The organism is Pseudomonas sp. WS 5503 (assembly GCF_012985385.1).
Classification (GTDB): domain Bacteria; phylum Pseudomonadota; class Gammaproteobacteria; order Pseudomonadales; family Pseudomonadaceae; genus Aquipseudomonas; species Aquipseudomonas paracarnis.
Genome location: NZ_JAAQWI010000005.1, coordinates 398,664 through 454,221 on the forward strand (window position 1 = coordinate 398,664; position 55,558 = coordinate 454,221).

Annotated in this window: 56 protein-coding genes (2 of these 56 only partly in view); 21 read left to right on the forward strand and 35 right to left on the reverse strand. The window is 60.8% G+C overall.

What is annotated here, in order from left to right; all coding sequences use genetic code 11:
- Positions 1–33, reverse strand: partial view of a disulfide bond formation protein B gene (locus tag HBO10_RS16015; RefSeq protein WP_034128726.1) — the beginning only. The gene continues 474 nt to the left of window position 1, outside the view; only the first 33 of its 507 coding nucleotides appear in the window; its start codon is at positions 31–33; its stop codon lies beyond the left edge, outside the window.
- A 221-nt stretch (positions 34–254) separates the two neighbouring features.
- Positions 255–1,436 (reverse strand): NO-inducible flavohemoprotein, encoded by a 1,182-nt coding sequence (hmpA, locus tag HBO10_RS16020; protein ID WP_034128727.1) that lies wholly within the window; start codon positions 1,434–1,436, stop codon positions 255–257.
- Between the two features lie 147 nt (positions 1,437–1,583).
- Here hmpA and norR point away from each other — a divergent pair, with 147 nt between their 5' ends.
- Positions 1,584–3,131 carry a nitric oxide reductase transcriptional regulator NorR gene (gene norR / locus HBO10_RS16025; RefSeq protein WP_034128728.1) on the forward strand — a complete coding sequence of 516 codons (1,548 nt, stop codon included), beginning with the start codon at positions 1,584–1,586 and terminating at the stop codon, positions 3,129–3,131.
- A 52-nt stretch (positions 3,132–3,183) separates the two neighbouring features.
- Here norR and HBO10_RS16030 read toward each other — a convergent pair whose 3' ends face one another.
- A complete protein-coding gene (locus tag HBO10_RS16030; protein WP_034128729.1) occupies positions 3,184–4,122 on the reverse strand; it encodes a DMT family transporter in 939 nt (312 codons plus the stop codon).
- 136 nt (positions 4,123–4,258) lie between these two features.
- Between HBO10_RS16030 and HBO10_RS16035 the strand changes: the two genes are divergently transcribed.
- Positions 4,259–5,134, forward strand: a complete 876-nt coding sequence (locus HBO10_RS16035; RefSeq protein ID WP_034128730.1) for an AraC family transcriptional regulator — start codon at positions 4,259–4,261, stop codon at positions 5,132–5,134.
- On the opposite strand, the gene HBO10_RS16040 is transcribed toward HBO10_RS16035, so the two are convergent.
- The 3 genes from HBO10_RS16040 to HBO10_RS16050 form a co-directional block, all read right to left on the reverse strand.
- On the reverse strand, positions 5,131–7,626 hold the full coding sequence (locus tag HBO10_RS16040; RefSeq protein WP_034128731.1) for a LuxR C-terminal-related transcriptional regulator: 2,496 nt from the start codon (positions 7,624–7,626) through the stop codon (positions 5,131–5,133). The genes HBO10_RS16035 and HBO10_RS16040 overlap by 4 nt on opposite strands.
- Positions 7,627–8,323: 697 nt before the next feature.
- On the reverse strand, positions 8,324–9,682 hold the full coding sequence (locus HBO10_RS16045; RefSeq protein WP_034128732.1) for a DUF1329 domain-containing protein: 1,359 nt from the start codon (positions 9,680–9,682) through the stop codon (positions 8,324–8,326).
- A 27-nt stretch (positions 9,683–9,709) separates the two neighbouring features.
- The gene (locus HBO10_RS16050) at positions 9,710–11,500 is read right to left on the reverse strand and encodes a DUF1302 domain-containing protein (protein ID WP_034128733.1); all 1,791 of its coding nucleotides are present in this window, start codon (positions 11,498–11,500) and stop codon (positions 9,710–9,712) included.
- A gap of 79 nt (positions 11,501–11,579) precedes the next feature.
- On the opposite strand from HBO10_RS16050, the gene HBO10_RS16055 reads away from it, so the two are divergent.
- On the forward strand, positions 11,580–11,804 hold the full coding sequence (locus HBO10_RS16055) for a hypothetical protein (protein WP_152612700.1): 225 nt from the start codon (positions 11,580–11,582) through the stop codon (positions 11,802–11,804).
- 176 nt (positions 11,805–11,980) lie between these two features.
- On the opposite strand, the gene HBO10_RS16060 is transcribed toward HBO10_RS16055, so the two are convergent.
- From HBO10_RS16060 to HBO10_RS16075, 4 genes are all read right to left on the reverse strand, one after another.
- The gene (locus tag HBO10_RS16060) at positions 11,981–12,892 is read right to left on the reverse strand and encodes an SDR family oxidoreductase (protein WP_034128734.1); all 912 of its coding nucleotides are present in this window, start codon (positions 12,890–12,892) and stop codon (positions 11,981–11,983) included.
- A gap of 118 nt (positions 12,893–13,010) precedes the next feature.
- A complete protein-coding gene (locus tag HBO10_RS16065; protein ID WP_034128735.1) occupies positions 13,011–13,913 on the reverse strand; it encodes an alpha/beta fold hydrolase in 903 nt (300 codons plus the stop codon).
- Entirely contained in the window at positions 13,913–14,695 is a 783-nt protein-coding gene (locus tag HBO10_RS16070) for a class II aldolase/adducin family protein (protein ID WP_034128736.1), read from the reverse strand. Before HBO10_RS16070 ends, HBO10_RS16065 begins: the two co-directional genes overlap by 1 nt.
- Positions 14,696–14,870: 175 nt before the next feature.
- The gene (locus HBO10_RS16075) at positions 14,871–15,326 is read right to left on the reverse strand and encodes a flavodoxin (RefSeq protein WP_014719876.1); all 456 of its coding nucleotides are present in this window, start codon (positions 15,324–15,326) and stop codon (positions 14,871–14,873) included.
- 129 nt (positions 15,327–15,455) lie between these two features.
- Between HBO10_RS16075 and HBO10_RS16080 the strand changes: the two genes are divergently transcribed.
- Both HBO10_RS16080 and HBO10_RS16085 read left to right on the forward strand, forming a co-directional pair.
- Positions 15,456–15,923 (forward strand): PAS domain-containing protein, encoded by a 468-nt coding sequence (locus tag HBO10_RS16080; protein ID WP_034128737.1) that lies wholly within the window; start codon positions 15,456–15,458, stop codon positions 15,921–15,923.
- Between the two features lie 58 nt (positions 15,924–15,981).
- Positions 15,982–16,587, forward strand: coding sequence for a hypothetical protein (locus HBO10_RS16085; protein ID WP_034128738.1), 606 nt, complete (start codon positions 15,982–15,984; stop codon positions 16,585–16,587).
- Here the strand turns inward: HBO10_RS16085 and HBO10_RS16090 are convergent.
- Positions 16,578–17,540: a MerR family transcriptional regulator gene (locus tag HBO10_RS16090; RefSeq protein WP_034128739.1), complete on the reverse strand. Its 963-nt coding sequence runs from the start codon at positions 17,538–17,540 to the stop codon at positions 16,578–16,580. The genes HBO10_RS16085 and HBO10_RS16090 overlap by 10 nt on opposite strands.
- A gap of 213 nt (positions 17,541–17,753) precedes the next feature.
- On the opposite strand from HBO10_RS16090, the gene HBO10_RS16095 reads away from it, so the two are divergent.
- From HBO10_RS16095 to HBO10_RS16120, 6 genes are all read left to right on the forward strand, one after another.
- A complete protein-coding gene (locus tag HBO10_RS16095) occupies positions 17,754–18,311 on the forward strand; it encodes an antibiotic biosynthesis monooxygenase (protein WP_034128740.1) in 558 nt (185 codons plus the stop codon).
- A gap of 57 nt (positions 18,312–18,368) precedes the next feature.
- Positions 18,369–19,079 carry a dihydromonapterin reductase gene (gene folM, locus HBO10_RS16100; RefSeq protein ID WP_034128741.1) on the forward strand — a complete coding sequence of 237 codons (711 nt, stop codon included), beginning with the start codon at positions 18,369–18,371 and terminating at the stop codon, positions 19,077–19,079.
- Positions 19,080–19,099: 20 nt separating this feature from the next.
- Entirely contained in the window at positions 19,100–19,660 is a 561-nt protein-coding gene (gene folE, locus HBO10_RS16105; protein WP_003194072.1) for a GTP cyclohydrolase I FolE, read from the forward strand.
- Positions 19,661–19,662: 2 nt separating this feature from the next.
- Complete coding sequence (gene folX / locus HBO10_RS16110; protein ID WP_034128742.1) at positions 19,663–20,067, forward strand: dihydroneopterin triphosphate 2'-epimerase; 405 nt, start codon at positions 19,663–19,665, stop codon at positions 20,065–20,067.
- A 65-nt stretch (positions 20,068–20,132) separates the two neighbouring features.
- Positions 20,133–20,429 carry a DUF1244 domain-containing protein gene (locus tag HBO10_RS16115; protein ID WP_034128743.1) on the forward strand — a complete coding sequence of 99 codons (297 nt, stop codon included), beginning with the start codon at positions 20,133–20,135 and terminating at the stop codon, positions 20,427–20,429.
- Entirely contained in the window at positions 20,422–20,760 is a 339-nt protein-coding gene (locus HBO10_RS16120; protein ID WP_034128744.1) for a HopJ type III effector protein, read from the forward strand. The genes HBO10_RS16115 and HBO10_RS16120 overlap by 8 nt, the downstream gene beginning before the upstream one ends.
- Positions 20,761–20,928: 168 nt before the next feature.
- Here the strand turns inward: HBO10_RS16120 and trxB are convergent, their stop codons facing one another.
- Positions 20,929–21,891, reverse strand: a complete 963-nt coding sequence (gene trxB, locus HBO10_RS16125) for a thioredoxin-disulfide reductase (protein WP_003194076.1) — start codon at positions 21,889–21,891, stop codon at positions 20,929–20,931.
- 294 nt (positions 21,892–22,185) lie between these two features.
- On the opposite strand from trxB, the gene cysZ reads away from it, so the two are divergent.
- On the forward strand, positions 22,186–22,950 hold the full coding sequence (gene cysZ / locus HBO10_RS16130) for a sulfate transporter CysZ (protein WP_034128745.1): 765 nt from the start codon (positions 22,186–22,188) through the stop codon (positions 22,948–22,950).
- Between the two features lie 54 nt (positions 22,951–23,004).
- On the forward strand, positions 23,005–24,207 hold the full coding sequence (locus HBO10_RS16135; protein ID WP_034128746.1) for a glycosyltransferase family 1 protein: 1,203 nt from the start codon (positions 23,005–23,007) through the stop codon (positions 24,205–24,207).
- Here HBO10_RS16135 and HBO10_RS16140 read toward each other — a convergent pair.
- The 7 genes from HBO10_RS16140 to rplU all read right to left on the reverse strand — a co-directional run bounded on the left by HBO10_RS16140 (position 24,176) and on the right by rplU (position 29,782).
- On the reverse strand, positions 24,176–25,279 hold the full coding sequence (locus HBO10_RS16140) for an NADH:flavin oxidoreductase (RefSeq protein WP_034128747.1): 1,104 nt from the start codon (positions 25,277–25,279) through the stop codon (positions 24,176–24,178). The genes HBO10_RS16135 and HBO10_RS16140 overlap by 32 nt on opposite strands.
- A gap of 186 nt (positions 25,280–25,465) precedes the next feature.
- Complete coding sequence (locus HBO10_RS16145; protein ID WP_034128748.1) at positions 25,466–25,948, reverse strand: glutathione peroxidase; 483 nt, start codon at positions 25,946–25,948, stop codon at positions 25,466–25,468.
- Positions 25,949–26,050: 102 nt separating this feature from the next.
- Positions 26,051–26,515, reverse strand: a complete 465-nt coding sequence (locus HBO10_RS16150; RefSeq protein ID WP_003194082.1) for a CreA family protein — start codon at positions 26,513–26,515, stop codon at positions 26,051–26,053.
- Positions 26,516–26,531: 16 nt separating this feature from the next.
- Positions 26,532–27,650, reverse strand: coding sequence for a glutamate 5-kinase (proB, locus tag HBO10_RS16155; RefSeq protein ID WP_019817476.1), 1,119 nt, complete (start codon positions 27,648–27,650; stop codon positions 26,532–26,534).
- Positions 27,651–27,759: 109 nt separating this feature from the next.
- Positions 27,760–28,983 carry an Obg family GTPase CgtA gene (gene cgtA, locus HBO10_RS16160; RefSeq protein ID WP_003194084.1) on the reverse strand — a complete coding sequence of 408 codons (1,224 nt, stop codon included), beginning with the start codon at positions 28,981–28,983 and terminating at the stop codon, positions 27,760–27,762.
- Positions 28,984–29,175: 192 nt separating this feature from the next.
- Complete coding sequence (gene rpmA, locus HBO10_RS16165; RefSeq protein WP_003176049.1) at positions 29,176–29,433, reverse strand: 50S ribosomal protein L27; 258 nt, start codon at positions 29,431–29,433, stop codon at positions 29,176–29,178.
- Between the two features lie 34 nt (positions 29,434–29,467).
- Positions 29,468–29,782 carry a 50S ribosomal protein L21 gene (gene rplU / locus HBO10_RS16170; RefSeq protein WP_007950961.1) on the reverse strand — a complete coding sequence of 105 codons (315 nt, stop codon included), beginning with the start codon at positions 29,780–29,782 and terminating at the stop codon, positions 29,468–29,470.
- Positions 29,783–30,021: 239 nt separating this feature from the next.
- On the opposite strand from rplU, the gene HBO10_RS16175 reads away from it, so the two are divergent.
- The 3 genes from HBO10_RS16175 (at position 30,022) to HBO10_RS16185 (ending at position 31,920) form a co-directional block, all read left to right on the forward strand.
- A complete protein-coding gene (locus tag HBO10_RS16175) occupies positions 30,022–30,990 on the forward strand; it encodes a polyprenyl synthetase family protein (RefSeq protein ID WP_034128749.1) in 969 nt (322 codons plus the stop codon).
- A 170-nt stretch (positions 30,991–31,160) separates the two neighbouring features.
- Complete coding sequence (locus tag HBO10_RS16180) at positions 31,161–31,502, forward strand: zinc ribbon domain-containing protein YjdM (protein ID WP_034128750.1); 342 nt, start codon at positions 31,161–31,163, stop codon at positions 31,500–31,502.
- 160 nt (positions 31,503–31,662) lie between these two features.
- Positions 31,663–31,920: a hypothetical protein gene (locus HBO10_RS16185; protein WP_034128751.1), complete on the forward strand. Its 258-nt coding sequence runs from the start codon at positions 31,663–31,665 to the stop codon at positions 31,918–31,920.
- A gap of 60 nt (positions 31,921–31,980) precedes the next feature.
- Here the strand turns inward: HBO10_RS16185 and HBO10_RS16190 are convergent, their stop codons facing one another.
- Positions 31,981–32,598, reverse strand: coding sequence for an FKBP-type peptidyl-prolyl cis-trans isomerase (locus HBO10_RS16190; RefSeq protein ID WP_034128752.1), 618 nt, complete (start codon positions 32,596–32,598; stop codon positions 31,981–31,983).
- A gap of 255 nt (positions 32,599–32,853) precedes the next feature.
- Between HBO10_RS16190 and HBO10_RS16195 the strand changes: the two genes are divergently transcribed.
- The gene (locus HBO10_RS16195) at positions 32,854–34,773 is read left to right on the forward strand and encodes a methyl-accepting chemotaxis protein (protein WP_034128754.1); all 1,920 of its coding nucleotides are present in this window, start codon (positions 32,854–32,856) and stop codon (positions 34,771–34,773) included.
- A gap of 75 nt (positions 34,774–34,848) precedes the next feature.
- Here the strand turns inward: HBO10_RS16195 and HBO10_RS16200 are convergent, their stop codons facing one another.
- The 5 genes from HBO10_RS16200 to HBO10_RS16220 form a co-directional block, all read right to left on the reverse strand.
- On the reverse strand, positions 34,849–35,217 hold the full coding sequence (locus HBO10_RS16200; RefSeq protein WP_034128755.1) for a glyoxalase superfamily protein: 369 nt from the start codon (positions 35,215–35,217) through the stop codon (positions 34,849–34,851).
- Between the two features lie 75 nt (positions 35,218–35,292).
- Positions 35,293–37,740 (reverse strand): DUF6543 domain-containing protein, encoded by a 2,448-nt coding sequence (locus tag HBO10_RS16205; RefSeq protein ID WP_034128756.1) that lies wholly within the window; start codon positions 37,738–37,740, stop codon positions 35,293–35,295.
- A gap of 113 nt (positions 37,741–37,853) precedes the next feature.
- Complete coding sequence (locus HBO10_RS16210; RefSeq protein ID WP_034128757.1) at positions 37,854–39,332, reverse strand: D-aminoacylase; 1,479 nt, start codon at positions 39,330–39,332, stop codon at positions 37,854–37,856.
- A 1-nt stretch (position 39,333) separates the two neighbouring features.
- Positions 39,334–40,194: a MurR/RpiR family transcriptional regulator gene (locus HBO10_RS16215; RefSeq protein WP_034128758.1), complete on the reverse strand. Its 861-nt coding sequence runs from the start codon at positions 40,192–40,194 to the stop codon at positions 39,334–39,336.
- Between the two features lie 20 nt (positions 40,195–40,214).
- Entirely contained in the window at positions 40,215–41,618 is a 1,404-nt protein-coding gene (locus HBO10_RS16220) for a gluconate:H+ symporter (protein WP_034128759.1), read from the reverse strand.
- A gap of 189 nt (positions 41,619–41,807) precedes the next feature.
- On the opposite strand from HBO10_RS16220, the gene HBO10_RS16225 reads away from it, so the two are divergent.
- Entirely contained in the window at positions 41,808–42,182 is a 375-nt protein-coding gene (locus tag HBO10_RS16225) for a lysozyme inhibitor LprI family protein (protein WP_034128760.1), read from the forward strand.
- Positions 42,183–42,303: 121 nt separating this feature from the next.
- Here the strand turns inward: HBO10_RS16225 and HBO10_RS16230 are convergent, their stop codons facing one another.
- From HBO10_RS16230 to HBO10_RS16245, 4 genes are all read right to left on the reverse strand, one after another.
- Entirely contained in the window at positions 42,304–43,749 is a 1,446-nt protein-coding gene (locus HBO10_RS16230; RefSeq protein ID WP_034128761.1) for a SulP family inorganic anion transporter, read from the reverse strand.
- Positions 43,750–43,946: 197 nt separating this feature from the next.
- Positions 43,947–44,840, reverse strand: coding sequence for an NAD-dependent epimerase/dehydratase family protein (locus HBO10_RS16235; RefSeq protein ID WP_034128762.1), 894 nt, complete (start codon positions 44,838–44,840; stop codon positions 43,947–43,949).
- A 103-nt stretch (positions 44,841–44,943) separates the two neighbouring features.
- Positions 44,944–45,840: a LysR family transcriptional regulator gene (locus HBO10_RS16240; RefSeq protein ID WP_034128763.1), complete on the reverse strand. Its 897-nt coding sequence runs from the start codon at positions 45,838–45,840 to the stop codon at positions 44,944–44,946.
- Positions 45,841–45,882: 42 nt separating this feature from the next.
- Positions 45,883–46,647: a sulfite exporter TauE/SafE family protein gene (locus HBO10_RS16245; protein ID WP_034128764.1), complete on the reverse strand. Its 765-nt coding sequence runs from the start codon at positions 46,645–46,647 to the stop codon at positions 45,883–45,885.
- A 185-nt stretch (positions 46,648–46,832) separates the two neighbouring features.
- Between HBO10_RS16245 and HBO10_RS16250 the strand changes: the two genes are divergently transcribed.
- Positions 46,833–47,747, forward strand: a complete 915-nt coding sequence (locus tag HBO10_RS16250; protein WP_034128765.1) for a LysR substrate-binding domain-containing protein — start codon at positions 46,833–46,835, stop codon at positions 47,745–47,747.
- A 15-nt stretch (positions 47,748–47,762) separates the two neighbouring features.
- Here the strand turns inward: HBO10_RS16250 and HBO10_RS16255 are convergent, their stop codons facing one another.
- Complete coding sequence (locus HBO10_RS16255) at positions 47,763–49,190, reverse strand: amino acid permease (RefSeq protein WP_034128766.1); 1,428 nt, start codon at positions 49,188–49,190, stop codon at positions 47,763–47,765.
- 161 nt (positions 49,191–49,351) lie between these two features.
- Positions 49,352–50,602, reverse strand: coding sequence for a kynureninase (gene kynU / locus HBO10_RS16260; RefSeq protein WP_034128767.1), 1,251 nt, complete (start codon positions 50,600–50,602; stop codon positions 49,352–49,354).
- Positions 50,603–50,746: 144 nt separating this feature from the next.
- Between kynU and HBO10_RS16265 the strand changes: the two genes are divergently transcribed.
- Positions 50,747–51,220, forward strand: coding sequence for an Lrp/AsnC family transcriptional regulator (locus tag HBO10_RS16265; protein ID WP_003176072.1), 474 nt, complete (start codon positions 50,747–50,749; stop codon positions 51,218–51,220).
- Between the two features lie 150 nt (positions 51,221–51,370).
- On the opposite strand, the gene catA is transcribed toward HBO10_RS16265, so the two are convergent.
- From catA to HBO10_RS16280, 3 genes are read right to left on the reverse strand one after another with little or no spacing between them, the layout of a single operon-like run.
- A complete protein-coding gene (gene catA, locus HBO10_RS16270) occupies positions 51,371–52,300 on the reverse strand; it encodes a catechol 1,2-dioxygenase (RefSeq protein ID WP_034128778.1) in 930 nt (309 codons plus the stop codon).
- A 39-nt stretch (positions 52,301–52,339) separates the two neighbouring features.
- The gene (catC, locus tag HBO10_RS16275) at positions 52,340–52,630 is read right to left on the reverse strand and encodes a muconolactone Delta-isomerase (RefSeq protein ID WP_003194105.1); all 291 of its coding nucleotides are present in this window, start codon (positions 52,628–52,630) and stop codon (positions 52,340–52,342) included.
- Positions 52,631–52,642: 12 nt separating this feature from the next.
- Complete coding sequence (locus HBO10_RS16280; RefSeq protein ID WP_034128800.1) at positions 52,643–53,770, reverse strand: muconate cycloisomerase family protein; 1,128 nt, start codon at positions 53,768–53,770, stop codon at positions 52,643–52,645.
- Between the two features lie 114 nt (positions 53,771–53,884).
- Here HBO10_RS16280 and HBO10_RS16285 point away from each other — a divergent pair, with 114 nt between their 5' ends.
- A complete protein-coding gene (locus HBO10_RS16285) occupies positions 53,885–54,760 on the forward strand; it encodes a LysR family transcriptional regulator (protein ID WP_034128779.1) in 876 nt (291 codons plus the stop codon).
- A gap of 143 nt (positions 54,761–54,903) precedes the next feature.
- Here HBO10_RS16285 and HBO10_RS16290 read toward each other — a convergent pair whose 3' ends face one another.
- A protein-coding gene (locus tag HBO10_RS16290; protein ID WP_034128801.1) for an AraC family transcriptional regulator crosses the window boundary here: on the reverse strand, positions 54,904–55,558 show its 3' portion. Its footprint extends 338 nt past the window's final position; only the last 655 of its 993 coding nucleotides appear in the window; its start codon lies off the right edge, out of view; its stop codon occupies positions 54,904–54,906.

Below are 55,558 nucleotides of genomic sequence, written 5' to 3' on the forward strand. Positions count from 1 at the left end.
CCGCTCCCTGCCTAAACGCATGTCGTCAATCATCCCCGTCTTTCCCTTTCTCTGATTATGGTTGTGCCTGATGGCAACAAGTTTACACACAGGCAGTGGTTAAAACAGAGGGGGGTTAACAGCGGATTAATCGTGGCAAATGTAATGATTGTGCGGACGCCATCGCGGGCAAGCCCGGCTCCCACATTGGAATGCAATCCTCTGTGGGAGCCGGGCTTGCCCGCGATGATGCCGATACGGTCAATGGCCAAATTCTATTCCAACGCCGCCGCCGGGCCAAAGAACTCATAGCGCGCCTGCTTCTCCGGCACACCCAGCGCTTTGAGATGACGCTTGATCGCCGCCATGAAGCCCTTGGGGCCCAAGAAGTAAGCATCAATATCACGCTGCTCAGGCAACCAGGCCGCCAGTTGCTCCTGGTTGAGCATCCCGACCTTGTCTGCCGCCGGGCTGATGCCGTCATCCTCGGCGTAGCAGTAGAAACGCTTGAGCTGCGGATGCTGGGCCGCCAGGGTGTCCACCCAATCACGGAACGCATGCACCCCGCCGTTACGGGCACAATGGATGAAATGCACCGGGCGCTCGGTTGCCAGGGCGGCTTCGAGCATCGGCAGCGTGGGCGTAATGCCTACCCCGCCGCTGATCAGCACCAGCGGTTTATCACTGGCGGCCAGGGTGAACTCGCCCGACGGCGGGAACAGGTCAATGGTCGCGCCGACATGCATCTGATCGTGCAGGTAATTGGAGACCCGCCCGCCCGCTTCGCGCTTGACGCTGATGCGGTACAGCCCGGTGTCGGTGAGGGCCGACAGGGAATAGTTGCGACGCACTTCCTCGCCATCGAGCACCAGTTTCAGGCCGATGTACTGGCCGGGCGCTGCGGCCAGGATCGGGCCGTTGTCCACCGGCGCGAAGTAGAAGGAGATGATCTCGTCGCTCTCCTCCACGCGCTTGACCAACAGGAACGCCCGCGCCCCCCGCCAGCCGCCGGGCGCCTGGGCTTTTTCGTCGTAGATGGCCGCTTCGGCGCCGATCAGAATGTCCGCCAACTGGCCATAGGCCGCACCCCAGGCGCTCATGACCTCGGGGGTGGCAATCTCGCTGCCCAGTACTTCAGAAATAGCCCGCAGCAGGCACGTCCCCACGATGGGGTAATGCTCCGGCAAGATCTGCAAGGCCACGTGTTTGTTGATGATCTTGGCCACCAGGTCGCCCAGTTGGTCCAACTGGTCGATATGCCGCGCGTACATCAGCACGCCATTGGCCAGGGCGCGGGGCTGGTCACCGCTGGCCTGGTGGGCCTGGTTGAACAGCGGGCGGACTTCCGGGTACTCGGACAGCATCATGCGATAGAAATGGGTGATCAGCGCTTCGCCGCCGCTTTCCAGCAGGGGCACAGTGGATTTGATGATTGCACGGTCTTGGGCACTAAGCATGGGAGACTCCTGGGTCTTCTTACTGATTGCCTTATAACAGTCAGTAATCATGCCAACTTATAAATCCTTTATTTTCAACAAGTTAAATATTTTGTAGTCAGTATGACCTCCTACACTTTATAGTCATAAGGACTACAAGGAGTCATTATGACTGCACAACCCCTGCTCACCACCTTACTGCCGCTGGTCGCTGACCTGTCCCGGGACTTGCCCGAAGGCGAGCGCTACCGGCGCCTGCTGCAAGCCATGCGTGCACTGCTGCCCTGCGACGCCGCCGCGTTGTTACGCCTGGACGGCGAGTGGTTGGTGCCGCTGGCCGTGGACGGCTTGAGCGCCGATACCTTGGGGCGACGCTTCAAGGTCAGCGAACATCCGCGCTTCGAGATCCTGCTGAGCAGCCCCGGCCCTACCCGCTTCGACAGTGACAGCCAATTGCCCGACCCCTATGACGGCTTGGTCGCCGGTTTGCACGGCCAGTTGGAAGTCCACGACTGCATGGGCTGCCCGCTGTTTATCGACGACCAGCCCTGGGGGCTGCTGACCCTGGACGCCCTCGATACCGAGCGCTTTGAACGGGTCGAGCTGGACGCCCTGCAAGCCTTCGCCAGCCTCGCCGCGGCCACCGTCAACGTGGCTGAACGCATCGAGCGCCTGGCGCTGCGGGCCGAAGACGAGCACCAGCGCGCCGAGATCTATCGCCAGGCCAGTGGCCAGCAGCCCAAGGAAATGATCGGCCAGAGCAAAGCGCACAAGCGCCTGGTCGAGGAAATCAACCTGGTCGGCGGCAGTGACTTGACCGTGCTGATTACCGGCGAAACCGGGGTCGGCAAGGAATTGGTGGCCCAGGCGATCCACGCCGCCTCCTCCCGCGCCGACAAACCGCTGATCAGCCTCAACTGCGCCGCCCTGCCCGAGACCTTGGTAGAGAGCGAACTGTTCGGGCATGTGCGCGGCGCCTTTACCGGCGCGTTGAACGAGCGCCGGGGCAAGTTCGAACTGGCCAATGGCGGTACCTTGTTCCTGGATGAAGTGGGTGAGTTGTCGTTGACCGTGCAGGCCAAGTTGCTGCGCGTGCTGCAAAGCGGCCAGTTGCAGCGCCTGGGGTCGGACAAGGAGCACCAGGTGGATGTGCGCCTGATTGCCGCCACCAACCGCGACCTTGCCGAAGAGGTGCGCAATGGCCGCTACCGTGCCGACTTCTACCACCGTTTGAGCGTCTACCCACTGCAAGTGCCCGCGCTGCGCGAGCGCGGACGTGATGTGCTGCTATTGGCGGGGTTCTTCCTCGAACAGAACCGCTCACGCATGGGCCTGGGCAGCCTGCGCCTGACCGGAGATGCCCAGGCGGCCCTAACGGCCTACAACTGGCCCGGCAATGTGCGCGAGCTGGAGCACTTGATCGGACGCAGCGCGTTGAAAGCCCTGGGCAACTGCCGCGAGCGCCCCAAGATTCTCAGCCTTAGCGCCCTGGACCTGGACTTGCCCGGCGTGACTGCGGCTGCGGCCGAAGAGGCACCGGCCCCTGCCCTCCCGGTGGTCAGCGGCGATCTGCGCCAGGCCACCGAGCATTACCAGCGCCAACTCATCAGCGCCTGCCTGGAACGCCATCAGCACAACTGGGCCAGCGCCGCCCGCGAACTGGGCCTGGACCGCGCCAACCTGGGGCGCATGGCCAAGCGGCTAGGCCTCAAGTGATCGGTGATCGTTCCCACGCTCCGCGTGGGAATGCCTCACACGACGCTCCGCGTCATGGCCTCGAGAGCGGACGCGGAGCGTCCCGAGCGGTATTCCCACGCAGAGCGTGGGAACAATCGAGCGCACGGGCCTTACGAAACACCAGCACATTCCCCAGCATCACCAGCACCAGCCCCATCAACGCCGGCGCCGTCCACTGGTAACCCTCGGCCACGGCCGACACATTCAGCGCCACCACCGGAAACAGCACCGTGCAATACGCCGCTTTCTCCGGCCCCATGCGGCCCACCAGGGTGAGGTAAGCGGTAAAACCAATCACCGAGCCTGGGATTACCAAGTACCACAGCGCACCGATATACCGCGCACTCCAGTCCATCTCGAAGGGAATACCACGTACTGCGCAATAGGTCGCCAGCATCGCCGCCCCATAGGCCATGCCCCAGGCATTGGTGGTCAGCGGCTTGAGCCCGGCCTTCTGCTGCAGGCTCGATAGCAGGTTGCCCGCCGAGAAGCACAGGGTGCCCAGCAGGGCCAAGCCCAGGCCCAACAAGGTTTGCGGGCTGGCGGTATGCCCAACCAGCTCCGGCCAGAACAAAAAGCCCAGCCCCAGCAACCCAAGCGCCCCGCCCATCAGCACATTACGCGCCACCCGCTGGCCGAAAAACACCCGGGCATTGAGCGCGTTCCACAAGGTCGCCGTGGAGAACACCACCGCCACCAGGCCGCTGGGAATCCATTGGCTGGCGGTGAGAAAGCACATGAAGTTGACGCAGAACAGGCACAGCCCCTGCGCCAGGCAGATCATGTGCCCGCGCCGGTTCATCACCTGCAACCTGCGGCTGAGCAGCAACAGCACGAACAGCACCAGAGCGGCCAGGCCGAAGCGATAGACAATCGACACAGGAATCGCGACCACGCCCAACTGCCATTTGAGGGCGATCCAAGTGGTGCCCCAGATGAGTACCGTGAGTAGATACAGGAAAAGATTCATAGCCGGCTCCGTCGATTGAGCCACAGTGTGGCCTTCAACCCCGTGCAGGCTCTTGCACATTCTTGCGCTTTTGTCGGGCGATGGGCTCACAGCGCCAGCCGTGGAGCGTAGGATGCGGGGTGTCGGAGAACACACCATGCCAGAGCTGCAAACGCTGCACGTCTTCCAAGCCCTCAACCGCTCGCCCCACGCACGCCTGCAAGCCTGCGCCGAGCTCGGTGACGGGTTGGCTGCGGCCGTGTGGAGCAACCACCATGACGCCCAGGATTACCAGGCCCCCAGCCATCACACCTTGTCCTGCTACATCGGGGGTGGCACGGGCACCTTTCGGCGTGATCAGCCGGGCCTCAAGGGCGGCCCCGACAAACTGTGCATCCTGCCGGCCGAGCATCAGTCGGCCTGGGTGATCAATGGCGATATTCGCCTGGCCCACCTGTATTTCAGCCCGGAACAATTTGCCCTCGGCTGCGTCACCCTGCTGGACCGGGAGCCACGGGAGTTGCACTTGCGCGAGGGCACCTTCCTTGAAGACCCATTCCAGGCCCAGCGTTTTCGCCAGTTGGTCAGCCTCAACTGGCACGAGCCCGGCGAGCGCCTGCTGACCAGCAGCCTGGCCCACGAACTGCTCAGCCATACCTTGCTCAACCAGGTCGGCGCCCGCGAAGGCTTGCGCTTGAAAGGCGGGTTGGCCGCGCACCAACGGCGGCGGTTGGTGGAGTACATCGATCAACATATGGAAGACGCCATCAGCCTCGGCCAGTTGGCCGCCATGTGCGCGCTGTCCGAATACCATTTCGCCCGAATGTTCCGCCAAAGCTTCGGCGTGCCGCCCCATCAATACCTGCTGGCACGGCGTCTGGCGCGAGCGAAAAACCTGCTGCGCAGCAGCGTTTTGCCGATCAGTGAGCTGGCCTTGCTGTGCGGTTTTTCCAGCGCCAGTCATTTCAACCAGCGCTTTCGCCACGCCATGGGCGCCACGCCGGGCCAATACCGCCACGCATTCTGCGCCTAGACCATCAAGCCCAACGTCTTCGCCTTGGCCACCGCCTGGGTGCGTCGCTCTACCCCGAGTTTGCTGTGGATACGCCGCGCATGCGTCTTGACGGTATGCAGGGAGATATACAGGCGATCAGCGATTTCCAGGTTGGAGTTGCCCAGGGCGATCAGTTGCAGCACCTCCAACTCACGCTGGCTCAGCGGGTTCTGCGCCGCCCCGGCAGGCGCGGCCTGGGGCTCCAGGCCCAGCTCACTCAAAAGTCCCGGGGCGCGTAAACGCAACTCGCGGACCGCCTGCTGCACCTGGCAACGCTCTGCCAGCGCCAAGCCAGCTTGCAGCGACCGACGCCCCAACGCCGGGTCGCCAAGCTGCCAGGTCACTTCACCCAGCACCAGGTGCAATTCGGTTTCCAGGCAAAGCATGCCGCGTTGCCGTGAGGTGTCGAGCAAGGCATTGAGCCGTGCGATAGGTTGCTCGGCACAGCCCAGCTTGACCTCGGCCAGTACCAGCAAATATTCCAGGCGCGGGATCAGCTCCAAGGTGGCCGGCGGTGCCTGCTTGGCGCAAGGCCCGCGAAAGTGGCGCAACACCCGGCGCACGGCTTGCACCGTCAATTCGGCGCGGCCTTGCTGCAACCAGAAGTGCCCACTGACCAACAGCAGTACCGCACGGTACACCGTGTCGGGCACATGGCGCTGCTGCATCAGGCGTTCGGCGTCGCGTAATTGAATGAAGGCCTGGGCGTAGTCGCCACGATTGGCCGCCAATAGCGCCAGGCCCAGAAATCCGTACAGAACGCGCTTGTCCTGGCTCTGCAGGCACATGCTCAAGCCGGCCTCGAAACATTCGGCGGCCAGGCCGTCCTGGCCCTGACGCAAGGCCAGATGCCCGCGGCGCAGAACAATACGCCCCACCAACGGCCCGGCGTTGAGCCGTTGCCCGGCCAACATCGCTTGCACCGTTTCCAACAGGCTTTGCGCCCGGTACGGCGCGCCACGCTGCTCCAGCAATTGGGCGTGGTCCAACTCCAGCAGGGCCTCCAATACCAGCGAACCGTGGACCCGGGCCAGGCAAAGCGCTTCACGGTTCAAGCGTTGGGCGGCCTCCAACTCACCGCGCAGCAAGGCTTGCTGGGTCAGGCCCGAGAGGCACATCAGGCGCGATGTCCAGGCGCTGTCGGGCAACGCTTGCAGGGCTTCGAGAAAGTGCTCGCGGGAGCGTTCGGCGTCGCCGCTCAAATGCAGCAACCAGCCCCACTGCGCCTGCCAGCGCGCCAGCAGATAGCGCTGCGCGGCAGGCGTCGGTTGCGGGGCGAACCGGGCCAGTTGGTCGATGCACAAGGCCGCCTGTTCGAAGCGCCCGGCAAACAACAACGCGGCCGTGAGCAGGCCCACCAGTTGCGCCGACCCCAACATCAATTCATCGCCCTGCTGTTCATGCAGGCGCAACAGCAGCACGGCGTTCTGCTGGCGAAACAAATCCTCGAAACTGAAGTGCTGCAACAGGCTCACCGCCACTTCATATTCCTGCGCCAGCAACGCCTGCTCGAACGCGGCCTGCCAGTCACCCTCGGCGCTGAACCATTGGCACGCGCGTCGGTGCCAGGAGCGTTTGGCCGGCCAGGGTTCGTCGCGCAGCAGTCGCGCCAACGGTGGGAAAATGTGGAGCCAGTCGCTGGTGTCTTCCCAGGGCTGGATAAACGCACCCAGTGCCTGCAATTCGCGCAAATGCTCAGCGCCGTCACCACCACCGAACAAGTACTCACACAGGTTCAGGTTGAAACGCGGCAGATGGGCCAGCACGCGCCAAGCCTCAGCCAATGGCGCCGACAAGGTGTTGAACAGCTCATGCTGCAGGTAATCGAGCAGGGTCTTGTCGGGGTGGCCGTCGCCCAGCAAGGCGATACGCACACCGGCGCACCAACCGGCGCTGAACTGCATCACGCTGTCGACGCTATGCCCCGGGGCGAGCAGTTGCTCGACTTCCTCAGCGCTGAAAAACAACTCGCTGCACTCCAGCAACTCATCGTCGAGCAACAGGCGTGGCCAATTGCACAACGGGCGCCGTCGCGCGCCCAGCCACCAGGTCAACTGCGGGCTGCCAGCGGCGAGCAAACGGTCCAGCAGCGCATCCAGCTCAGGCGCAGGCGAGCGACAGAAATCATCCAGAAACAACCACGTGGTGTGTGGCCAACGGCCCAAGTCGAGCAATAACGTGGCTTCATCCACAAACGGCAAGCCAAGCTGCTGCGCCAGCCGTGCGCAGAATTCCAAGGGGCTGAGCGCGGCACCGTTGAGTGGCATCCACACCACCTGACAGCCCTTCGGCGCCTGCAGCGCACACTCGGCGAGCAACGCGCTCTTGCCACTGCCTCCCGGTGCGCACAGCAACCTTACCCGCGCCTGCGCCGTCAGCAGAGGCACAGTCAGCCGCGCACGCAACGCATGGTGGGCTGACAGCCGTGGCATAAATCCAGGACGGTCCAGGCAGCGGGTCATGGCGGTCATTGCTGCATCCTGCTGTTTTTATTGTTGCGTCACCCTAGACCTGTGGTTGGCGGTTGTTGAAGAAGTATTCAGCGGGTTGATTGAAGACCATAAAAACCAAGGTATACGCCCTTCAGTGTGGGAGCTGGCTTGCCTGCGATGGCCATAGGCATCTACATAACTCTGTAAGCTCAACGGTAACCACGATGCGAAGCGAGCCGCTCTTGATCTGCTTTTGATCTTAGGCGCCCCGTTAAACCACGCTGGCCGGAATTCGACAGTGATTTGGGGGGGTAAACCGGCAGGGATGCCGGTTTAGCCGCCCCGCGCCATGAATGGCGCGTGGCGGCGGCCCCCCAAATCACTGGCGGATTACGGGCACACCCAGCCTAAGCGAGGTGCCGAGTGGTGGGGCAAGAGCGTTTTGCTTACTTTTGCGCTTTTCAAAAGTGAGCCGCTGTAAAAGCGGAACCCTAAGTGGCCGTTACCGCAGGAATGGATATGTACTCGGTATAGCTGTGTCGGCTGGAAGGCCGTCATCGCAGGCAAGCCAGCTCCCACATTTGGATCCTGGGGTGTCAGGTAGAGATGCGTCTGCTGTCAGGCCGTCACGGGAGCAAGCTCCCTCGCCACAGGTCCAGCGTCGCCCCAAAGTTGTGTAGATACCTATGGCCATCGCAGGCAAGCCACACATTTTCAACCTCACTTAGGTGTGGAATCAGCGAACGCCCTCCGATCTCAGTGCAGCCGGGGTGTAGTCCGCCGCCTTGGCCGCGAAGCCGAACACAAAGCTACTCTTCTCCTCGTTCTTCATGCCCAGCGCGATGTAGCGCCCTGCAATCAGGTCGTACAGGGTTTCCACGGTGTAGGCCGGCACCTGGTGGTCGTAATAGAACTGCGCATGGCCTTCGGCAACGCGCCACAGTTGGCCGCGGCCGTCGTAGTGGTCCACCAGGGCGACTTGCCAGCTGTCTTCGTCAATGAACATATGGCGTTTGGCATAGATGTGCCGCTCGCTGGGCTTGACGGTGCCGACCACTTCCCACACGCGGTGCAACTCATAACGGGTCAGGTCCTGGTTGATATGGCCGGCCTTGATGATGTCGTCGTACTTGAGGCTCGGCGAATCGAGCTTGTAGCTGTTGTAAGGGATGTACATCTCCTTCTTGCCCACCAGTTTCCAGTCATAACGGTCGGGTGCGCCGGAGAACATGTCGAAGTTGTCGGTAGTGCGCAGGCCGTCGGAGGCGGTACCCGGGCCGTCGTAAGACACCTGCGGTGCACGCCGCACACGGCGCTGGCCGGCGTTGTAGATCCAGGCCAGGCGCGGTTCCTTCACCTGGTCGAGGGTTTCATGCACCAGCAGCACGTTGCCCGCCAGCCGCGCCGGCGCGGTGACCGACTGCTTGAAATAGCTGAGCACGTTGGCGGCCTTGGCCGGGTCGATATCCGGGATGGCTTGCGGCACCGCTACTTCTTCTTCGAAACGGATCGGCGTGTAGCTGCCATTGGTCTGGGGCGTGGCCTGGGTGATGATGCGCCGCAGGTTGCCGCCGTGGTAACGGGTGATGTGATTCCACAGCACCTCGACGCCATTCTTGGGGATAGGAAACGCGTAGTAACGGTTGCCGGTGAAGTTCTCCAGGCCGTTGCCATCGTTGATCGCCTTCACATTCACGGCGCTGCGCTTGATCGACTCGTAAATGTCCGCCGGCAAGTTGACCGTGCGGTGGCTGGGGTACACCGGGATCTTGTAGGTCTCGGGGTAGCGCTTGAACATCGCCACCTGGCCGTCGGAGAGTTTGTCCTTGTACTTGTCCACCGTGGCGGCGGTGATCACGAACAGCGGTTTTTCGTTAGCGAAGGGGTCGGAGAGGAAGCCCTTGCTGTCCACCGTGCCGGCGTTTTTGGGGATGCCACCGGTCCAGGCGGGGATCGAGCCATCGGCATTGCCGGCTTTTTCGGCGCCGACCGGAGTCAGGGAAGTGCCGAGCTTGGCTGCTTCTTCGGGCGATACCGCCGCCATTACGTTGGCGGCCAATACGCTCAGGGCCAACACTGCAATCATCTTACGCATAGGGTCTTGTCCTTCTTTTAAGCCAGATCAGAAGTTCACGCCGAAGCTGAGGGCGAGGAAGTCGCGGTCGGTCAGGGTGTTGTAGTCACCGCCAAAAAAGTCGGTGTAGCTCAGGCTTGCGGTGTAGGTGCTGCGATAGTCCGCATCCACGCCGACGCTGATGGCCTTGGCGCCTTTGTTGAACAGGCCGTTGGGGCCGTAGCCCGCGACGTCATGGGACCAGGACAGGTTGGGCTTGAGGTTCACACCGGCAATCGCGTTGTTGTAGTCAAGGATCGCCCGCGCCCGGTAGCCCCAGGAGGTGGAGGTGACAAAACCGTCGGTGTCACCTTGAAAACCGTAGGCGCCGTACACCGAGTCTCGGCCATAGCGCAGTTTGGTTTTGTCTTCCAGGCCGGCGACGTGCACCACCGCCGCTTCGCCCACCAGGGTCAGGCGCTCGGCGCCCAGTACCTGGTCGAAGAACTGGGTCATGGTGCTCTGGATCTGGGTGATTTCCTTGCGGCGATAGCCTTTGTTGTCATCGCCGAAATTGCTGCGGATGGGTGAGGCGAGTTGGCCCGCAATGGGGTTGACCAGGGCCAGGGTCAGGTCGGTGGTGTTGAGCTGCACCGGCGCATTGGGCCGATAGCTGATTTCGCCGGTCCACGCCGTGCCCGTGGGCAAGGTGGTGGAGAAACTGGCGCCGAACAGGCGGATGTCTTCCGGGTAATCCAGGTAGTACTGGCCGCGGCCGAGCATGGTGCTTTGCGCCAAACCGCCCCCGGAACCGGGCGCCAGGGCGTTGGCGGTGTTGATGATGCGCCCGATGGTGGCCAGGTTGGTATTGGCGGTCAGGGTGCCGACGGTCGGTGTGCGACTGTGGTAGTTCATGAAGTACAGGCCGTATTCAGTGTCATCGCCCAGCCAGCGCAGGGCTGCGCCGAACTGGCCGGAGTCGCGCGCATCGCGGTCACCGGCACGCCGCACAATCACACCTTCATTGGTCACGCCAAACCCTTGGCCAAAGGCAGCCGCCACCGGTTGCAGCGGTCGGATCGCCGGGCTGCCCACGGTGTAATTATTGGTGCAACCGTCCGCCGCCACGTCCCCGCCGAAGAAGGTGCCGCAGTTGTCGAGCACCGTCTGGTCCCATTCCAGTTGATAGAAACCTTCCACGGTCAGTTGATTGGTAAGGCTCTGGGAGGCAAACAGCATGTTCACCGGGATCAAGCCTTCCTTGATCTCGGCACCGGGCCTGCGGAACGCCGACACGTCGATCGGGTTGATGCTGTTGATGGAGTTACCGATAAAGGTACTTTCGCCCCAACTGACCACCTGCTTGCCGGCGCGCACGGTGCCGGGCAGGTCGCCCAGGGAGTAGTTGTGGTAGACGAAGGCATCGAGGATCTGCGCACCGCTGGACTTGGCGCCTTCCTTGCGGTTGCGGTCGCTGATGGGCTTGAACTCGCGGTCTTCGTCCTTGAGCTCGAAGTCGTACCAATACTTGCCACGCACGAATACCCCGGTGTCGCCGTACTTCAACTCAAGGTCGTGCAGCCCCTTGAAGATCTTGGAGAAGGTCTCGCCCTTCTTGAAGTTGAGGCGCCCGTCATCACCGGTGGACGCCTGGCCCGTCCCGCCATTGACCGTGCCGACCAGGCTTTTGTCGGCATTGCGCATGCCCCAGCTGGCGCCGACCGACAGCGAGGAGTCGAATTGCCCTTCGATCTCGCCGATGTTGAACGAAACAGCCTGCGCCTGGGCACAGCAGCCCAGCGCAACCGCAGTGGCCAGCGCCTGTGGCGTGAAGATGGCGCGCATTATTGTTTTTGTCATGCGTCTTCCCCGGTGAGTGACAGAAGGCTCCACCCTACTGCCGCCCTTGAGGGGCGATAAGCGCACCAAGGAGGTATTCGTGTTGTCGCTCGAAAGGATGACGGGGTTCTCTGGCCGGGCGCTGGACCGGGCCATGCATGCGATGGATGAAGTCTTATCAGAGGCATCGATGGTGCCGGGCAATCATTGTCGATTTGGTAACAGTCCTTGTCCCGAACTGCTATTACTCATTCTGTTACAACCGATTATTCTTGCCTGGCTTTCAGGGCAAACGGCCCGCTCCCGCATTGGGGAGAAAAGCTGATTTATAACGGATTGATCCTGTAATCAGTCTGTTCCCGGTGTTCACTGACGTTGATTTGTCGCTCCTTGATCCAACGTCTTACTTCGGCCGCTGCCTATGCAGCGGCCTTTTTTATGCCTGCAATAAAACGGGGCGTCATCGACGCCCCGTGGGATTCATTGATTTACCGGCAATGATCAGAGGCTGAACTTCTGCAAGTTGGCCATCATTTCCTTCAGCGCCTCAATATTGTCCTTGGGGTGCGCAGCCCCTTCGAAATCGCAGATCTGCTGCCAGTGCGCGGCCACATCCTCCGGCGAAAAACCGGCCTCGGGATCAAAACCCACACCCAGGCTGCGCTCCCAACGGGTCTTGCCGATCCAGCCGCCACCCACTTCAAACAAGCCTGCGGTTTCCTCACAGGCGTCACTGCCCAGGTACACCACCAGTGGGCTGACCAGTTCCGGCTTGAGGCGCTCAAACACCTGCGGCGGGATCAGCCCTTCGGTCATGCGTGTGCCACCGGTGGGGGCAATCGCGTTGACCAGGATGTTGTTCTTACGCCCTTCCAGCGCCAGGGTACGCGTCAAACCATACAGGCCCAACTTGGCCATGCCGTAGTTGGACTGGCCGAAGTTGCCGTAGATACCGGACGTCGACGCCGTGAAGATCACCCGGCCATAACCCTGCTCGCGCAAATGCGGCCAGGCGGCGCGGGTGACTTTGTAGGCGCCTTCGACGTGCACCCGGTAAACCAGGTCCCAGTCGCTGTCATCCATTTTATGGAAGGTCTTGTCGCGCAGGATGCCGGCGTTGTTGACCACCACGTCGACCCGGCCGAAGACATCCAGGGCGTTCTGTACGATCTTGTCGCCGTCGGTGACGGAGTCATGGTTGGCTTCGGCAATGCCGCCCGCCGCGCGGATCTGCGCCACCACCCGGTCGGCCGCCGAGGCGTTGGCGCCCTCGCCTTGGGTTGACCCCCCCAGGTCGTTGACCAGCACTTTGGCCCCGTGCCTGGCGAACAGCAGCGCATGGGCCTGGCCCAAGCCACCACCGGCGCCGGTGACGATCACCACCTTATCCTGGAACTGCACTGACTCACTCATACCGAACTCCGCTGGCGACAATGGGAATAGGCAGAGTGTCACGCAAGCAGCCTTTGGTCACAATAAAGACGGCCAGGGCTGAATGGTGCTTGATAAGGCAGCGGGATGATGCGCAGGCTCAGGAATAGGCCGCGCGCGGTGAAGGCTGGCTGATGCGCTCACGAAACCCCTGGTAATGCTTGAGCACTTGGACCGGCGCCTCGATCTGGGGGTAATGGCCGATATTGGCCAGTCTTATCGTGTCGGGCTGGGGCACCAGTTGGCGATAGCGCTCGACCATATGAGCCCCGGAAATCGGGTCCACCTCGCCGTCGATCACCCGTAAAGGTACTTCGCCTCGCTGCATGGCCGTGAGCCAGCGCTCGCGCAGACGACGGCGCTGGGGGATGTAGGCGATCAGTTTGTGCAGGATACGCGGGCCGTCGTTGCAACTGATCAAACTCCAGAAATCATCCAGCACGCTTTCACTGGGCCGCGTCTGGGGGCCGAAGATCTGGTTGAAACTGCTGGCCAAGGCATTGCGCCCAAAGGCCCGACCGATCATCCAGCCCAACGGGCTGAGCAGCAGCTTTTGCACCAGCGCCGGCCGATGGGTTTCCGGAAACAGCCCGCCGTTGAGAAATACACAACTCGCCATCTGGAACCGGCCCTCGTAATGCCGAGCCAATAATTCCTGGGCGACACTGTCGCCGTAGTCATGAGCCAACACATGCACCGGCTGCTCTACGCGCAGGTGCTCAAGCAGCGCCTGTTGCAGATCGGCCTGTTCCAACAGGCAATAGTCGTGGTCCAAGGGTTTGGCCGAGTCGCCAAAGCCGAGCATGTCGCAGGCAATCACCAGGTTGCGCTGGGCCAGGGGTTGCCACAGGTAATGCCAGTCCCAACTGGCCGTGGGGAAACCATGAATCAGCAGCAACGGCTCGCCCTGCCCGGCCACCCAATACCGCACGGTGTGGCCACGAAAGACGAAGTCCTGGCCGCGCTTGCGCCAGGCTCTGAGCGGTATCTCGGCGAGTGGCATCAGCTTTTATACCCGGGGTCCTGATTATCCAATTTGCGCAGCAGTGCCGGCCAGGCCAGCGCACCGCCCATACCTTGGGCGCTTTTTGTGACAGCTGCCACCATCGCCTTGGCACCGGCGAGAATCTGCGGCTCGATGGCGATCAACTCGGTGCCGCCGCTTTGGGCCAGTACCTGAATCTCGCAGGCGCGCTGGAAGGTGAACATCATCAGGAAGGTGTCGGCGATGGTGCCGGCGCAGGTCAGCAGGCCGTGGTTGTGCAGCATCAGGAAATTGTTCTGGCCCAGATCCGCTTGCAGGCGGGCCTTTTCCTCGTGATTCAGCGCCACGCCCTCATAGGCGTGATAGCCCAGGCTGGACAGCACAAACAGCGATTGCTGGCTGATGGGCAATACACCCTGCTTTTGCGCACACACCGCCACGCCGGCAGCGGTGTGGGTGTGCAGCACGCAGGTCACGTCGTGGCGCACTTCGTGGATGGCGCTGTGGATGGTGTAGCCCGCAGGGTTGATATCGTAGGGGCTGTCCATTTGCTTATTGCCGGCCTGGTCAACCTTGACCAGGCTCGACGCGGTGATCTCATGGAACATCAGCCCATAGGGGTTGATCAGGAAATCTTCAGTGCCCGGCACCTTGGCCGAAATATGCGTGAAGATCAGGTCATCCCAGCCGTGCATGGCCACCAGGCGATAGCAGGCCGCGAGGTCCACGCGGGTTTGCCATTCGGCAGCGCTGACCTGGGCTTTGACGTTTTGTGGCGATGGTGCAGGGGCTAGGCTCATGGCAATGACCTCCTTGGCGCACTTCTTATGGTGTCTAAAGTGAGAGCCAGTCTAGTCAGACGCCGAGGCGCAAGGAGTTTCCTTGGCAGCCAGCTTGATGACTGAGCGAGTCAGTCAAGAGAATAGTACAAATACGTGTCAAACAAGCGCCGTCAATAACGGCGCTCCCTGGGGTTCAACCGCGCAGCGCGGTGATCAAATCGGCCAGCCAAGGCTCGGCGTCAGCTTCCGGGGTGACGCTTTCGCTGGCGTCCAGGCGCAGCATCGGCTGCACTTCGCGGATGCCCAGTTCGGCGAACAATTCGCGCATTTGTTCACCGCCGCCACAGAAAGTATCGCCATAGCTGGCGTCGCCCAGGCCGATGACCGCTCCCGGCAGGCCGCGCCAGGCGGCGGGCAGTTGGTCGCGGATGGTTGAGTACAGAGGCTGCAGATTGTCGGGCAGCTCGCCCATGCCGGTGGTCGAGGTCACTGCCAGGAATGCATCGGGAGCAAAGGCCTGCACGTCTGCCAGCGTGGCACGTGCGTTATGCCAGGCGTTGAAACCTGCGTCCTTGAGGATTTCTTCCGCGTGGCGAGCGACTTCTTCAGCCGTACCGTAGACCGAGCCGGAGAGGATGGCGACTTTCATCAATCTGATCCTGTAGTTGAGTGAAAGCGTGGGATATTAGCAGCCCGTGCCAATATTTCAGTGCGCACCGTGCAACATTCCAGACTTGCCATAAACTGGCAAGGTCAAAACCAGGCCATGGACCGCTCTATGATTAACGCCAAACTGCTGCAAATGGTCGTCAATGCGTCCAACGACGGAATCGTTGTTGCCGAGCGCGAAGGCCGGGAAAAACCACTGATCTACGTCAACCCGGCCTTCGAAAGGATGACTGGCTACACGATGGACGAAATCCTCTATCAGGACTGCCGCTTCCTGCAGGCGGGCGACCGCGACCAACCGGCCTTGATCGCCATTCGTGATGCGCTCGACAGCGGCGGCACCTGCCGAGAGATCCTGCGTAACTACCGCAAGGACGGCACGCCTTTCTGGAACGAGCTATCGCTTTCGACCGTGTACAACGAGGTCGACAAGCAAACCTATTTCGTCGGTGTGCAGAAAGACGTCACCACTCAAGTCAAGGCACAACAGCGTGTCGCCCAACTGGAAGCTCAGTTGGCCGAGCTCAAGAGCGAGCTCGCCGCACTCAAGGCGACGAGTGGATTTAACAAACTGTAAAAAATGCGGTCTTTAGAGCGATAATGGCTTTTTAATGCCTCAGCCTTGAGCCAGATCAATGCAACGCGACACGCTATTGACGCAGGACGAGCTGGATTTTATCCAGGACATGACGCACAACCCGCAGCTCAACCTGCGGGATGCATGGTCGAGCCTGACGGTTAATGGCGGCGCACAGATTCGCGATCTGCTCACGCGGCTAGCGGCTCACGACCAGGTCACCATCCAGGCGCAGTTCGACAACCAGCAACTCACCTTCCCGTTGCACCTGGTGGAAGATGAGTTTCATGCTGTGCATTTGCGCCTGGGCGTACCGAGCATTTTTGAAGATGGGCCGATGATCCGCCCGTGGCGCCTGGCGCTTGAAACGCCGGTGGCGCTGGAAAACATCAAGGGCTACTCCAGCGCGCTGTGGGTGCACGAAGTGTCATTCAAAGGGGTGCTGGTAGAGGTGCGTGGCCGGGTCAAACCGCCAAAGACGTTTTCCCTGTGGTTCAGCCCTTCCGGCTACGAACGCATCGCCCTGCGCGGTACGCTGGAGCGGGTAACCGCCCGCGGCCTGTTCGCCTACCGCCTGAGCCAAAGCGATGCTGATGAGATCGAACGGTTACGCCAGTTCATCCTGCACCAACATCGCCTGGTCCATCCTCACGTTCATGCCTGAGACTCCAGATGGCCGCTGAGCAGTTGCTGCAAGCGGCGCGGCATCCAGCGTCCGTCATTGCCCAGGCAACCAATCGACGAACCTGCCAGGCTGTGTTCCGCCAGGTCCGACGCCTCACCAGCCAGCAACAACGGGCAATCGAGGGTGAAGGCCAGGCGATTGAGCCGTGACGCCAGCTCTGCGCCAGGGGCATGGTTGGAAAACAGCACCAGGGCTTGCGGCCGAGTGCGCTCGCAGATCAGCGTCAACTCATCCAATGGCTGGCCAACGCCCAGGACCTTGACCGCCAGTTTCTCGCTCGACATCAACAAGCCCGCCACCAGCAACTCCAGCTCACGGCACTCTCCGGCAATGGCTGAGAGCAACACCCTGGGCACTGGCGAGGCACAGGCCATTTGCAGGCACCGTGCGACGCGCGAGCGCAGGAAATTGTCGAAGAACAGCCACTCGCTGGCTTGGCCAAAGCGGCCTTGGTGACGTAACAATTGCTGCCACAGCGGTACCAAAATGTCCTGGAACACCACGGTCGTCGAATAGACGCTGAAGATCTGGCCGTACAACCGGTCGAGCTCACGATCATCAAAGGCACTGATGGCCTGCCGCAGTTGCGCCTGCCATTGGCGCCACTCCAGCTCGGTATCGCTGCGTGACGCTGTAGCCGGCTCGTTGGGCTGTGGGTCGCGCGCCAAAAGCTTGCCGACTTTGCTCACCGCCACGCCACGCTCGATCCAGTCGAGGATGCGGTGCACGGTTTCGATATCGGTGCTTGAGTAAAGCCTGTGCCCACTTTCGGTGCGTACAGGCTGGATCAAACCGTAGCGACGCTCCCACGCACGCAACGTCACCGGGTTCACGCCTGTGAGTCTTGCCACTTCACGAATCGGAAACAGCCCCTCGCAGTCAGTGTGGCTGTCGGGTGTCGTTTCGCGAAGAGGCGCAGTGATTTCAGGCATCAGCAGTCAAAAAACTTGTATGAATTTGAATCCTATTTAACGCCGATTGAACTGCATGATTCAAGATCTACGGCGATCCATCCGAAGTTTCTGGCGTATTTGGGCAAAACCGGAATAATCCTTGCCTGTTCTTTTGCGTCGCTGCACCACCCCGCAGCTTCGTTCGTGCGCCGCCTACCCGGCTCGGCGCACTTGCTGATTTGGAGATATACGATGTCTACCTCACCCGTCACCTTGATGGTTGCGCGCCGCGTGGCCAAAGGTCGCTACGAAGAACTGATGGCCTGGCTGCGCGAAGGCGAGCAATTGGCGACTGACTTCCCCGGTTACCTGGGCTCCGGCGTGCTGGCGCCACCACCCCATGATGATGAATTCCAGATCATCTTCCGCTTCGCCGATGAAAAGACCCTGCACGCATGGGAGTTCTCCGCTTCGCGCAGCGCGTGGCTGAGCCGTGGCAGCGAGCTATTTGCCAACCCGTCGGAACACCGTGTCAGCGGTATCGATGGCTGGTTCGGCGCAGCGGGTGCCCGCCCGCCACGCTGGAAACAGGCGGTGGCCATCTGGTTGGCTTTTTTCCCGGTATCGTTGCTGTTCAACTTCGGCCTGGGGCCGCTGCTCAGCGAGTTGGACCTGTTCAGCCGCGTACTGGTCAGCACCGCAGCCCTGACCCCGCTGATGGTTTACCTTTTTATACCGCTGTCGACCCATCTGCTGGCGAACTGGCTGCACCCTTCGCCCCCTCGCAAAGTCACTGAAGCCGCCGCTTGAGTACAGGGAGGCCGGGGCGCTGGTATAGTTTGAGCCTGCCAGCGACTTGAGCCTCCCATGAATGCAAACAACGCTCCGATCCTGATCACCGGCGCCGGCCAGCGTGTCGGCCTGCATTGTGCCCAGCGCCTGTTGGATGAAGGCCAATCGGTGATTTTCAGCTACCGCAGTGAACGTCCCGGCGTGCAGGCACTGCGTGAGCGGGGCGCCATCGGCGTGTTTGCCGACTTCTCCAGCGAAGCCGGCGTACTGGCTTTCATCGCCGCAGTGAAAACCCATACTCAAAGCCTGCGAGCGATCATCCACAACGCTTCAGCCTGGGTCGCCGAAACCCCGGGCGACGAAAGCCGTGCCTTTATCGACATGTTCAGCGTGCACATGCTTGCGCCGTATCTGATCAACCTGCATTGTTCACCTTTGCTGCAACGCTCGACACCCGCCGATATCGTGCATATCAGCGATGACGTGGTGCGCAAGGGCAGCCGGCAGCACATCGCCTATTGCGCCACCAAGGCCGGGCTCGACAGCCTCACGTTATCGTTTGCCGCACAGTTCGCGCCGCTGATAAAGGTCAACGGTATCGCACCGGCGATGGTGATGTTCAACGAAGGCGATGACGCGGCCTATCGCGCCAAGGTCCTGGCCAAGTCGGCCCTGGGCATCGAACCCGGGCCCGAGGTGATCTACCAGAGCGTGCGTTACCTGCTGGACAATCCCTATGTCACCGGTACCACCCTGACCGTCAACGGTGGGCGGCATATCAAGTAAGCCGTTTACGAGGATGTTGTATGACCTTATCCCTGCCCCACCACTACCGCGAGATCCTCAAGGGCCTGGGCGAAGACCCGCAGCGCGAGGGCCTGCTCGATACGCCCAAGCGTGCCGCCAAGGCCATGCAGTACCTGTGTCATGGCTATGAGCAGAATCTGGAGGAAATCGTCAACGGCGCGCTGTTCGCGTCCGACAATGACGAGATGGTGATCCTCAAAGACATCGAGTTGTACTCGCTGTGCGAGCATCACTTACTGCCCTTCATCGGCAAGGCCCATGTGGCCTATATTCCGACCGGCAAGGTGCTGGGCCTGTCAAAACTGGCGCGCATTGTCGACATGTTCGCCCGGCGCCTGCAGATCCAGGAGAACCTCACGCGGCAAATCGCCGACGCCATCCAGGACGTGACCCAGGCCGCCGGCGTGGCGGTGGTGATCGAAGCCAAGCACATGTGCATGATGATGCGCGGCGTGGAGAAACAGAATTCAACCATGAACACCTCGGTGATGCTCGGCGCCTTTCGCGAGTCGAACACCACCCGCATGGAGTTCCTGCAACTGATTGGACGGAGCAAGTAGCAATGCCACAACTTCAACCAGGCATGGCGCGTATCCGGGTCAAGGACCTGTGCCTGCGCACCTTTATCGGCATCAACGAGGACGAAATCCTCAACAAGCAGGATGTGCTGATCAACCTGACCATCCTGTATGCCGCCCAGGAAGCCGTGCGTGACAACGACATCGACCACGCCCTGAACTACCGCACCATCACCAAGGCCATCATCGCTCACGTCGAAGGCAATCGCTTTGCCCTGCTGGAGCGCCTGACCCAGGAATTGCTGGACCTGGTGATGAGCAACGAATCGGTGCTGTACGCCGAAGTCGAAGTGGACAAGCCCCACGCGCTGCGCTTTGCCGAGTCGGTTTCGATAACGCTCGCGGCGAGCCGCTCAGCCTCAAGCGATAAGCTTAAAGCCACAAGTTAAAGCCAGCCTCATTCCAACTTGCAGCTTTAAGCTTACCCGCTTGAAGCTGTCTCGAAGAGACCGCCATGACCGACCAACAACGCCTCGAACTCGAAGCCGCCGCCTTTCGCCGATTGGTGGCCCACCTGGACAGCCGCAAGGATGTGCAGAATATCGACCTGATGAACCTCGCCGGCTTCTGCCGCAACTGCCTGTCCAAGTGGTACAAGGCCGAGGCCGACGAACGCCAGATCGAGGTCAGCCTCGATGACGCCCGTGAAGTGGTGTACGGCATGCCGTACGCCGAGTGGAAAGCCCAATACCAGCAAGAAGCCAACGCAGACCAACAGGCCGCGTTCGCCAAAGGAAAACCTCATGACTGATTTGAACACCCTGCGCGCCAGCCTCAACAGTGGCGACCACGTCTTTGCCGATACCCTGGCGTTCGTCGCGGCGGGTTACGACTACCAGCCGCAAGCCTTCATCAACGGCGGTGTGGAAAATGCCGCTGGGCAGAATGAAGGGTCGTGCAAGACCCTGGGTTTGGCGCTCTTGGAAGGCTTGAGCGATCAGGAGGCGTTGCTAGCGTTTGGGGAGCATTACCGTTCGGTGCTGGCTACACCTGAGGGCAGTGACCATGGCAATATCCGGGCGTTGATTGCCCATGGACTGGCCGCAGTGAAGTTTGCTGAACAACCTCTGACTCGCCGCTGATTTAATAACCAACCCAGTTCAACGTGGGAGCCGGGCTTGCCCGCGATGGCGGTGGTGACTATCACACCGCTATCGCAGGCAAGCCAGCTCCCACATTTGTTTAGCGGTGTAGGTTAGATCGCAGGCATAAAAAAACCGGCTTTCGCCGGTTTTTTTGAGTCAACGGGTTTAGAACGAAGCGTCCTTCAAACCGTCGAGGTAACGCTCGGCATCCAGGGCCGCCATGCAACCGGCGCCGGCCGAGGTGATGGCCTGGCGGTAAACGTGGTCTGCCACGTCGCCAGCAGCGAAGATGCCTTCGATGTTGGTCGCAGTTGCATTGCCTTCGCGGCCGCCCTGCACCACCAGGTACCCGTCTTTGGCTTCCAGCACGCCTTCGAACAGTGAGGTGTTCGGAGTGTGGCCGATAGCGATGAACACGCCGTCCACTTTCAGCTCGTCGAAACTGCCGTCGTTGTTTTTCAGACGGGCACCGGTCACACCCATGTTGTCGCCCAGGACTTCATCCAGGGTGGCGTTGAGCTTGAGGATGATCTTGCCTTCAGCGACACGGGCGTGCAGCTTGTCGATCAGGATCTTCTCGGCGCGGAAGGTCTCGCGGCGGTGAACCAGGGTCACGGTGCTGGCGATGTTGGCCAGGTACAGCGCCTCTTCCACGGCAGTGTTGCCACCGCCGACCACGGCAACCGGCTTGTTGCGGTAGAAGAAACCATCGCAAGTGGCGCAGGCGGAAACACCCTTGCCCATGAACGCTTCTTCCGACGGCAGGCCCAGGTAACGCGCACTGGCACCAGTGGCAATGATCAGTGCGTCGCAGGTGTACACACCGCTGTCACCGGTCAGGCTGTAAGGCTTTTTCGAGAAGTCGACCTTGTTGATATGGTCGAAGACGATCTCGGTTTCAAAGCGCTCGGCGTGCTCTTTCATACGTTCCATCAGCACCGGGCCGGTCAAGCCGTGGACATCGCCCGGCCAGTTGTCGACTTCAGTGGTGGTGGTCAATTGGCCACCCGCCTGCATACCGGTGATCAGCAGCGGCTTGAGATTGGCTCGGGCAGCGTAGACGGCAGCGCTGTAACCGGCAGGGCCGGAACCGAGAATAATCACTCGGGAATGACGGGTATCAGACATGACTCACTCCTATCGACCGCCCGGACCACAGAGCGGCTGGAATAAAAAAGGACGGCGAAGCACTTGGGGAAGGCTTTAACTCGCCAGGTCCTGAAAAATAATGGGTGCAGCGTATCGAGGGGGGCAAGATTAAGGAAATACGCATTAACAATCCAGCTCATAGCGACGCTCTATGCGCCTGGTCAGGTTAATCGATGCCTTTGTAACCCCGGATGTCGCCTGGAGGCCCATGCTTTCACATCGCGCGCAAAGCCGGTAAGGTCGGCGCGTTCGTCACCTTGCTCGGAGTTCTCCATGCCTGCCCCTGCTCTTTCCGGCCCGCAATACCTGCGTGAAGGCCTCAAACTGGTGTTGAGCCCCGGCCTGCGCCTGTTTGTACTGCTGCCGCTGGTCATCAACCTGGCGCTGTTCGTCGGATTGATCTATTTCGCCGGCCATCAGTTCAGCCTGTGGGTCGACAGCTTGATGCCGACGCTGCCCCACTGGCTAGGCTTTTTGAATTACCTGTTGTGGCCGCTGTTTGTCGTGCTGGTGGTGCTGATGGTGTTTTTCACCTTCACCATGCTCGCCAATATTATCGCCGCGCCGTTCAACGGGTTTCTCGCCGAGAAGGTCGAGGTCGTGGTACGTGGCACCGACGACTTCCCGCCGTTCAGTTGGGGTGAGCTGGCTGCCATGGTCCCGCGCACCCTGGCGCGGGAGATGCGCAAGCTGGGTTACTTCCTGCCGCGCGCCATCGGCCTGTTTATCCTGTCGTTCATCCCGGTGGTCAACCTGATCGCGGCGCCGTTGTGGCTGCTGTTTGGCGTGTGGATGATGGCGATCCAGTACATCGACTACCCGGCCGACAACCACAAGCTGGGCTGGAACGAAATGCTCGCGTGGCTGCGCCAGAAACGCTGGCAGAGCATGAGTTTTGGCGGCATTGTCTACCTGGTACTGCTAGTGCCGGTGGTCAACCTGTTGATGATGCCAGCGGCGGTGGCCGGGGCGACGTTGTTCTGGGTGCGGGAGCAAGGCGCCGAGGCGATGGCGCAGCCGGCGGTGGCCAAGTCATAAATCCATCATCGCCCTGACACAATGACGACATGGCCCACGCAGACACTGTGGGTCATGACGACAGCCTCGCTTCACATCACCCTCATTACCGAAACCTTCCCGCCGGAAATCAACGGGGTGGCCAATACCCTTGGCCGCCTGTGCGAGGGTTTGCGTTCACGCGGCCATCAGGTCGAGTTGGTACGCCCACGCCAGAGTGCCGACCAAAACCGCTCCAGCGACGATGAACTGCTGCTGTGCCGCGGCTGGCCACTGCCGGGCTATCCAGGCTTGCAATGGGGCCAATCGTCAATGCGCAAGTTGCTGCGCCGCTGGACGCGCCAACGCCCGGATGTGCTGTATATCGCCACGGAAGGGCCGCTGGGGCTCTCGGCGCTGCGCGCTGCGCGGCGCCTGGGGATCGGCGTAGTCAGCGGCTTTCATACCAACTTTCAGCAGTATTCGAACCAGTATGGCTTGAGCCTGTTGAGCCGCGTGGTCACCCATTACCTGCGCTGGTTTCATAACCGCTCGAGCCTGACCCTGGTACCGAGCGCCAGCCAGCGCCTGGAGCTGGAGCGCCGGCATTTTGAGCGTCTGGATATGTTATCCCGGGGTGTCGACAGCCAATTGTTCCACCCGGCCAAACGCGATAACGCCATGCGTGAAAATTGGGGGTTGGAGAACCACGATATTGCCGTGCTGCATGTGGGACGCCTGGCCCAAGAGAAGAACCTGAGGCTGCTCAAGCGCTGCTTTGATGCCTTGCAGGCTGCCTATCCAATGCGGCGGATGAAGCTGATTGTGGTCGGTGATGGCCCCCAGCGCTCGTCGATGGAACACGATTTGCCCGATGCAGTGTTCTGCGGAACGCAGCGCGGCGAAGAGCTGGCAAGGCATTACGCCTCAGGGGATTTGTTCCTGTTCCCCAGCCTGACCGAAACCTTCGGCAATGTGGTGCTTGAAGCGATGGCGTCTGGCCTGGGCGTGGTGGCTTACGACCAGGCCGCCGCGAGCCAGCATCTGCGCCATGGCTATAGCGGCGCACTGTCGATGCCTGGGGATGAAGACGCATTTTGCGACGCGGCCATCTGGCTGCTGGAGGAGCGCGAAACGTTACGCAGAGTGCGCTTGAATGCCCGACAACATGCCAGCCGTCAGGGCTGGCCGGCGATTATCGAGCAGTTCGAGCGCCAGTTGCGCGGGGTATGCGAGGACGGCCAACCGGTGCCCGCCCTCTTACCGCTCACACCAGAGTCATCAACGCCTCACGACTGAAGGGCAAGATGTCACTCTCGCGCCCTTCGCGCACCTTCACCGCCCAATCCGGGTCCACCAGCAAGGCACGGCCCACAGCCACGAGGTCGAACTCATCGTTGTTCAGGCGCTCCAGCAGTTTCTCCAGGCTGGCAGGCTGGGCAACTTTGTCGGTGTTGACCATGAACTGCAGGAACTCGCCATCCAGGCCCACGCTGCCTACCGTGATGGTTGGCTTACCGGTTAGCTGACGCGTCCAACCGGCGAGGTTAAGGTCGGAGCCTTCAAATTCCGGCTCCCAGAAACGACGTGTGGAGCAGTGGAAAATATCCACGCCAGCGTCAGACAGTGGCTTGAGAAACTCACCCAACGCCTCAGGGGTTTGAACCAGGCGCGCGGTGTAGTCCTGCTGCTTCCACTGGGAGAAACGCAAGATGATCGGAAAGTCCGGGCCGACAGCGGCGCGGGTGGCCTGGATCAGCTCAATGGCGAAGCGCGAACGGTTGGCCAGGCTGCCACCGTATTCGTCGGTGCGCTGGTTGCTGCCTTCCCAGAAGAACTGGTCCACGAGGTAGCCGTGGGCACCGTGGATTTCCACGCCGTCCATGCCGATGGCCTGGGCATCCTTGGCGGCCTGGGCGAAGGCGTTGATCACGTCCTTGATGTCCTGTTTGGTCATGCCGTGCACAACGACATTGCCGTCCTTGAGCTTTTCCATCGGGCCATAAGCCGGCACGCTGGCATCAGGCTCAGTGCCCATACGGCGCACACTGCCCACATGCCACAGCTGCGGAACAATCTTGCCGCCTTCGGCGTGGACTGCATCGACCACTTTCTTCCAGCCAGCCAAGGCGGCTTCACCGTAGAAATGCGGCACGTTGGGGTAGCCATTGGAGGCTGGGTGCCCGACCACGGTGCCTTCAGTGATGATCAAGCCCACACCGGCAGCGGCACGGCGGCGGTAGTACTCAATGACTTTGGAATTGGGTACGCCGCCAGGGGAGAACGAGCGGGTCATGGGCGCCATGACCACGCGGGTCGACAGTTGCAATGCACCGAGCTGGAAGGGTTTGAACAAGGCTTGGACGGGCATGGAACGCTCCACGGGAGAGTGAATTTATGATGCAGATAATATGGAGAGCTTGCAGCGCTGAGTAGCACTATTGATCTAAATGATTAAGGGGTAAAAGCGGGACGCGGAGCGCCCAGGGTGGCATTCCCACGCAGAGCGTGGGAACGATCAACGCAAAGCGTAGGAACGATCAGGCCTTCACTGACGTCAGCTCAAGGCTTTTTCGATGGCCTGGATGATGGAGGGGTCTTCCGGGGGCGTGCGTGGTGAGAAGCGCGCAAGTACACGGCCATCCTTACCCAACAGGAATTTCTCGAAGTTCCAGGTGATATCCCCGGGGAATTCAGCGCCCTCGCCCGCCAGCAAACGGTACAACTGGTGCCGATCAGGCCCGTTGACCTCGATCTTGCTGCCCAGTGGAAAGGTCACGCCGTAGTTCAGGCTGCAGAACTGCTGAATCTGCTCCTCGGTGCCCGGCTCCTGGCCTGCAAACTGGTTGCATGGCAAGCCGAGCACTGTGAACCCTTGGTCCTTGTACTGCTGATAGACGTTTTCCAACGCTGCGTATTGCGGGGTCAAACCACATTTGGACGCAACATTGACCACCAGCACAACTTGGCCCTTGAAAGGCGCCAGCGGTAGCGCTTGTCCGTCCAGGGCTTTGAGTTTCAGATCGTGGAAAGCACTCATGACGAACTCCAGATATCCCATGTTCTTTGCATTGCAGCCCTTCGGAGCTTACAACCGGCAAAGCTGCAATCATAGACGCCGGTGACAAAACTCGCCTGCAGGTTACTGAGCGGTCGGCCAGGGCAGAATCGGAATTGCCGTCACCGCATTCTGCGGGCTGCCTTCGATCAAACGGTCGCTATAGACCAGATACACCAGGGTGTTGCGCTTCTTGTCGAGGAAACGCACCACCTGCATGGTCTTGAATACCAGCGAGGTGCGCTCCTTGAACACTTCGTCGCCGTCCTTGAGCTCACCCTTGAAGTGGATCGGGCCCACCTGGCGGCAAGCGATCGAGGCTTCGGCACGGTCTTCAGCCAGGCCCAGGCCGCCCTTTACCCCGCCGGTCTTGGCACGCGACAAGTAGCAGGTCACGCCATCGACCTTGGGGTCGTCAAACGCTTCAACCACAATCCGGTCGTTGGGGCCGACGAACTTGAACACCGTCGACACCTGGCCGACTTCTTCGGCCGAAGCCAGCAGCGGCATGGCCAACAGCAGGCCGAGCAATCCCTTCATCACGCGCATCGTGTATTTCCTATGGTTAAACCAGGATCAGGTTGTCGCGGTGAACCAGTTCCGGTTCCGCCATATAGCCCAAGAGTCCGACAATGGCGTCGGAAGATTGTCCAATAATCTTCTGTGCTTCCAGGGCGCTGTAATTGGCCAGGCCGCGCGCAATCTCGCGACCGTCTGGCGCAACGCACACCACCATCTCGCCACGGCGGAAGCTGCCCTGCACCAACTTCACACCCACCGGCAGCAGGCTCTTGTTGCCTTGGGACAAGGCCGATACGGCCCCCGCATCCAGCACCAGCGTGCCACGGGTTTGCAGGTGCCCGGCCAACCATTGCTTGCGCGCCGCCAGCATGCCGCGTTCCGGCGACAGCAGCGTACCGATGCGCTCACCGGCCTTGAGGCGATCAAGCACGCGCTCCAGGCGCCCGCCGACGATGATGGTGTGGGCACCGGAACGCGCGGCCAGGCGAGCGGCGCGCAGTTTGGTCTGCATGCCGCCACGGCCCAGGGCACCACCGACACTGCCGGCGACCGCATCCAGCGCCGGGTCGTCGGCGCGGGCTTCATAGATAAGCTGGGCATCGGGGTTGTTGCGCGGGTCGGCGTCGAACATGCCATCGCGGTCGGTGAGGATCACCAACAGGTCAGCCTCTACCAGGTTGGCTACCAGGGCGGCCAGGGTGTCGTTGTCACCGAAGCGGATTTCGTCGGTGACCACAGTGTCGTTCTCGTTGATGACCGGGATGACCTTGAGCTCCACCAGCGCGCGCAAGGTGCTGCGGGCGTTGAGGTAACGCTTGCGGTCGGACAGGTCGTCGTGGGTCAGCAACACCTGCGCCGTGTGGCGGCCGTGCTCGGCAAAGCTGGACTCCCAGGCTTGCACCAGGCCCATCTGGCCGATGGCGGCAGCGGCTTGCAGTTCATGCATCGCGCTGGGTCGCGCGGTCCAGCCGAGGCGGCTCATCCCGGCGGCAACCGCTCCGGACGACACCAGCACCAACTCAACGCCTGCTTCATGCAAGGCCACCATCTGCTCGACCCAGACGCTCATGGCTGCGCGATCCAGACCTTTGCCATCCGCCGTCAACAGCGCACTGCCGATTTTCACGACCCAGCGCTGCGCACCTGTCACTTTGCTCCGCATCATCTTCAACCTTAGAGTGAGGGCCGCGCGACCCAGCGCTGCCCATAACGTTATACCCGGATACCAAAACGCCGCTCCAGAGAGCGGCGTTCAAGTTTATCGCAACGGATCAGTCACGCACGTAAATGATTTCCGGACCGTCTTCATCATCCACGTCTTCTTCGTCCCAATCATCGTCGCCGATGTCGTGGACCGACTTCACGCCGCTGCGGCGCAGAGCACGCTGGTCGTCCAGGGCCTGCAACTGGGCGCGGGCTTCGTCTTCGATCTGCTGGTCGAGTTCGGCGAGTTCGGCCTTGTACACCGGGTCGGCCGCCAGGCGGTCGGCACGGTCTTCCAGGTAACGCATGATGTCGCGGGTCAGGCGCTCGGTGCCTTCTTTGGCGATGGCCGAGATGACGTAGACCGGACCTTCCCACTCCAGGCGATCAACGATCTCCTTGACGCGCTCTTCGTGCTCTTCTTCAAGAATCTGGTCGCACTTGTTCAGTACCAACCAGCGATCGCGCTCGGCCAGGGCCGGGCTGAACTTGGTCAGCTCGCTGACGATGACTTCGGCGGCGTCTGCGGCGCTGGTGTCATCCAGCGGCGCCATGTCGACGAGGTGCAGCAGCAAACGGGTGCGGGACAAATGCTTGAGGAAGCGAATACCCAGGCCCGCGCCGTCGGAAGCGCCTTCGATCAAGCCAGGAATGTCGGCGACTACGAAGCTTTTCCAGCGGTCGACGCTGACCACACCCAGGTTTGGCACCAGGGTGGTGAACGGGTAGTCGGCGACTTTCGGCTTGGCGGCCGACACCGAGCGGATGAAGGTACTTTTACCGGCGTTCGGCAGGCCCAGCAGGCCCACGTCCGCCAGTACTTTCATTTCCAGCTTCAGGTCGCGCTGCTCGCCCGGCTTGCCCGGCGTGGTCTGGCGCGGTGCACGGTTGGTACTGGACTTGAATCGGGTGTTACCCAGACCGTGCCAACCGCCCTGCACAACCATCAGCTTCTGGCCGGCCTTGGTCAGGTCGCCAATCACTTCCTGGGTCGCAGAGTCGATGATCGTGGTGCCGACCGGTACGCGCAGTACCAGATCTTCACCTTTTTTACCGGTGCAGTCGGTGCTGCCGCCGTTGGAGCCACGCTCGGCATCGAAGTGCCGGGTGTAACGGTAGTCGACCAGGGTGTTGAGGTTTTCGTCGGCCATCATGTAGATGGAACCGCCGTCACCGCCGTCACCGCCGTTTGGACCACCGTTTTCGATGAATTTTTCGCGACGGAAACTCATGCAACCGTTACCGCCGTCGCCTGCTTTTACTCGGATGGAAACTTCATCAACGAACTTCATAACAAAACGCCTCTCGCCGCATGGACGAGCTTAAGAAACCAAGACATAAGACTCTTGCAAAAATGAGCGCAGCGACCTCAATCAGCGACCGCAAACCTGCGCCTGAGCTCATCACAAACAGCTTTGCAAGAGACTCACTCCACAAACGAAAAAGCCCCGTCGCAAGACAGGGCTTTTCCAGCGATCTCGCAATTAAGCTGCGACAACGCTCACGTAACGGCGGTTGAACGCGCCCTTTACTTCGAACTTGATCACGCCTTCGATTTTAGCGAAGAGGGTGTGATCTTTACCCATGCCAACACCGTAACCGGCGTGGAATTGGGTGCCGCGCTGACGCACGATGATGTTGCCCGGAATGATTTTCTGGCCGCCATACATCTTCACGCCAAGGCGTTTGGCTTCTGAGTCGCGACCGTTACGGGTACTACCACCAGCTTTTTTGTGTGCCATGAGTCAATTCTCCTAGTGAGGAATTAGGCTGAAATTAAGCCTGAATACCGGTGATTTTGATCTCGGTGTACCACTGGCGGTGGCCCATACGCTTCATGTGGTGCTTACGACGACGGAACTTGATGATGCGGACTTTATCGTGACGACCTTGGGAGATCACTTCAGCCACAACGGTAGCGCCAGCAACAACTGGAGCGCCGATGTTCACGTCATCGCCATTGGCGACCAACAGAACGCGATCAAAAGTAACGGATTCGCCAGTAGCGACTTCCAGTTTCTCGATCTTCAGGTATTCACCTGGGGCGACTTTGTATTGCTTGCCACCAGTAACAATTACTGCGTACGACATGGTATTTCTCCGATAATCCTGCTCACCCAGCGCTTTATAAGAAGAGGTATTGGCTGGCATGGCTGCATGGGATGGACGTCCCGAATGCAATTGCGTAAGGCAGGTGCTGCCCAGGAAGTTCAGGGTGCGCGATTGTACGCAAGCTATGGGAGGCTTGCAAGGGGCCGTCTATCGCGCCTTGACACCCGGGGGTCAGGGTCCTAGCATGCCGCGCAACCCTTCTGGAGCGACTGTCGCTGATGCAACCCCAAGCTTTCTACCGCGCGGTCGCGGACGATTTTAGCGCCGTCGACGGCATCATCAAGCAGCAGCTGACGTCTAAAGTGCCGCTGGTCTCCAAAATTGGCGACTACATTACGTCGGCGGGCGGCAAACGCCTGCGTCCTTTATTAGTGTTGCTGTGCGGCAAGGCCCTGGGCCGTCAAGGCGATGACCTGCGCCTGCTGGCCGCCACGATCGAATTCCTGCACACCGCCACCCTGCTGCATGACGACGTGGTCGACATGTCCGGTATGCGCCGTGGTCGCGAGACCGCAAACGCGATGTGGGGCAATGCGCCCAGCGTGTTGGTGGGCGACTTCCTGTATTCGCGCTCGTTCGAAATGATGGTCGAGCTGGGCTCGATGCCCGTGATGAAGATTCTTTCACAGGCCACACGCATCATCGCCGAAGGCGAAGTGTTGCAACTGTCCAAAGTCCGCGATGCCAGCACCACTGAAGAAACCTATATGGAAGTGATTCGCGGCAAAACCGCGATGCTCTTCGAAGCCTCTACCCACAGTGCAGCCGCGCTGTGTGGCGCCACCGCCGAACAGGCCGAGGCCCTGCGCACGTTCGGTGATCACCTGGGCGTGGCGTTCCAACTGGTGGATGACCTGCTCGACTACAAGGGCGACGCTGAAACCCTGGGCAAGAACGTCGGTGACGACCTGGCCGAGGGCAAGCCGACCTTGCCGCTGATCTACACCATGCGCGAAGGCACGCCGGAACAGGCTGCCCTGGTGCGCAAGGCGATCCAGAAAGGCGGGATCGAAGACCTGGAAGCCATCCGTGCCGCCGTAGAAGCCTCGGGCTCCCTGGAGTACACCGCGCAACTGGCGCGTGACTACGTGGCGCGGGCGATCACACGCCTGGAAGCGCTGCCGGCCAGTGAATACCGGGATGCCCTGGTTGAGCTGAGTGAGTTTGCGGTCGCCCGTACTCACTGATTCCGCGCTGTTTAATGTGGGAGCTGGCTTGCCTGCGATGACGGGAGTGAATTCACTACCGCTATCGCAGGCAAGCCGGCTCCCACATTAGGACGAGTCCAACCCCACCCGCGTTTAAAACCCTATATAATGTGCGACTTTTAGCCATCCCTGACTTTCTAGGAGCTTTAGTGAGCACGTTGCCACCCTGCCCAAAATGCAATTCCGAATACACCTACGAAGACGGCGCCCAACTGGTCTGCCCGGAATGCGCCCATGAGTGGTCCGCCAACGGCGAGGCCGAAGTGGTCGGCGATGAGACCGTGAAGAAAGACTCTGTGGGCAACGTCCTGCAGGATGGCGACACCATCACCGTGATCAAGGACCTCAAGGTCAAGGGCACTTCCCTGGTGGTCAAGGTCGGCACCAAGGTCAAGAACATCCGCCTGTGCGACGGCGACCACGATATCGACTGCAAGATCGACGGGATCGGCCCGATGAAACTCAAGTCCGAGTTCGTGCGCAAAGTCTGAACCTGCTGCATTCCATCCCGCGCCCGCCGCGGGATGGCGTTTCGCCCTCTGCGTTGATCGAACGCAATACCCACACAGAAAAACCCAGAAATTGCCAATAGACGCTTGCTATTCTACGAATAAGAATTATTCTCATTGAAACCCATCAAGGAGAACGACCATGACTTATTTGATAGATGCCTGGCTGGATCGCCCCCACCCTTACCTGCGAATCCTGCATCGGGAAACCGGTGAAGTCTGTGCGGTGCTTGAGGAAGAAGCGCTGAACGAGCTGCAGGACCAAGGCGATCTGGACGTGAATGGCCTGAGTTCCAGTGAGCCTAGTGTGCTGAAGGAAGTGGTGAGGAATCTGTTTCTGTTCTGCTATGCACGAGCGTTGCGCCCGGCGACCGACTTGAATGGCAAGTTCCATCCATGAAGAAACTGGCAAATACCTGTTGGGGCGAACGCGTTCGTCCCAACAGGTAACCAGCAGGCCTTACAGAACGTCGAGCAGCTCGACGTCGAATACCAGAACGCTGTGCGGCGGGATGCTGCCAACGCCTTGAGCGCCGTAAGCCAGTTCGCTCGGCACGTACAGGCGCCATTTGCTGCCGGCATTCATCAGTTGCAGGGCTTCGGTCCAGCCGGCGATCACGCCACCCACCGGGAATTCTGCAGGCTGGCCGCGCTCGTAGGAGCTGTCGAATACAGTGCCGTCGATCAGGGTGCCATGGTAGTGAGTACGCACTTGGTCTTCACGGGTCGGCTTGGCGCCGGTACCGGCCGTCAGCACTTCAAATTGCAGGCCGGAAGCCAGGGTGGTGATGCCATCACGCTTGGCGTTTTCTGCCAGGAAAGCCAGGCCAGCGCCCGCTGCAGCTTCGGCCTTGGCAGCGGCTTCGGCTTGCATGATTTCGCGGATCACCTTGAAGCTGGCCGCCATTTGTTCTTGGTCAACACGGCTTGGCGAGCCTGCGAATGCGTCGGTCAGGCCGGCCAGGATCGCGTCCAGGCTGACGCCCGGTGGCGGGTTGTCGCGCAGTTGGTCGCCCAACTGACGGCCGATACCGTAGCTGACGCGGGTTTCGTCGGTGGACAGATTAACTTCGGACATGAAGAGGCTCCGCTGTAGGACGCCACGGTTTCGCGCGCCGCCCAGAACTAAAAGGGCCCGCAGACTAGCACACATGAGCGGGCCGTGATCAGCCCCACCCCGGCATCGCCGTTGCGCGCCGGCGACCCTTCGTCGACGAACAATAAAAGTATTTCAGAATCATCCTTTCCCGCCGATACAGCCCTACACATCTTGGCTGGCTCAAACAAAAACACACCGTCCAGCAGACAGACATCACTCTTCAAGGAGCTTTCGATGAACAGCTGGTTCGGTAACATCAGCGTCAATCTCAAACTCGGCCTGGGCTTCGGCCTGGTGCTGGTCCTCACCTCGATCCTGGCACTCACTGGCTGGACCAGCCTGGGCGGCTTGATCGACCGTAGCAATTGGATGAGCGACATCACCCAGCTCAATGCCTCGCTGACCAAGCTGCGTATCGTCCGCTTGCAATACATGCTGGCCAATGGCGACGAAGCTGTGGCGCAGAACGTGCAGACCAGCCTCGATGCCTTCGCCGCGCAGCAACAGAAGCTGCTCGACAGCTTCAAGAGCCCGGAAAACCTCAAGCTGCTCAATGAGCAGAAAGCCGTCATTACCGCTTACCGCCAGTCCCTGAACAAAATGCGCGAGGCCTACCGCAATGGCAACGCTGCGCGCGATGTCATGGGCGCCAAGGCCGACATTGCCAACGCGCAAATCAATGCGCTGGAAACCAGTGTGCAGCAGTCATCCGACAGCCCGGAACGCTTCACGCAGTTCCTGGCCGTGACCCAGGCCAAGAACGAATTCATGCAGGCTCGCTACGAAGTGCGCGGCTATACCAATAGCCCCAACGCCGAAACCGAAGCCCGCGCGGCTACACAGCTGGAAAAAGCTGTCGCCGGTTTGAAAGGCCTCAGCGTTGCCTTCGGTACTGGCCAGCAGAGCGCATTGTCCGCACTGGAAACCGCGCTAGGCGCCTACCGCAGCGCCGTGCAGAGCTACAAGGCGGCCAATGCCAATATCGTCACCGCCCGTGCCGAAATGACCACCCAGGGCGCCGACATCGTGACGATCAGCGACAAGCTGTACGACATCCAACTGGAACGTCGCGACGCCGAAAGCACCCAGGCCCGCAGCCTGCAACTGATCAGCACCTTGCTGGCCCTGTTGGTCGGCGTGATTGCCGCGTGGGTGATCACCCGCCAGATCACCCGCCCGATCCAGGACACCCTGGCCGTGGTGGAGCGCATCGCTTCGGGCGACTTGAGCCACAATATCCAGGTGACCCGTCGTGACGAACTGGGCGTGTTGCAGCAAGGCATCCAGCGCATGGGCACCACCCTGCGCGAGCTGATCAGCGGCATTCGCGACGGCGTCACTCAGATCGCCAGCGCCGCCGAAGAATTGTCAGCGGTGACCGAGCAGACCAGCGCCGGCGTGAACAGCCAGAAGATCGAGACCGATCAGGTCGCCACCGCCATGCATGAAATGACCGCCACCGTGCAGGAAGTTGCGCGCAATGCCGAACAGGCTTCCCAAGCCGCTTCCGACGCTGACGGCCAGGCCCGCGAAGGCGATAAAGTGGTGGCTGAAGCCATCGCCCAGATCGAACGCCTGGCGGCCGAAGTGGCGCGCTCCACCGACGCCATGACGCACCTGCAACAAGAGAGCAACAAGATCGGCAGCGTGATGGACGTGATCAAGGCCGTGGCCGAACAGACCAACCTGCTGGCACTTAACGCCGCCATTGAAGCTGCGCGTGCCGGAGAAGCCGGCCGTGGGTTTGCGGTGGTCGCCGACGAAGTGCGTGGCCTGGCGCAGCGTACACAGAAGTCCACCGAGGAAATCGAAGGCCTGGTGGCCGGCTTACAGAACGGCACCCAACAAGTCGCCAGCGTGATGAACAACAGCCGCAGCCTCACCGACAGCAGCGTCGAACTGACGCGCAAGGCCGGGGTATCCTTGGAAAACATCACCCGCACCGTGTCGAATATCCAGTCGATGAACCAGCAGATTGCCGCAGCCGCCGAACAACAGAGCGCCGTGGCGGAAGAGATCAGCCGCAGTATCGTGAACGTGCGTGACGTGTCTGAGCAGACCGCTACGGCCAGTGATGAGACAGCCAAGTCGAGTGTTGAACTGGCACGCCTAGGTAGCCAGTTGCAGCAGATGGTCAGTCATTTCCGGGTGTAGCACCACAACCATGGTGGCGAGGGAGCTTGCTCCCTCGCCACAAGGGCCTTACCTGCGAACAGGCCAATGGGAGAATCAGCCCTCGCTCTCCTCAACAAACACCAATCGATTCCCAAACGGGTCTCTGATGCTCATCTCCCGTGTCCCCCACGACGTGTCTTCCACCCCAGGCTTGGCATACCGGTATTCCTTGCCCAGCAATTGCTGCTGATACGCATCGACCCCTCGGGCCTGGATCCGCACAGCCGCCCCTGGCGAAGCATCGCCATGATGCTCGGACAAGTGCAGCACACACTCCCCCAGCGACACTTGCACGTACAACGGAAAATTCGCCTCGAAGCGATGCTGCCAATCGACCTTGAACCCCAGGAAATCGACGTAGAACTCCAACGCCTTGGCCTCGTCGAAAATCCGCAGGATGGGGGTGACTTTTCCAAACTGCATATAACTCTCCAAGTGCGGTCGCTCGTTGCTGGCGAGCGACCACCCTAGCTCAGCAAGCGCTCAAAGTGAACACGCTCAATGGTTGTGAATTTCCCTGATCCTTGCGCTCGACAGTTGATCATTGTCCACATGCACTTCATCGAACTCATAAGAGCTTTCTGCAAACTCATTCAAGTGGCCCGACTTGCGCATCCGCTCGATGGTGCCAGGCGCCACACACTGGCGAGCCTCGACGAACTGCGGGTTTACCTCGATATTTTCGTTGAAAGAGACGCCGGGAACACCGCGACTGTCGATTTCGTAAAGGTGGTACTTGCCGCCGAGTGCAGTATCACCAAAATGTATCGCCGCCGCCTTTGAGCGAGACGCCATCACGACATTGCCGTCCATCATTTTTTCAGCCCCGGAAAAGAAGTTTGAGTCCCGGAAACCATAATTTGCCGGATCACCGCGACGCTCTACGCGATCCGCCTTTTCGACGCGGTACAACTTGGGTATATCGGTACGTTCAATCATGCCTCGACTGTTGAAATACCCACCATCAGGCACCTGGACGCCGGCCTTGAACGGATTGACCTTGAGCACGTTGCTATCGTCGTACGGCTCGTAATCCCCGGAGGACGTGGCATCGGACACCACCGAAGACGGCGACTCCTCATTCTCCGACAGTTCGTTTTCCGAGTCCTCGAGTTTGGGCTTCTTCGCCGTAGACGGGCCCTCCTCGACGATCTCATAACGGGGCTGCATTGAGGGACGCTTGGCCCCCCCTTGCAGGTAAATCTCCATGGATGGGTCCCACGCAGGATTCAACCCGTTTGCTGGTTTTTCGGGTAGCCGCGCAGGTTCGGTCGGACTCATCAGCACACCGATCTGCCCGTTCACGCGGCGATAGTTGAAAAACGGTTTTTGCGCCGTCGCCGGTTGAGCGCCGGACTCGACAGAAGGGTCGGCCGTGGAAGGACCGGCTTTGCCGAGGGCGTGAAAAAAAGCCATCGTCGCGACGTCCATCACCGCCGAATGCAGCCCATTCTTGCGCTCGGCCTGAGTGTCACCCTCCACGGCCTGGTCGATTTCCATTCCTACCTGTGCAGTGTAAGAGACGGCGCCAAGCGCCAGACCAATAGGCCCGAGCAAGGCCATGGGGATGGAGAATATCGCGTTGCCGGCTTGCAACAGAGCCAGTGCGTCATCCTTGCGCACTTCGGCGTTGGATTTCATTTCGGTATCCGCATCATTGTCGATGCGTTGGCGTGTCTGGCTGGCCATGAAGGAAAACACGTCCCCGCCGATTGGATAATTCAAAGTATCGATAACACTGTCATTCGCTGCCTGGGTGCCTGCACCCAGCCTGGCCAGGGTGACGTCCACGCCGTTGGCACTCAGGGCGCCAAACACGCCCTGCTGACGATCACGCAGCGAGAAATGTTCCTCCAGCACCTTGGCTTTGGCGGGGTCCTTGCTTTGTTCGAGCACCCACTGGTCCACGGCGGCTCGGTCCTTGAAAGTCTGGATCGCGGGTTTTGCGCCGGGGACATAGAGGGTTTCGGTACCACTCTTGGAGATGAAGCGCAGGATGTCATTGGACTTATAACCATTGATATCGAAGCAAAACACCCTGGTGTCCGGACCCGGCGTCGTCTGCGCCTGTAACTGGGCCTTGGACATCGGCCCCTCGAGCGGTACACCTGACGCCGCCGCTTTCATCACCTCGGCATAAGCCTGCGGGCTAAGGCCCTGGCTGGAGTCTTGTTGGTTGAGGGCGCGCGCGGCCCGGGCCTCCATCACGAACTGTTGCTTGGCCAGCATCCGCCACTCGTCGCCGTGCTGCATCCAAAAATTGTCCAGCCTGGTCATCACCTTTTTCTGCAGGTCCCCCTCACGCACCAGGTTCAACAGCTCGCTGGGCTTCATGCGCAGTTGGTTGCCGGCGTCGTAGGTGCCCCTTCCCGGCCCATCCAGGTACAGGCCATAGGCGGCGTCCAGATCACGCCAGGTCTCCACGGCGTTGGGCACGTCATCGTGAATTTTCGAGTAGAGGTATCCCGGCCCCGTCCGGTCGAAAATGAACTTGCCCAGCCGGCTGAAAAAATCCGGCACACTTTCGCTGTCCAGCAACGAAAACGGGCTGGTATTCGAAGACACGAAATGCGCCAGCGCCTGAGCCTTGCCGGCCGTGCCGTAGCGTTCCGCCGAGAAAAAATCACTGGCCACGGCATCGGTCAGCGTCATGGACGACTCGGGAACTCCGCGATGTTCCCACCCGGTCACGGCGCTGCCAGTGTGGGTACTGTTGGCAGGAGAAAACTGATGCAGGTATACCTTGTCGGGGTCGATCCATTGATTGGTCAGGTTCCAGACTTTTTCCTGGATCCAGCCTTTGATCGTGTCACGCGGAAAAGGGAACGCCGACATCGCATCGACGCCCTCATTCACCGCGGCGTCAGGCGACGTGACGGTAGATGAAATGACGGCGTTGCCGGCCCGGTTAGCGAGTTGGCTGGGGCTTACAGGCTGAGTGTTCATACAGGCTCTCCGTAATAAGACCTGCACATGCTAGAGAGCCGTCCTTTGCAATCAATTAGCTTTTTGTAAGCGCTGATTGGCCATATTCAGACACGCTATCGGGCCGAGCACTGTCAGATCGCATCCCGCGCACCAAGCTGAAAACCTCGGCGCAAATCACCGCTGCGCGCCAGAAAACGACCCGCACGCCGTGTGTTCGACTGCCCTTCGCTGTAGCTCAAGACGCCGTTTACCCACACACGCTCAATCCCTTCGGCCGCACGCTGAGGCGTCTTGAAATCCGCCATGTCACGCACCCGCGCAGGGTCGAAGAGCACCAGGTCAGCCCAGTGCCCCTCGCGAATTTCTCCTCTTTGGGCCAAGCCGAAACGCGCCGCCGACAGCCCGGTCATTTTGTGTATCGCCGTGTACAACGGGAACAATCCGACATCCCGGCTGAAATGCCCTAGCACCCGTGGGAAAGCGCCCCACAAGCGCGGATGAGGAAACGGATCTTCAGGCAACCCATCCGACCCCACCATCGACAATGGGTGCGCAAGAATGCGCCGCACATCCGCCTCATCCATGCCGTAGTACACCGCCCCCGCAGGTTGCAAACGGCGGGCGGCATCCATCAGCGAAACGCCCCACTCGGCGGCAATCTCCTGCAAATCACACCCGCCCATTTCCGGGTGCGGTGTGGACCAAGTGATGGTGATGCGAAACGCGTCAGTCACCTGCTTGAGGTCCAGGGTCGAGGAGCTGGCGGCATAGGGGTAGCAATCACAACCCACCGGATGATCTTTTGCCGCTGCTTCCAGGGCCGCCAACAGCTGCGGGCTGCGCCCCCAGTTACCGGCACCGGCGCATTTAAGGTGGGAAATGATCACCGGCACCCTGGCGTGTCGACCGATCAGAAACGCCTCATCCATTGCTTCCAGCACTGGCTCGAACTCACTGCGCAAATGCGTGGTGTACACCGCGCCGTAGGCCGTCAGCTCCTCAACGAGCTGCAGCACTTCATCGGTCTCGGCGTTGAAGGCGCTGGCGTAGGCCAGGCCTGTGGATAACCCCAGGGCACCGGCCTCCAGGCTCTCCTGCAACTGCACGCGCATGGCCGCGATTTCATACGGTGTGGCGGTGCGATGCAGGTCGTCCATATGGTTGCTGCGCAGCGCCGTGTGACCGATCAATGCCGCGACGTTCACTGCCGGATGGGCGCCCTGCACCGCGTTGCGATAATCGCTGAACCGCGGATAACAGAACTGTTCACGGTTGCCCAATAAGTTCATCGGGTCCGGCGGGTCGCTGCGCAAACTGACCGGCGAAGCGCTGATGCCACAGTTGCCGACAATCACCGTGGTCACGCCCTGGCTGAGCTTGGGCAGCATCTGCGGCTGGCGAATCACTACCGTGTCGTCGTGGGTGTGCACGTCGATAAAACCCGGTGCCAGTACCCGGCCATGGCCGTCGATGATCTGCTCGGCCTGGGCTGTGGACAAGTCGCCAATCGTACGGATGCGCCCTGCCTGCACGCCCACATCGGCGACATACCCTGGGGTGTTACTGCCATCGATGATCAGCGCCTGGCGAATCAGCGTGTCGTACTTCATATCAATCTCCAAGCGGCAGGCTGCCAGGGCCGCCGCGGTAATCGTCCAGCGCCAGTTTGATCCGGCGCAGGCGTTCCTGGTTGTCGTCCGGCAGGGCCAGCGCCAACTCGGTGGCGAGCAGGTCGATAGCCAGCAGCATGCCGTAGCGGGCCGCAGTGGGCTTGTAAATAAAACTGGTTTCCGCCGATTGCAGCGGCAGCACGACATCCGCCAACTGCGCCAGCGGCGAATCGGCAAGGGTGATGGCAATGATCCGCGCGTCGTAGTTGCGCGCCAGCGTCACTACCTCCAGTAACTCCGGGGTCAGGCCCGTGAGTGAGCAGGCGATCACGGCATGTTCGGGCCCCAGGGTCGCCGCCGTGACACGCATCATCACAGGGTCGTGACTGGCGGCAATCGGATAGCCCAGACGCACCAGGCGCACCTGCAACTCATCGCTGCACAGGCTCGACGGCCCGCCCATGCCGAAGGCATGGATCATCCGCGCCTTACCCAATAGCTTGACCGCATCGCCAAAGCTGCGCTGATTGAAACCCGACAGGTGCTGACGCAACGTCGCCTCGATATCCCCCAGAATCTGCCGATGAAACGCTGACTGTTCTGGCTTGCCCGCCGGGTCCAGGAAGCGGCTGCCCACGCCGCTGGCCTGGGCCAACTGCAGGCGCAAATCGCGCAAGTCACGGCAGCCCACGCTGCGGGCGAAGCGTGACAAGGTGGCGGTACTCACCTCAGCCCGTTGCGACAGTTCCTCCAGACTGGCGGACGCGGCAAAGCCCACATCCTCAAGCATCAGCTTGGCAATACGCCCTTCGCCGGCACTGAAAGTGTCCTGGCGGGCGCGGATCTGATAGAGGATGTCCATGGGGGCTCCGGGTTACAGGCTCATAAAACAAGGGACAGGCCGTAGGTCAGGCCGAAGGCGACCAGCGAAATAAGGGTCTCCAGTACGGTCCAGGTCTTGAAGGTCTGGATGACCGTCATATTGAAGTATTCCTTGATCAGCCAGAAGCCGCCGTCGTTCACGTGGGAAAAGATCACCGAGCCTGCACCGGTCGCCAACACCAGCAATTCAGGGTGTGGATAACCCAGGCCCAAGGCGACCGGCGCGACCACCCCGGACGCGGTGGTCATGGCCACCGTGGCCGAGCCGGTGGCGACGCGCATCAGCGCGGCGAACAGCCAGCCCATCACCAGCGGCGACAACTGGAACGCATGGGCCAGGCCAAGGATTTCATGAGTAACACCAGCGTCCACCAGGATGCGATTCAAACCACCGCCCGCGCCCACCAGCAAGGTAATGCTGGCGGTCGGCGCCAGGCATTCGTTGGTGAACTTGAGGATCGACTCGCGGTTGAAGCCCTGGGCCAGGCCCAAGGTCCAGAAACTCACCAGGGTCGCCACCAACAGGGCGATCACCGAGTTGCCGATAAACAACAGGAACTGGTTGAAACCGCTGCCCGGCGTAGAAATCACGTTGGCCCAGCCGCCGATCATCATCAGCACCACCGGCAACAGGATGGTGCCCATGGTCAGCGCAAAGCTGGGCAGGCGTGTACGCGGTTCACGCTCGATGAACTGGCGCTCCAGCGGGTTTTGCGCCGGCAAATGGATGTGCGGCACGATGAACTTGGCGTAGACGGGACCCGCGATGATCGCCGTGGGGATACCAATCAAAATCGCATACAGCACCGTCTGCCCGACCGAGGCGTTATAGGCCAGCACCGCCATCATTGCCGCCGGGTGCGGCGGCACCAACGCATGCACCACCGACAGGCCGGCGACCATCGGCAGCCCGACCATCAGGATCGACACGCCCACGCGCCGCGCCACGGTAAAGGCAATCGGCACCAGCAACACAAAGCCGACTTCGAAAAACAGCGGCAGCCCCACCAGGAACGCGATACACACCATCGCCCAGTTGGCATTGCGCTCACCGAAGCGGTTGATCAGCGTGCGCGCCACCTGCTCAGCGCCGCCCGACTCGGCCATCATCTTGCCGAGCATGGTGCCCAGCGCCACCACCAGGGCGATATGCCCCAGGGTCTTGCCAACACCCGCCTCGTACGAGCCCATGATGGTGTCCGCCGGCATCCCGGCCATCAGCGCCAGGCCGATGGACACCAGGGTAATCACGATAAAGGGGTTGAGTCGGTAGCGTGCGATCAGCACGATCAATGCAATGATGGCGATGGCAGCGTATGCCAACAGCCCGAAGCCCGGTGATGCGGCCATGCGGTACTCCTCGGAAAGGGTCACGTCGAATTGGTTGTGAAACTCATAAATCATTCCCGAGGAGCATTTTCAATTTTCATGAAAGTAATTTTCGCCCACGGATAAGCGCTGTCGCTTGGGGATATGCCCGACATGGGTGGATGAAAATTCGGGGGGTGTTCTTACATGAAGATCAGAGAAGGCGGAAACTCAGTCGCTGCCCTTGAGTCATAGAATGCGCATCCATTGCCCAGGAACCCGCTCATGATTCGCACCACAATTGCCGCCAGCGTCCTGCTCTTGTGCGGCAGCGCTTATGCCGCCGACAACCCTGCCTTGAAAAAATGCATGGACAGCGCCAATACCACCGCCGACATGGTCAATTGCAACGCCCGGCAAACCAAGGTGCAGGACGACCGCCTGAACCGCGCCTACAAGACCGCCCTCGCCGCCCAGGAAGGGCCGCGCAAACAGCAACTGCAAGAGGTGCAGCGCCTGTGGATCAAATACCGCGACGCCAACTGCGCCTTCGCAGGCAGCGCCACCGGCGGCACGATTGATCAGGTAAACGGCTCAGGCTGCGTGCTGGACATGACCCAGACCCGCGCCCAGGAGCTGGAAGACCTGGTCGGCCCGTAACTGCTACAGCTCCCCCCCTGTGGCGAGGGAGCTTGCTCCCGCTGGGCTGCGCAGCGGCCCCAAAATCCTGGGCGCGCTTCGCACGCCAGCGGGAGCAAGCTCCCTCGCCACAGGGGCTCAATCAGTCGTGATGAACTTTGGCGCGCTTGAGCAGTTTTTTGCAGCGCTCGGATAAATGCAGCACCCGAAGGTGCTTGCCAGCCTTGGTGTAGCGCTCGCGCAGGGTCATCAGCGCAGCAATCGCCGAATAGTCGACAAAGCTCAGGTGACGGCAATCCAGTGTGACCTGGGCCGGGTCGTTGGCCGGGTCGAACTGATTCAAAAACGGCGTGGTCGAGGCGAAGAACAACGTGCCATGCAGCCGATAGAGCTTGCTGCCATCGGCCTCCAGGTGTTCATCGGCGTACAGCTCCCGCGCCTGCTGCCAGGCGAAGTTCAGCGCGGCGATGACGATACCGCACAGTACGGCGGTGGCCAGATCGGTGAACACCGTAATGATCGTCACCGCCATGATCACCAGCACATCATTGAGCGGCACCTTGTTGATCACCCGCAACGACGCCCAGGCGAAGGTCTGTTGCGACACCACGAACATCACGCCCACCAAAGCCGCCAGCGGGATCCGCTCGATCAGTGGCGACAGAAACAGAATGAACAATAGAATCATCACCCCGGCAAACACCCCGGAGAAGCGCCCACGCCCGCCGGAGCTGAGGTTGATCACGGTTTGCCCGATCATCGCGCAACCCCCCATGCCGCCAAACAGGCCCGAGACCATATTCGCCGCGCCCAGGGCCACGCTTTCGCGGTCAGGATAACCACGGGTCTCGGTGATTTCGTCGGTGAGGTTGAGTGTCAGCAAGGTTTCCAACAGGCCAACCATCGCCATCAAAAACGCGTAGGGCGCGATGATGCCGAGGGTTTCCAGGGTCCAGGGGATCTGCGGCAGGGCGAAAGTCGGCAAGCCACCGGCGATGTGCGCCATATCGCCCAAGGTGCGCGTCGGCAGGCCAAGCAGGTACACCGCCAGGCCCACACCGAGAATCGCCACCAGCGCGGGCGGTACAGCACGGGTCAGACGAGGCAACAGATACACAATGGCCATGGTTGCCGCCACCAACCCGGCCATCACGTACAACGGCGTGCCGCTGAGCCAGGTTTCACCGCTCTTGAAATGCTCCAGTTGCGCCAGCGCAATGATGATCGCCAGGCCGTTGACGAAGCCGAGCATCACCGAATGCGGCACCATGCGCACCAGCTTGCCCAGGCGCAGCAGGCCGAAAGCGACCATGATCAACCCGCCCAGCAGTACCGTCGCCAGCAAATACTCCACGCCGTGTTGCACCACCAGCGCGACGATCACCACCGCCATCGAACCGGCGGCGCCCGAGACCATGCCCGGGCGGCCGCCGAACAACGCGGTGAGGGTGCAAATGATGAAAGCACCGTAGAGGCCCATCAGCGGGTTGAGATGAGCCACCAGCGCAAAGGCGATGCATTCGGGCAGCAAGGCGAAAGACGTGGTGAGGCCGGCCAGGGCGTCGGCGCGCAGACGGGTGAGGTTCATGGAGTACCAGGGAATTGCGGGGGATTAGGCGGGGGATGGTACGGAATTGCGGCGGGTGGGGCTAGTGAAGTGTCAGGTCCGATACACCGAGTCGCCCCTTTCGCGAGCAAGCCCGCTCCCACATTTGGATCTGTGAATAGATTCAAATGTGGGAGCGGGCTTGCTCGCGAAGGCCGCACCGCGGTGCTAAGCGAACATCACACCATCTCGTCGCGAATCCACTCCACCACCGAAGTACGCTTGGGCACCCAACCCAACAGCTCACGAGCGTGCTTGCCGCGCACTCGGCTATTGGAGCCCAAGCCATAGTTGGCCATTTCATACCCCCACTCGGCCTCAGCCTCGGCCAATGGCCAATCCTGCGGCTCGCCCAGGTTCAGCGCTTGGGCAATCGCCGTGGTCATGTCGATGAATGCTGCTTCGCTGCTTTCCACAAAGTAGAAAGTACCCGGGACGTTTTTGGTCAGCGCCAGCAGATACAGGGCGACCACATCTTCAATATGCACATTGGACCAGATGTTTTGCCCGCTACCCACATGGCGCACTACCCCGCTTTTGCGCGCCTGCTTGAGCAAGCGCGGCAATTGCACGCTGTCACGCTTCACGCCCAGGCTGTGGCCGTAGATCAGGGTGTTGCAGATCACCGCCGAATTCACGCCGTCAGTGGCCGCCGCGAGGATCAGGTTGTCGATGGCCACACGGGCAGCCTTGTCGACGGTCGGCTCAGGCAGGTTGTCTTCAAAGTAGATGACTTCACTGGCTTTACCGCCCGACGCATCGCCGACGATGCTCGAACCGCTGGTATGCAGGAACGACTTGTTCGAGCCTTTCAAGGCGGCCAGCAAAGTTTGCACGGCGCCGCGGTGGTCGCTGCTGGCGGCGTTGATCACCGCATCGGCCTTCTGCGCCTGCTCGGTCAATACCGCTGCGTCGTCGAGGGTGCCGACCACCGGCGTGATGCCCAGCGCGGTCAGTTCAGCGGCTTGTTCGGCGCTGCGCACCAGGCCGGTGACGTGATGGCCGGCGTTGACCAGGCCGGTGGCGATCGAACCGCCGATAAACCCTGCTGCACCGGTAACGAATACATTCATGGAGGTTGCTCCTGACTGGGTAAGTGATGCGCCCAGTATCCAGCCCCCACTACTGCCGAATAAGCCCGTGCGGCCCAATTCACTCTTGCGCCCAGGTCACGAATCAGCGCGCATACCGCGCCAGCTTGGCCTGAATAAAGTCCAGGAAGCACTGGATGCGTAGTGCCAATTGCGAGTTGCGATAGAACACCGCGTGGATCGGCTGGCGATAACCGCTGTTGAACGCCTCCAACATGGGCACCAGGCGGCCGGCGTCGATGTCAGCGACGGTCATGAAATTCGAAAGGCAACAAATGCCCTGCCCCTGCAGCGCTAATTGGCGCACGGTTTCGCCACTGGAGGCGCTGACGCCGGGCTGGATCAGCCAGCGGTCACCTTCGCCGTGACGCAGCGGCCAGTGGTTGAGGGTCTCGGTGTGGGTGAAACCCAGCAAGGTGTGATCAGCCAACTCGGCAACGGTCGTCGGCGTGCCGTATTGCTTGAGGTAGCCGGGGCTGGCCAGGACATGCAGCGGCGTGCTGCCCAGGAAACGCGCATGCAGGGTCGAGTCGGCAAGGGCGCCGATGCGAATGGCGATGTCGGTGCTTTGCTCCAGCAGGTCGATGATCAAATCATCGCTGTTGAGCTCCAACTGGATATCCGGGTAGAGGCTGCGAAATTCGGCAATGTACGGCACGACCCCATGCAGCATGAACGGCACGGCGGCATTGATACGCAGGCGGCCGGCCGGTTTTTTCTGGCGCGACGACAGGCGCTCTTCCAGCTCATCCATCTGCGCCAGGATCAGCTTGGCCTGCTCGAAGAAGTACTTGCCCTCCTCGGTCAGGTCCATGCGCCGCGTGGTGCGGTTGATCAAGGTGGTGTCGAGCTTGGCTTCCAGGCGCGACAAGGTGCGGCTGACTGCCGATGGCGTTTGCCCGACTTTTTCGGCGGCGGCGGAAATCGAGCCGCATTCAATCACGCTGACGAAGATCTGTAGCTCATCGGAACGGGCTTTCACGGGCGGTCCTTCATTTATCGGCTGACACGTGCCCGCTCATTATTAACCAGCCAGCAACAAATGGCCTCCCAGCAACGCCATGCCGGTGAAAAATCCACGTTTGAACCACAGCGCACTGATGCGTCGGCGCACCACCTGACCCAGCCACATCCCCAGCAATGCCGGCACCAACGCCAGCAATGACGCGCCCATTTCACCGCCGCCCAGTGCCCCGCGCCAGGCCAGCCCGGCGGCAAGTGCCAACGTCGACACGGTGAACGACAGCCCCAGCGCCTGCACCAACTGATCACGGCTCAAGCCCAGCGCTTGCAGGTACGGCACCGCCGGGATCACGAAGACACCGGTGGCCGAGGTAATGATGCCGGTGATCACCCCGCACAAGGGGCCCAGCCAGCGCTCGGTTCGAGGCGCAACCTTGAAGGTTGGCAGGAATAACCCGCTCAGCGCATACACCAGTAAAGCCGCGCCCAGGGCACGCACCACCCAAGGTCCGCTACCCATGCCCAGCCACAAGGTGCCCAGCCCGGTGCCGAGGAAGATCAGCAACAGCATCGGCCACAGGCGTTTGAGCAAGGCACCCAAGTTCCCGCCAAAGGACAGTTGCCAGAGGTTGGTCACCGTCGAAGGAATGATCAGCAATACCGCAGCCTGCGCCGGCAGCATAGCCAGGCCAAGCATGCCCATGGCTACAGTGGGCAAGCCCAGGCCGATGACGCCCTTCACCGTACCGGCCAGCAGGAAGGTGGTGATGACCAGCGCTGTGAGGGCGGGGCCGAGGTTTTGGTAGAACGCGAGGAAGGTATTCATGCACCGATTGTGCAGGGCTGGAGAGTGGCTGAAAATTCGCCATATACTGAGCCAGCCTCTTGTTTTGTGTGAGGCTGATGACACTATCGCAGGCAAGCCAGCTCCCACATCTGGAATTGTGAATACATTCAAGTGTGGGAGCTGGCTTGCCTGCGATGAGGCCCTTCCAGTCACTGGGAACCTTCATGCACTTTGACCTCATCGACCTGCGCCTCTACCTGCACATCCTGGACACCGGCAATATCACCGCCGGCGCGGCCCGCAGCCACCTGTCCCTGGCTGCCGCCAGCGCACGCATCCGAGCCATGGAGTCTTCACTGGGCATCGCGTTTCTCGAGCGCGGCCGCCGTGGCGTGACCCCGACACCCGCGGGCAAAGCCCTGGCGCGGCATGCCCGCCTGCTGTTGCAGCAGGCCGACCATCTGCAGCAAGACCTGGCCGAATACGCCAACGGCGTCAAAGGCCAGGTACGCCTGCTGTGCAATACCACCGCCCTTAGCGAGTACCTGCCTGAACTGCTCGCTCAGTTTTTGCGCGAGCACCCCAACCTCGATATCGACCTGCAAGAATTGCCCAGCCTGCGCATCACCCACGCCTTGCGCCAGGGCACCGCCGAGCTGGGGATTATTTCCGATGCGGTAGACACCCACGGCTTGCAGACCCTGGCGTTTCGCGACGACCCGCTGGTGCTGATCATGCCCCTGGACCACCCGTTGATCAGCGCGAGTTTTATCGAGAGCTTGCAATACGACTACGTGGGCCTGGCGGCCAACAGCGCGTTGGCGGTTTACCTGGAAGAACAGGCACTGCACGCGGGCTTTCGCTTGCAGACGCGCATTCGCGCCGACGGTTTTGATGGGGTGATTCGCATGGTCGCCGGCGGCGCGGGCCTGGGCATCGTGCCTCAGGCCGCCTTGGACCGTTGGCCACCTGCACGGCGCTTCAAAGCCCACCCCCTGCAAGAAGAATGGGCCTGCCGCAAACTGTTGTTATGCGCACGCTCGTTCGAGCAACTGCCCGGTTACGTCAGCACATTACTCGCTGCGCTCACCGCCCCCCCTTGTAGGAGCGAGCTCGCTCGCGAAGATCGCCAACGATAACGCGAGCTATCAGGTTTAACGCGGCGCTCTCGGGTTCTTCGCGAGCAAGCTCGCTCCTACAGATGATGCGCGTTTGTGGAAGAAGGTGTAGTAAACCGCCGACAAGATCAGCAGGAACGGCACGCCAAACACCAGTGTCATCTTGAAGGCGTCGGTGAAATAGGTGGTGATCATCACCGCCCCCATCAGCACCAACCCCAGCAACGTGCTGTAGGGAAACAGGCGCAACTGGAACGACAACTTCGCCCCGCCATGACGCTTGCGATAGCGGCGGAAAAACAGGTGAGTGAGGAAGATCATGAACCAGGTGAAGATTGCGCCAAACATCGAGATCGCCATCATCAGGGTGAACGAACTTTCCGGGTACACCACGTTGAGCAACGTCGCCAGGGCAATGCCCGAACTGGACAGCAGCAATGCGTTGAGCGGGATGCCGTTCTTGCTCAGCGCGCCCATGGACTTGGGCGCAAAACCAGCGCGCGACAGGCTGAACATCATGCGCGTGGTGATGTAGAGCTGACTGTTCATGGCCGACAGCGCCGCGATCAGGATCACGAAATTCATCACCCCGGTGGCACCGGGAATGCCGATGGTCTGCATCACTGTGACAAACGGGCTCTGGGCCTGGCCGGCCTGGTTCCACGGCACGATGGCGAGCATCAGCGCCAGGGTCAGCAGATAGAACACCACCAGCCGCACGATGGTAGCGCGGAAGGCTTTCTTCACTGCCTGCTCCGGGTCGGCGGCTTCACCGGCGGCCACGGCGATCATCTCGACACTGAGGTAGCTGAAGATCGACACGATCACCGCGATCCACATGCCACTCAAGCCATGGGGGAAAAAGCCGTCGTGGGCCGTGTAGTTCTGCACCCCGTAGTCAGGGTTACCGGAGCCGAACACCACATACACCGCCAGGATGATGAAACCGACAATGGCGCTGATCTTGATCGTCGAGAACCAGTATTCGAAGTTGCCGAAGGTCTTCACGCTGATCGCATTGAGCAGGATCAGCACACTGGAAAACGACACGATCCACACCCACTCCGGCACGTTGGCGAACCAGTACTTCATGTACATAGCCACCGCCGTGACCTCGGCCCCCACCGCCAGCACAATCGCCGCCCAGTAGGCATAGCGCACCAGGAACCCGGCCAACGGGCTGATGTAGAACTCGGCGTAAGCGCCAAAGGAGCCGGAGGTGGAATGGGCCACCGTCATCTCCGCCAGGCAGCCCATCAGCAGCAAGGTAATCAACGCACCGATGGCGTAGCTCACCAGCACGCTCGGCCCGGCATAACCGATGGCGTAGGCGCTGCCCATGAACAGCCCGGTGCCGATGGCGCCACCGATGGCGATCATGCTCATCTGGCCGGAAGTGAGCTGGCGCCTCAGGCCCAGTTCACGGTGGGTAATTTCTGCAAAGCCGTTGTCTGGCGTGGTCACTGGTGTGCCCCTTTATTATTGTGATTGCACAGTAAGCGCTTGTTTTCTGTAGGAGCGAGCTTGCTCGCGAAAAACCTGAGAACGCCGCGTGCATTCAGCATTCGCGCGTTATTGTTGACGATCTTCGCGAGCAAGCTCGCTCCTACAGTGGGTTTGTGTTGTTACGTGACGCTGTTGCGCACTTTGAATTGCGCCTGGTCCCACGTGCGCTTGTCGAGTATTTCTCCGAGGATTTCCACGGCGTCCCACACTTCGGTAAAGCTGGTGTACAACGGCGTGAAACCAAAACGCATGATCCGCGGCTCACGGTAATCGCCGATCACGCCTCGGGCGATCAGGGCCTGAATCACTGCATAGCCTTCAGGATGTTCGAAGCTCACATGGCTGCCGCGCCGGGCGTGTTCACGCGGGGTGATCAGCTCCAGCCCGTGGGCGGCGCAGCGGCTTTCGACCAAGGCGATAAACAGGTCGGTCAATGCCAGGGATTTGCTGCGCAGGCTGGCCATGTCGGTCTGGGCAAAAATATCCAGGCCGCATTCCACCATGGCCAACGACGTGATGGGTTGGGTGCCGCACAGGTAGCGCGCGATACCGGCGCTGGGGGCGTAGCTCGATTCCATGGCGAACTGCCGGGTATGCCCGAACCACCCGGACAACGGCTGGCGCACCACATCCACCAACGCCGGGTTGACCCACACAAACGCTTGGGAGCCCGGGCCGCCGTTGAGGTATTTGTAGGTGCAGCCAATCGCATAATCCGCGCCGGCCTGGTGCAGATCGACAGGCACCGCGCCCGCCGAATGCGCCAGGTCCCAGATGCTCAGCGCGCCGCACTCGTGGCTCAGTGCGGTCAGCGCCGCCATGTCGTACATATAGCCGGTCTTGTAGTTAACGTGGGTGAGCATCACCACCGCCACGTCCGCATCAATGGCCTGGGGCAGTTCGGCCGGGCTGTTCACCAGGCGCAGGGAATAGCCTTGTTGAAGCAATTCGGCCAAGCCTTCGGCGATGTACAAGTCGGTGGGAAAGTTACTCGCTTCGCTGACGATGACCTTGCGCGCAGGTGTACGTTGGCGCTGCACACTCAAGGCGGCGCTGAGCACTTTGAACAGGTTGATCGAGGTGGTGTCGGTGATCACCACCTCGCCCTCACGCGCACCAATCAATGGCGCCAGGCGATTGCCCAGGCGCAGGGATAAATCCGCCCAGCCGGCGCTGTTCCAGCTACGAATCAAGCCATTGCCCCACTCCTCGGCGATCACCTGTTGTGCCCGCTCCAGCGCCGCCACCGGGCGAGCGCCGAGGGAGTTGCCATCGAGGTAGATCACGCCTTCGGGCAAGGCGAATTGGGCACGCAGGTGGGCCAACGGGTCCTGGGCGTCGAGGGCTTGGCAATGGCTTCGAGTGGTCATGGGTCGTCCTGGTTTTTATAAGTGAGGATGGACCAAATAATGAACGAACTTTTAGAGAATTTTCGTGCAAAGTAGTGGGTGAACGGCTATTTAAGCTGTAGAAAATTCGAATTTAACCTCCAAACACGCGGATATCTTCCAAGCATGATTCTCGACGCTACCGACCTGCGCCTCCTGCATTTCCTGCAACAGGATGGCCGCATCAGCAACCAGGAATTGGCGGAAAAAGTCGCGCTGTCGCCGTCTGCATGCCTGCGCCGTTTGCGCCTGCTGGAGAGCGAGGGAATCATCAGCGGTTACCGTGCGGTATTGAACGCCGAACAGCTGGGAATCGAGCTGGAAGCCATCGTGCACCTGTCGCTGCGCCAGGATGTGGAGGACTGGCATGAGACGTTCATCAAGAAGGTGCAAGGCTGGCCAGAGGTGGCGAGCGCCTATGTGATCACTGGCGCCAGCAACTATGTGCTGCGGGTGCAGGCGCGCAACCTCAAGCACTTTTCGGACTTTATCGTGAACCATCTGAACCGCACGGCGGGGGTGATGGATATCCGCTCGGAGATTGTGCTGCAGAAAATCAAAGACCGGGATGAGGTGTTGGACCTGGTCGTGCGCAAATAACTAGATCACCAAAAAACCAATGTGGGAGCTGGCTTGCTGTGGCGAGGGAGCTTGCTCCCGCTGGGGTGCGCAGCGCCCCCAAAAGCCGGCTCCAGCTTCGCTGTCGAGCGGGAGCAAGCTCCCTCGCCACAGCAAGCCAGCGCCCACAGATCAGTCTTCGAGGGCGCGGACTCGTTGCATGCGCTGCTGCTCTATTGGCGCATCCGCCACCTGCAACTCAAAGTCAAAATCAATCTGCGCAAACCGCCCTTGCACGCCAAATTCGCGCGCCAGTTGCGGATCGTCGCTGAAGCGAATCTCGGCAATCAGTTCATCCCGGGTGGCATAGGCAAAGTCATCATGCAGGTACGGGTCATCCGACAGGTTGATCTGCGTGGTCAGGTGCCGGTGCCCCGGCGCCGAGATGAAGAAGTGGATATGCGCCGGCCGTTGCCCGTGGCGCCCCAGTTGGTCGAGCAACTGTTGCGTCGGCCCACTCGGTGGGCAGCCGTAGCCTGAAGGCACGATGCTGCGAAAACGGTAGTTGCCCTGGGCGTCGGTCTCGATGCGCCGACGCAGGTTGAATTCCGATTGCGCCGGGTCGAACCACGAATAGGTCCCGCCCGTGTTGGCCTGCCACACATCGACAATCGCCCCTGCCAACGGCTTGCCCTCGGTGTCGCGTACTTGCCCGCGCATGAACAACGGCACCGCGTCGTCCTTGCCGTCATCCAGCCGTGCCTCGTACTTGGACAACGGCGCACCGGCCACGTACAACGGGCCTTCGATGGTGCGCGGGGTGCCGCCCGACTTGCCGGCCTCCTCGTCGGCGGCGTCCATCAACAGGTCCAGGTAATGCTCCAGGCCCAAACCGGCGGCGAGCAGGCCGGCCTCTTGATTTTTGCCCAGTTCATTGAGGTAGTTGACCGCCTTCCAGAATTCTTCCGGGGTCACTTCCAGGTCTTCGATGATGTTCACGGTGTCGCGCAGGATTCGGTAAATCAGCGCCTTGGTGCGCGGGTTGCCCGCGTCATTGAGGTTACCGCTGGCTTCTTCGAGAAACTGTTGGGCGTGGGCAGTCTGGGACAGGCGGATGGACATGGTGCATTCCTCATCTTGTAGTTATAGGTGGAAGCCGGCTCAGCGGTCGTCCGCATGGATCGACGACGGATGGCGGCACAGCGCGTTCACTTCGATGGCCATGTAGGGGAACAACGGCAGTTGCATCAGCAGGTCGTGCAGGTCCTGCACGCTGTCGACATCGAACACGCTGTAGTTGGCGTAATGCCCGGCGATGCGCCACAGGTGGCGCCATTTGCCCTCCTCTTGCAGGCGCTGAGCCAAGGCTTTCTCCTCGGCCTTGAGGCTGGCGGCACGCTCGGGGTGCATGTCGAGGGGCAGGTTCACGGTCATTTTTACGTGGAACAACATGGCAGAGGCCTCTTAGTGTTTGTCACGGCGAAAGAACGCCAGGCGCTCTTCATCGAGCGCCAGGCCCAGGCCCGGCGCGCTGGAAACGTGCAGCTGGAAATCGCGGTACACCGGTGGCTCGGTGAGGATGTCTTCGGTGAGCAACAGCGGGCCGAACAATTCGGTGCCCCACGCCAGGGTGTTCAGCGTGAGAAAGGCATGGGCCGAAGCCAGGGTGCCAATGCCGCCTTCGAGCATGGTGCCGCCGTACAGGCCGATGCCAGCCGCTTCGGCAATCGCCGCCGTGCGCAATACGGCACGCGGGCCGCCGTTCTTGGCGATCTTGAGGGCGAACACTGTGGCCGAGCCTTCACGGGCCAGGTTGAATGCATCCTCGACACACTCGATGGACTCATCGGCCATGATCGGCACCGGGCTCGACAGGTTGAGCCGAGTCATACCACCACGGTTGTTGCGCGAGATCGGTTGTTCGATCAGGTCGATACCGTTGTCGCCGAGCACCTTGCACGCCCGCAGGGCCACGGCTTCATCCCAGGCCTGGTTGACGTCGACGCGCACACTGGCGCGCTCGCCCAGGGCTTTTTTGATCGCGATCACATGGGCCAGGTCGCGGTTGACCTCGCCTGCGCCGATTTTCAACTTGAAGAGACGGTGGCGGCGCAGGTCGAGCATTTTCTCGGCCTCGTTGATGTCCTGTTCGGTATTACCGCTGGCCAGGGTCCAGGCCACCGGCAACGCATCACGCACACGCCCACCCAGCAGTTCGCTGACCGGCAGGCCCAGGCGTTTGCCGAGCGCATCGAGCAAGGCGCTTTCGATACCGGACTTGGCAAAGGTGTTGCCGCGAATACTGCGCTCCAGGCGCAACATCGCCGCGTTGACGTTACTCGCGTCCTGGCCGATCAACAGCGGCGCGAAGTGACAGTCGATGTTGACCTTGATGCTGTCGGGGCTCTCGTTGCCGTAGCTCAGGCCGCCGATGGTGGTGGCTTCACCGATGCCTTCGATGCCGTCGGTGCAACGCAGGCGAATGATGACAAGGGTCTGGTTTTGCATAGTGTGCATCGCCAGCTTGTGCGGGCGAAGGGTGGGCAGGTCGACGATGACAGTTTCAATCGACTCGATGGTGCAAATCGGCATGGCAATACCCATTGGGTTCTTTATAAATTTACGTCGATTCTGTTCCGCATTTTTTTGGGCTTCCAATATAGAATTGGTCTCGTGCGATACCCTCAAGGTATGAAAGGAGTCGATATGGAACTGCGTCACTTGCGCTATTTCCAGGTGCTGGGCGAGACCCTCAACTTCACCCGAGCTGCCGAACGCTTGCATATCGCCCAGCCGCCTTTGAGCCGGCAGATCCAGCAACTGGAGGACGAACTGGGGGTGGTGCTGCTGGAGCGCAGCCGGCCCTTGCGGCTGACAGAGGCCGGACGGTTTTTCTATGAGCATGCCAGTGTGCTGCTCGAACAACTGGGCAAGGTCTGCGACACCACCCGGCGCATCGGCCAAGGCGAGAAAACCTGGCTGGGCATCGGCTTTGCGCCGTCGACCTTGTATGGCGTGCTGCCGGAGCTGATTCGGCGCCTGCGCACTCACGAGGCCCTGGAGCTGGAGCTGGGTTTGTCGGAGATGACCACTTTGCAGCAGGTCGAAGCGCTCAAGGCTGGCCGCATTGACGTAGGCTTCGGGCGGATTCGCATCGACGATCCGGCCATCGTCCAGCGCGTACTGGTGGAGGACCGCCTGGTAGCAGTGCTGCCCAGTGGTCACCCGTTGCTGGGCGCCCCGGCCACCCTCGCCCAGTTGGCCGGCGAACCCTTTGTGCTCTACCCCGGCAACCCGCGCCCCAGTTATGCCGACCATGTGATCGCGCTGTTCGACGCCCATGGCTTGAGCCTGAAGGTGGCGCAGTGGACCAACGAATTGCAGACCGCTATTGGCCTGGTGGGCGCAGGTATGGGGGTGACGTTGGTGCCGGCGTCGGTGCAGGTGCTGCATCGGGCGGATATTGGCTATACGCCGATTGTGGAGGCCACTGCGACTTCGCCGATCATTCTGAGCCGGCGGGTGAATGACCAGTCGCCGGGGCTGACTCATTGCCTGCAACTGGTTGAAGAGTTGATCTGAGATTTTCCCAAACACCGCAATTCCCTTGTAGGAGCGAGCTTGCTCGCGAAAAACTCACAGGCGCCGCGTTCATCCAGCAAGCACGCGTTATCGTTAACGTTTTTCGCGAGCAAGCTCGCTCCTACATTTGATCTTCATTGGTTTCAAAGGCTGCGCAGGCGCTTGCGTTGCAATGTCTGGCTGGGCGACTCATCGAACAGCTTGCGGTATTCCGCCGAAAACCGCCCCAGGTGCGTAAACCCCCAGCCCAGGGCGATTTCAGAAATAGTGCGCATTGAGCCCTGCTCCAGAATCTCCTGGCGCACCGCCCCCAACCGATGCTTCTTCAGATACGCCATGGGCGACAGTGCGAAGTACTTGCGAAACGCATCGAACAGTTTGAACCGCGACACGCCCGCTGCCGCTTCCAGGTCTTCCAGGTGCAGCACTTCACGGGCGTTGTCGTGGATGAATTGCCGCGCACGGATCAAGTAGTGCGGCAGTTTCACCCCCAGAACCTCGCGCAGTTCTTCAGAGTAGTTATTGGGTTGGGCCAGGATCAGCCCCTTGATCAGCGAGCTTTCCAGGTCACGGGTAAACGCCGCCTGCTCGTACAACTCGCTGCTGCATTCCAGTTCGGCGATGAAGTATCGCGCCATGCGCCACCACGAGGCCGGTGCTCCGTCCACAGCATCCATCACCGACTCAAACCGCAGCGGTGCATCGATGGGCCGTTGCAGCAAACCTTCCAGTGACTCGCTCATCGCCGCGCGGGTGATCACCACCTGCAACTTGCGGCAGTCACCGGAAATCGCCAGC

What these genes read in the sequence shown, in the direction of transcription:
- HBO10_RS16075 (WP_014719876.1), bottom strand. Translation starts at nt 15,326, where the DNA reads ATGAAAGTCGCCATCCTCTCCGGCTCGGTCTACGGTACGGCTGAAGAA.
- HBO10_RS16225 (WP_034128760.1), top strand. Translation starts at nt 41,808, where the DNA reads ATGATTCGCACCACAATTGCCGCCAGCGTCCTGCTCTTGTGCGGCAGC.
- norR (WP_034128728.1), top strand. Translation starts at nt 1,584, where the DNA reads ATGACTGCACAACCCCTGCTCACCACCTTACTGCCGCTGGTCGCTGAC.
- HBO10_RS16265 (WP_003176072.1), top strand. Translation starts at nt 50,747, where the DNA reads ATGATTCTCGACGCTACCGACCTGCGCCTCCTGCATTTCCTGCAACAG.
- HBO10_RS16280 (WP_034128800.1), bottom strand. Translation starts at nt 53,770, where the DNA reads ATGCCGATTTGCACCATCGAGTCGATTGAAACTGTCATCGTCGACCTG.
- HBO10_RS16285 (WP_034128779.1), top strand. Translation starts at nt 53,885, where the DNA reads ATGGAACTGCGTCACTTGCGCTATTTCCAGGTGCTGGGCGAGACCCTC.
- cysZ (WP_034128745.1), top strand. Translation starts at nt 22,186, where the DNA reads ATGCCTGCCCCTGCTCTTTCCGGCCCGCAATACCTGCGTGAAGGCCTC.
- trxB (WP_003194076.1), bottom strand. Translation starts at nt 21,891, where the DNA reads ATGTCTGATACCCGTCATTCCCGAGTGATTATTCTCGGTTCCGGCCCT.
- HBO10_RS16190 (WP_034128752.1), bottom strand. Translation starts at nt 32,598, where the DNA reads ATGTCCGAAGTTAATCTGTCCACCGACGAAACCCGCGTCAGCTACGGT.
- cgtA (WP_003194084.1), bottom strand. Translation starts at nt 28,983, where the DNA reads ATGAAGTTCGTTGATGAAGTTTCCATCCGAGTAAAAGCAGGCGACGGC.
- rplU (WP_007950961.1), bottom strand. Translation starts at nt 29,782, where the DNA reads ATGTCGTACGCAGTAATTGTTACTGGTGGCAAGCAATACAAAGTCGCC.
- folX (WP_034128742.1), top strand. Translation starts at nt 19,663, where the DNA reads ATGCCACAACTTCAACCAGGCATGGCGCGTATCCGGGTCAAGGACCTG.
- folM (WP_034128741.1), top strand. Translation starts at nt 18,369, where the DNA reads ATGAATGCAAACAACGCTCCGATCCTGATCACCGGCGCCGGCCAGCGT.
- HBO10_RS16185 (WP_034128751.1), top strand. Translation starts at nt 31,663, where the DNA reads ATGACTTATTTGATAGATGCCTGGCTGGATCGCCCCCACCCTTACCTG.
- HBO10_RS16035 (WP_034128730.1), top strand. Translation starts at nt 4,259, where the DNA reads ATGCCAGAGCTGCAAACGCTGCACGTCTTCCAAGCCCTCAACCGCTCG.
- HBO10_RS16245 (WP_034128764.1), bottom strand. Translation starts at nt 46,647, where the DNA reads ATGAATACCTTCCTCGCGTTCTACCAAAACCTCGGCCCCGCCCTCACA.
- HBO10_RS16235 (WP_034128762.1), bottom strand. Translation starts at nt 44,840, where the DNA reads ATGAATGTATTCGTTACCGGTGCAGCAGGGTTTATCGGCGGTTCGATC.
- HBO10_RS16220 (WP_034128759.1), bottom strand. Translation starts at nt 41,618, where the DNA reads ATGATTTATGAGTTTCACAACCAATTCGACGTGACCCTTTCCGAGGAG.
- HBO10_RS16060 (WP_034128734.1), bottom strand. Translation starts at nt 12,892, where the DNA reads ATGAGTGAGTCAGTGCAGTTCCAGGATAAGGTGGTGATCGTCACCGGC.
- HBO10_RS16135 (WP_034128746.1), top strand. Translation starts at nt 23,005, where the DNA reads ATGACGACAGCCTCGCTTCACATCACCCTCATTACCGAAACCTTCCCG.
- HBO10_RS16145 (WP_034128748.1), bottom strand. Translation starts at nt 25,948, where the DNA reads ATGAGTGCTTTCCACGATCTGAAACTCAAAGCCCTGGACGGACAAGCG.
- HBO10_RS16095 (WP_034128740.1), top strand. Translation starts at nt 17,754, where the DNA reads ATGTCTACCTCACCCGTCACCTTGATGGTTGCGCGCCGCGTGGCCAAA.
- HBO10_RS16030 (WP_034128729.1), bottom strand. Translation starts at nt 4,122, where the DNA reads ATGAATCTTTTCCTGTATCTACTCACGGTACTCATCTGGGGCACCACT.
- HBO10_RS16080 (WP_034128737.1), top strand. Translation starts at nt 15,456, where the DNA reads ATGATTAACGCCAAACTGCTGCAAATGGTCGTCAATGCGTCCAACGAC.
- HBO10_RS16200 (WP_034128755.1), bottom strand. Translation starts at nt 35,217, where the DNA reads ATGCAGTTTGGAAAAGTCACCCCCATCCTGCGGATTTTCGACGAGGCC.
- HBO10_RS16140 (WP_034128747.1), bottom strand. Translation starts at nt 25,279, where the DNA reads ATGCCCGTCCAAGCCTTGTTCAAACCCTTCCAGCTCGGTGCATTGCAA.
- HBO10_RS16250 (WP_034128765.1), top strand. Translation starts at nt 46,833, where the DNA reads ATGCACTTTGACCTCATCGACCTGCGCCTCTACCTGCACATCCTGGAC.
- kynU (WP_034128767.1), bottom strand. Translation starts at nt 50,602, where the DNA reads ATGACCACTCGAAGCCATTGCCAAGCCCTCGACGCCCAGGACCCGTTG.
- HBO10_RS16040 (WP_034128731.1), bottom strand. Translation starts at nt 7,626, where the DNA reads ATGACCGCCATGACCCGCTGCCTGGACCGTCCTGGATTTATGCCACGG.
- catA (WP_034128778.1), bottom strand. Translation starts at nt 52,300, where the DNA reads ATGTCCATCCGCCTGTCCCAGACTGCCCACGCCCAACAGTTTCTCGAA.
- HBO10_RS16050 (WP_034128733.1), bottom strand. Translation starts at nt 11,500, where the DNA reads ATGACAAAAACAATAATGCGCGCCATCTTCACGCCACAGGCGCTGGCC.
- proB (WP_019817476.1), bottom strand. Translation starts at nt 27,650, where the DNA reads ATGCGGAGCAAAGTGACAGGTGCGCAGCGCTGGGTCGTGAAAATCGGC.
- folE (WP_003194072.1), top strand. Translation starts at nt 19,100, where the DNA reads ATGACCTTATCCCTGCCCCACCACTACCGCGAGATCCTCAAGGGCCTG.
- HBO10_RS16210 (WP_034128757.1), bottom strand. Translation starts at nt 39,332, where the DNA reads ATGAAGTACGACACGCTGATTCGCCAGGCGCTGATCATCGATGGCAGT.
- HBO10_RS16090 (WP_034128739.1), bottom strand. Translation starts at nt 17,540, where the DNA reads ATGCCTGAAATCACTGCGCCTCTTCGCGAAACGACACCCGACAGCCAC.
- HBO10_RS16175 (WP_034128749.1), top strand. Translation starts at nt 30,022, where the DNA reads ATGCAACCCCAAGCTTTCTACCGCGCGGTCGCGGACGATTTTAGCGCC.
- HBO10_RS16215 (WP_034128758.1), bottom strand. Translation starts at nt 40,194, where the DNA reads ATGGACATCCTCTATCAGATCCGCGCCCGCCAGGACACTTTCAGTGCC.
- HBO10_RS16065 (WP_034128735.1), bottom strand. Translation starts at nt 13,913, where the DNA reads ATGCCACTCGCCGAGATACCGCTCAGAGCCTGGCGCAAGCGCGGCCAG.
- rpmA (WP_003176049.1), bottom strand. Translation starts at nt 29,433, where the DNA reads ATGGCACACAAAAAAGCTGGTGGTAGTACCCGTAACGGTCGCGACTCA.
- hmpA (WP_034128727.1), bottom strand. Translation starts at nt 1,436, where the DNA reads ATGCTTAGTGCCCAAGACCGTGCAATCATCAAATCCACTGTGCCCCTG.
- HBO10_RS16205 (WP_034128756.1), bottom strand. Translation starts at nt 37,740, where the DNA reads ATGAACACTCAGCCTGTAAGCCCCAGCCAACTCGCTAACCGGGCCGGC.
- HBO10_RS16115 (WP_034128743.1), top strand. Translation starts at nt 20,133, where the DNA reads ATGACCGACCAACAACGCCTCGAACTCGAAGCCGCCGCCTTTCGCCGA.
- HBO10_RS16150 (WP_003194082.1), bottom strand. Translation starts at nt 26,515, where the DNA reads ATGCGCGTGATGAAGGGATTGCTCGGCCTGCTGTTGGCCATGCCGCTG.
- HBO10_RS16085 (WP_034128738.1), top strand. Translation starts at nt 15,982, where the DNA reads ATGCAACGCGACACGCTATTGACGCAGGACGAGCTGGATTTTATCCAG.
- HBO10_RS16070 (WP_034128736.1), bottom strand. Translation starts at nt 14,695, where the DNA reads ATGAGCCTAGCCCCTGCACCATCGCCACAAAACGTCAAAGCCCAGGTC.
- HBO10_RS16230 (WP_034128761.1), bottom strand. Translation starts at nt 43,749, where the DNA reads ATGAACCTCACCCGTCTGCGCGCCGACGCCCTGGCCGGCCTCACCACG.
- catC (WP_003194105.1), bottom strand. Translation starts at nt 52,630, where the DNA reads ATGTTGTTCCACGTAAAAATGACCGTGAACCTGCCCCTCGACATGCAC.
- HBO10_RS16045 (WP_034128732.1), bottom strand. Translation starts at nt 9,682, where the DNA reads ATGCGTAAGATGATTGCAGTGTTGGCCCTGAGCGTATTGGCCGCCAAC.
- HBO10_RS16120 (WP_034128744.1), top strand. Translation starts at nt 20,422, where the DNA reads ATGACTGATTTGAACACCCTGCGCGCCAGCCTCAACAGTGGCGACCAC.
- HBO10_RS16195 (WP_034128754.1), top strand. Translation starts at nt 32,854, where the DNA reads ATGAACAGCTGGTTCGGTAACATCAGCGTCAATCTCAAACTCGGCCTG.